The sequence below is a fragment of the Streptomyces sp. WAC05374 genome, assembly GCF_004353505.1.
In the GTDB taxonomy this organism is placed as follows: Bacteria; Actinomycetota; Actinomycetes; order Streptomycetales; family Streptomycetaceae; genus Streptomyces.
Window position 1 is genome coordinate 56,631 of sequence record NZ_SMNQ01000020.1, and the last position, 55,052, is coordinate 111,682.

Consider the following 55,052-nt stretch of genomic DNA (forward strand, 5'->3'; position numbering starts at 1 on the left):
CGTCCTTCACCAGGCGCGCCTCCGAGAGGTACACCCGCAGTTCCTCGTCCCGCTCGGCGGTGACCTTGTCGGTCAGGGCCGCCTCGATGCCCGCGTCGTGCCCGCGCACGGTGCGCACCGGGCCGGTGGCCTCGCTCAGGTGCTTCGCCAGCTCCCGCACGTCCTTGGCCGGGATGCCGAGGAGCCGCTCGGCCTCGGTGAGGGAGTGCCGGCGGCCCACCCACAGCTCGCCCTGGCCGTCCAGCCAGAACTCGCCGTTCTCCCGGTCGGAGCGGGGCAGCAGGTAGATCGTCGCGTCGTGGCCGCCGGCCTTCCGCGGCTCCAGCACCAGCACGCTGTCGTGGGTGTGGTCGCCGGTGAGGTACGCGTACTCGGTCGACGGCCGGAAGGCGTACTCCGTGTCGTTGGCGCGGACCTTCAGGTTGCCCGAGGGGATGACGAGCCGGTCGCCGGGGAAGCGCGCGGAGAGCGCGGCGCGCCGGGCGGCGGTGTGGGCGGCCTGGGCGATGGGCTCCAGGCCGTGCAGCTCGGTGTCGGCCCAGCCGGACCTCATGTTCTGCGCGAGCTCGTCGGACACGCCCGGGTACAGGCCGTTCTTCCGCTGCTTGATCGGCTCTTCCGACTCTTCCGGGGTCGCCGGCGTGAGCTCTTCGGCCACGGGTCCGCCTCCTGTTAGTACGACACTCGATCGGCCCCGGGCCCGGCGGTGGCCGAGCCGGGGGCGCCCTCCATCGTACGGTCGTGCGGACGGCCGACCCAGGGTCTTACGTCACTCGAAGCGCGCGGCCAGCACCACCACGTCCTCGTCCCCCGAGCCGCCCTCGGGCAGCACCGTCCGCAGGACGTGGTCGGCGATCGCGCCCGGATCGGCCCGGTCCGCCGCGGGCACGGTCGCCGCGGCCGCGTGCAGCTTGGCGAACGCCCGGTCCGTGGACTCCCCGGTGCGCCGCAGCAGCCCGTCCGTGTAGAGGAGCACCGTCTCGCCCGGCTCGGGGGCGATCTCCACGCTGGGCGCCTCCCAGCAGGCGAGCATCCCCAGGGGTGCCGACAGCGACGTCTCGACGTACTCGGTGCGCCGCTCGCCGACGATCAGCGGCGGGGTGTGCCCGGCCCCGGCGAGCACCACCTTGCGGCGCGCCGGTTCGGCGTACGCGAAGAGCGCGGTGGCCGACCGCGCCGGTTCGGTCAGCCGCAGCAGCAGCTCCAGGTCGGACAGGACGGCGACGGGGTCCTCGCCCTCCATCACGGCGTACGCCCGCAGGGAGGCCCGCAGCCGCCCCATCGCGGCGAGCGCGCTCGGCCCCGACCCGGAGACCGAACCGACCGCCAGGCCGAGCGCGCCCTCCGGCAGCGGCAGCGCGTCGTACCAGTCGCCGCCGCCCCGCGGCCCGGCGCGGTGCCGGGCGGCGAGCTGGACGCCCGCGACGCGCGGCAGCCGGCTCGGCAGCAGCTCCTCGGCGATGGTCGCCATCCTGGCGCGGCCCCGCTCCAGCTCCAGCAGCCGGGCCAGGTGCTCGGAGGCGTACCGCCCGTAGAGGCCCACGAGGTGGCGCCGCCCCTCGGCGGGTTCGGCGGGCTCGTCGTACAGCCAGACGGCGGCACCCAGCCGGCCGGCCGCCTCGGTGGCGAGCGGCACGGCGTAGCTGGCGGCGTAGCCGAGCCGGGCGGCGACCTCCCGGTGGCGGGGGTCGAGGCCCTCGTCGGCGAACAGGTCGGGTACGGCGACGGGGCCGGACGTCCGGCCGGCCGGCGGGCCGTCCGGGACGTCGTCCAGGATGCGGCCGTAGGACGTGGCGCTGCGCGGCACCGTCTCGATGGTGCCGAGGTCGGCGTGGGCGAGTCCCAGACCGATGGTGGTGGCGGGGCCGAGGCCGTCGGCGGGCTCGAGGACGACCATGCCGCGGCGGGCGCCGACGAGCGCGGCGCCGGCGCGCAGCAGCTCGTGGAGGGCGTCGTCGAGGGTGCCCGTACGGGTGAGGCGTTCGGTGAGTTCGTGCAGCGTGGTCAGGTCGGAGACCCAGCCCGCCAGCTTGTCCTGGATCATCGCCCCGGGGCCGGCGGGAGGGGCCGGGAGGTCCGGAAGGGGCGCCGCAGTGTGCGTCGGCGCCGGAACAGTTGGATCGAATCCGGCCACTTTCGGCACGTGAGGGGCGGTCATGGCAGCCGGCTCTTCGACGGGTGCGTTTCGCTGGATAGCATCGCAAACCCCCATGTCAATCTGCGCCGCTGTCACTGCACCCACATGTACACGCAGAAGTGAGGGGATGTCCAGCATTGTCACGGGAGGGCGCGCGGTATTTACCGCAGCCGTAACTTGGCTCAAAAATGGCCCCCATGGGCAGGATTTGCGGTCGACTGAGCCCCGTTCGACAAGCGGCACCTCCCGGAGACGGCGTCGGCCGACGCGGCCCTCGGGGGCGTCGTTCCGAGCGGGCTGGGTACGTAAAAGGTGTAGGCCAGGGGCAGTTGGGACGGGCCCGGAACCCCACGGGAAGCAGTGGCGTCCTCAACCACGGAAGGCCGCGCCCCATCCCCGAGTGGCGGGGAAAGAGCACAGCGGGACCAGCGGGACAGCCAGTGCGCGCCAGGGGCGCGCCACCCCTCGCCACGCGTTTAATGGACGGACAGCCGGCCCGGGCCGCGGCCCGGCGCACGCTCGGCGGTGCCGGGCGGTGCCGCCCGCCGCGGGCGGCCAAGGGGCCGGTCACCACGCCGGCACCGTACGGGGCGGTGACGCGCCGGCCCGGACGCACAGTGAAGTGACGCACACCTGTTGTGATGTGGATGACCTCGGCGTTCAACGGAAAGGAACGAGCGCTCATGCGCGAGATCCTCGGAAGGCGACGCAGGCTCCGGTTCCGGCGCAAGAGGAGGCCTGCCCACCTGGATGCGGCGCTCCTGTGCGCCACCGAGTGGCACTGGCCCGTCCTCCCGGGCGTGGGCCTCGGGCCCGCCGGGGGCCGTGGCGACCGGGAGCGCGGCTGTGCCTGTCCCGACCCCGACTGCGTCGTTCCCGGCGCACACCCCTTCGACCCCGGCCTGCTCGCGGCCACCACCGACGCGCGCATGGTCCGCTGGTGGTGGACCAACCGCCCCGACGCCCCGGTCCTGCTCGCCACCGGGGGCCGCGCGCCGTGCGCGGTGAGCCTGCCCGCGGTCGCCGGGGCCCGGGCGATGGCCGTCCTGGACCGACTGGAGACACGGCTCGGCCCGGTCGTCGCGACACCCACCCGGTGGTCGCTGCTGGTCGCCCCGTACACCCTCGAACAACTCGGCGAGCTGCTGTACGTCAAGGACCGCGTGCCCAGCTCCCTGCGCTTCCACGGGCAGGGCGGCTACCTGGTGCTGCCTCCGTCCGACACCGGGACCGGTCAGGTCCGCTGGGAGCGCGAGCCCCTCGCCGGGTCGGCGTCGCCGTGGCTGCCGGACGTGGAGGCGGTCGTGGACGCGCTGGTGGAGGCGAGCACGAGTGCGCCGGACGGCGGCAGCCGCCTGCGCTACTGACCGCCCCCTCCGCCGGCTCCGGGCCCCGCTGCCACCCGTATGTCACTCGTACGGGTGTGAGCGGGGCCGAGTTGTACGGGAATTGGGCGCGGGCCTCACGGGAGGCCCGCCCCGCGCCGATATCGTCGGCCCACCGTCGCGACGTCCCGGAGCTGGCAGGTGGGTCCCATGAATCTCCGTGTGATCGGGCTCGGGGCCGCCGTGGTGGCCGCCGCGCTGGTGCCGCTCGCCGCCTCCGCCGGACCGGCGGGGAGCCCCGCCGCGCCGGCCGCGGACGGGAAGCCGGTGGCGGCCTCCGCACTTCTGGCCGGAATCGATGCCCCGGCGGCTGCGCCGGCCCGCTCCCACGGGGCGAGCCGGGCCGCTTGCGGACCGGAGGTGGTGTCGCCGGACGGGGTGGAGGCGCAGACCTGCGTCCTGAGTGAGGGGCATTCCGGGGAGCGCGACACCTGGGCGCGTACCTACTACCGCAATGCGACGGGCAAAGGGCTGGGCGCCGTACTCACTTTGATGGGCCCCGGCGGGCGGACCGTACAAGCGCATTGCGAGGTGCGGCCGGACGACGAGCCGGGGGTGTGCGAGACGCCCCGGGAGCCGTCACGGGGGACGTTCGCGGAATACATGGCGGTGGCGGAGTTCGCCGAGAGCGGGGAAAGCGCGCTGATGCTGCGATCGGGGAGCAACTCGCCCGATCCGGCGGCCAGTTGAGGGCCGGAGCCGGAAGATCCTCTTCCGCGGAAAATGAAGGGCCCGGTCGCTGGCGACGGGGGATGCACCAGCGACCGGGCTTCAAGCACCGTAACAAGAGATCGGCTGTACGCAAATTCGATCTCAGTTATTCGGACAGCGATTTACCGTCGGGTACCTGTTGTTGTGGCAGAAGTCACCGACCGGTCGGGATGTGGAACACGGGCCCTTCCTGATAACGGGCCCGGCCCTCATCAGCTCAGGGTCACCTGGCGGTTGGTGAGCCCGCCGCGGGCCCGGCGCTCCTCCGCCGTCAGCGGCGCGTCGGCGGCGAGCGCGCCCGCCAGCCGCTCGGCGAACTCGGCCGCCGGCTGCTCGCACTCCTTGGCGCCCATCCCGGTCGGCAGGTCCCACACCGGCACCATCAGGCCGTGCGCCCGGAACGAGCCGACCAGCCGGGTCCCCTCGCCCAGCGACGACGCCCCGGCGGCGTGCAGCCGCGCCAGCGCGTCGAGCAGCTCCTCCTCCGGGTGCGGCATGACCCAGCGCAGGTGGTTCTTCTCGGGCGTCTCGCACCAGTACGCGGCGTCCACGCCGGACAGCTTGACGGTCGGGATCGCGGCGGCGTTGGCCCGCTCCAGGGAGGCGGCCACCTCGGGCGACGCGCTCTGCTCCGCGTCCGGCACCCAGAACTCGAAGCCCGAGTGGACGACCGGCTCGAAACCGGCGTCCGCGTCCAGCAGGTCCTGGAGGCGCGGCCCGTCCGCCGGCACCCGGTGGGCGGCGACCGGCGTGCCCGGCTGGGCGGCCAGTGCGCGCTGGAGGGTGTCCGCGAGGTCCCGGCTGAGGTCGCCGGAGGAGGTGTCGTTCTGGAGGGCGAGCAGGACGGAGCCGTCGTCGCGGCGCAGCGCGGGCCACGCCATGGGCAGGACGGTCGCGAGCGTCACCGAGGGCACGCCCTCGGGCAGTCCGCCCTTGAGGTGCAGCGGCGCCGTCGCGGCGGGCACCAGCTCGCGCAGCGCGACCCAGTCGCACTCGCCGGGCAGCCCCTCGAAGGGCCGCTGGACCAGCTCGGTCACCGCGTGCGCGGCGGCCCGGCCGTGGCACGCCTTGTAGCGGCGGCCCGAACCGCAGGGGCAGGGCTCGCGGGCCCCGACGACCGGAACGGCCTCTCCGGTTGCCTGCGGCTTGCCGGCCTTGGTCTGGGGACGCTTCTTGCCCATGGTCTGACTTCTCCCGTAACGGCGGTGCGGCACTGCTGTGTCGGCCGCGAGCCTAGCCGCCTCGAGGCGCCGGACGGGCCACGTGCGCGGGTACCGCCCGGCCCGGGACCTCGTCCGGCGGGGTCAGTCGACGTCCTCGTACGCGTCGTACGTCCCGTACACGTCCAGGAAGTCGAAGCCGGGAGCCGTGACGCGCGTAGCGAAGTCGTCGCGCCGGTGGCCTCCCGTGAGGACCACCCAGACCGTCACCTCGCCGGACGCGCCGTCCCGCACGCCCCAGTCCTGGGCGAGCGCGCTGATGATGTTCAGCCCCCGGCCGCCGCGTGCGGTGACCGAAGGCGTCGAGGGAACCGGTCGGGTCGGACCACCGCCGTCCGTCACCTCGACGGTCAGGGCGCCGTGCCGGTCGACGCGCCAGGCGGCGCGGACGTCGCCGTCGCCGACCTCCACGCCCCGGCCCAGCGGCCTGCCGTGCCGGCAGGAATTGCTGAGCAGTTCGGAAAGGACCAGTACGGCATCGTCGACGACCGATTCGGCCATACCGCTGCGGCTGAGCTGCTCCCGCATGCGGTGCCTCGCCCGACCCACGCCCGCAGGGCCATGGGGTACGGCCATGCTCGACGACGTCGGCACCTCCTGTGCCATTACGAACGCCACCCCCGAGACCTCCTTTGCCCCACGCCACGGTGTGAATGCCCCAATGGCCTGGACCGGAAACCGGCCAATCCATGTGTGATGACGCACGCGACACGGTCGAACACGGACCGAACGCGCCGGAGCACTCGGTGTAACGGGTGTTAAAGGCGGCCCAGTTGGGACAGGACCTGTTTGGGGCGGTTGGTGATGATCGCCTCCACTCCGAGGCGGGCGCACAGCTCGACGTCCGCCGGTTCGTCGACCGTCCAGACATGGACACGGTGACCGGCCCGGTGGAGGCGGGCGACGTAGCCGGGGTTGTTGCGGACGATCCGGATGGACGGCCCGGCGATCCCGGACCCGGCGGGCAGCCGGCCGTCGCGCACGCGCGGGGTGACGAACTGCATCAGGTACACGGTCGGCACGGCGGGCGCCGCGGCGGTGACCCGGTGCAGGGAGCGGGCGGAGAAGCTCATGACCCGTACGGGGGTGGTGGTGCCGGTACGCGGCCGGGTCAGCCCGAACCGGTCCAGCAGCTCCACCAGCCGCGCCTCGACCTGGCCGGCCCACCGGGTGGGGTGCTTGGTCTCGACGGCCAGCTCGATGCGGCGTCCGGCGTCCGCCACGAGCGCCAGCAGCCGTTCCAGGGTCAGCACGGAGGTGTACTCGGGGTCGCCCCAGTCCGGGCTCTCCACCGGGTCCTTCCAGGCGCCGAAGTCGAGCTGGGCGAGGTCGGCGAGCTCCAGGGTGGACACCGCGCCGCGCCCGTTGGAGGTGCGGTTGACGCGGCGGTCGTGGACGCAGACGAGGTGGCCGTCGGCGGTGAGCCGTACATCGCATTCGAGGGCGTCGGCGCCGTCCTCGATCGCCTTCATGTACGCGGCCAGGGTGTGCTCGGGCGCGTCCTCGGAGGCGCCTCGGTGGGCGACGACCTGGATCGTGTGCTGCCGTGCGTGGGTCACCGCGACATGGTGCCACCGCTGTTCGGCCCTCATCGACGGGCATCCGATTTGCCGGAAATAAAGGATGGCCCGAAGACGCACAGGTCCGGCTTACAGTGGCCTGACGGCCTGTGGGAAAAGCTGACTGCCAGGACCCTGACCACCCCGACGACCATGACGACGCGGATGCCCCGAAGACCCGGACGACCGGATGACCGTGAAGACCCGGACGACCGGATGACACCGACGACCCGGACGACCCCGATGACGTGCAACGACGTGGAACCCGAGGAGAACGAGCCGTGAGCACTGAGAACGAGGGCAACGCGGTCCCGTCCGCCCCCTCCGCCCCGCCCCGACGGGGCGGCGCACCACGACCCGGCGGCGCACCACGACCCGGCGGCGGGGCACTCCGGCGGGGCGGCGCACCACGACCCGGCGGCGGGGCACTCCGGCGGGGCGGCGCACCACGACCCGGCGGCGGGGCACTCCGGCGGGGCGGCGCACCACGCCCCGGCGGCGGGGCACGCGGCACCCGAGCCGCCCCGGGCGACGCCCCCGGCGCCCGCCGGACCGCCCACGGCGCCCCTTCCCACGGCTCCCCCTGCCGCGCCTCCCGCCGCGCCGCCCGCCGCCGGGTGGCCGCCCCCGCCGGGCGGGCCCGCCTGGGGCGCGCCGCTGCCGGCGGCGGGCGGGCCGCCGCACAAACGTTCCGGCGGGGGCCTGGTCGCCGCCGTCCTGGCCGCCGCGCTGATCGCGGGCGGTGTCGGCGGCGGCATCGGCTACTGGGCGGCCGAGCGCAACGACGGCTCGACCAGCTCGACCACCGTCGCGGCGGGCGAGGCACCGGCCGGCTTCAAGCGGGAGCCGGGCACCATCGCCGCCGTGGCGAACAAGGCGCTGCCGAGCGTCGTCACCATCGAGGCCAAGGCGGGCGGCTCGGCAGCCGAGGGCGGCACGGGCACCGGCTTCGTGTACGACAAGGAGGGCCACATCCTCACCAACAACCACGTGGTCGCCTCCGCGGCGGAGGGCGGCACCCTCTCCGCGACCTTCTCCAACGGCAAGAAGTACGACGCCGAGGTCATCGGCCGCGCCCAGGGCTACGACGTCGCCGTGCTCAAGCTCAAGAACGCCCCGTCCGGTCTCGCCCCGCTCCCGCTGGGGGACTCCGACAGGGTGGCGGTCGGCGACTCCACGATCGCGATCGGCGCGCCGTTCGGCCTGTCCAACACCGTCACCACCGGCATCATCAGCGCCAAGAACCGCCCGGTCGCCTCCGGCGACGGCAGCGGCGCCGGGCGGAACTCGTACATGAGTGCCCTCCAGACCGACGCCTCGATCAACCCCGGCAACTCCGGTGGTCCGCTCCTGGACGCGCGCGGCGCGGTGATCGGCATCAACTCGGCCATCCAGTCGGCCGGCAGCGGCGGCCTCGGCCAGTCCCAGGCGGGCTCCATCGGCCTCGGCTTCGCCATCCCGGTCAACCAGGCCAGGAGCGTCGCCGACCAGCTCATCAAGACGGGCCGGCCGGTCTACGCGGTGATCGGTGCCACGGTGAACATGACCGAGGAGGGCGAGGGCGCCCGTATCGCCGAGGAGGGCGAGAACGGCACCCCCGCGGTCGTCCCCAACGGCCCCGCGGCCAAGGCGGGCCTGAAGCCGGGTGACGTGATCACCAAGTTCGGCGACCGGGCGATCGACAGCGGTCCGACCCTGATCAGCCAGATCTGGACGCACAAGCCCGGCGACAAGGTGACGCTCACCTATGAGCGGGGCGGGAAGTCCACGACGGTCGAGGTGGTCCTGGGCGAGCGCACGGGCGACAGCGACTGACGCGTACGGCGTCACCCGTACCCGGCTCCCGGCGTGCCCGGAGCCGGGTACGGGCCCACAGTGGGTCCATGACCGCCAACCCGCCGCCGGTGACCGTCTCCCCGCCCAGCCCGTCGGGCGGCCGCACCGTGCACGCCGCCGGCCGGCCCCTCGGCCTCGCCCACAGCGTCGCCGACCTGGTCGACCTCCTCAGCGGCACCGGCCTGGAACTGGGCCCGGACGACGTGGCCACCACCCACCTCATCCACTGGCAGGGCGGCGGCCCCGCGGTCTGGGCCGAGTCACCCCCCTGATCCGCCCCGGCCACACCCACCGCCACCCTCCCCCAGCCGGTAGGCTGTAGCCGCCCCGCTCCAAGCGACGCGGGGCGAGGGTGGGTTGCCCGAGCGGCCTAAGGGAACGGTCTTGAAAACCGTCGTGGCGCGAGTCACCGTGGGTTCAAATCCCACACCCACCGCCAGGTCACAGCACGTGCTGTTCAGAAGGGGTGTCCCCGCTTGAGGGGCACCCCTTCGGCATGGGTCCTGGCTCAACCTGGATCGCCTGTGCCGCTGTAGATCATCGTGTGTGGACCAGGCGTGGACCACGACCAGCCCCCTGTTGCCCCCGCTGGGCCAATGATGACGCCCTGTCCGACTCGCGGCTGCTGTCAGTCGCCGTCCCTACGATGAATGGCGCTACGTCGACAGCGGAGGGGGATGGCGATGGCCAGGGTGCTGCCCACGAAGAAGATTGAGCGTGCGGGAGTGAATGAATTTCGCGCGCTTATGGAATCTGCTGGCCATATCGTCCAAGAGATTGATGGGGGAAACGACTACGGGGAGGACTGTTATCTGAGCTTTACGCAGAAGGGGGAGAGGACCGGCGACATCGTTGCGGTTCAGGTGAAGAGCGGCACGGCGTACCGCAGGTCTGTCGGCTACGGAATTTCATGTCGAGGGCATGTACAGGACTGGACGCGGAGCAGGATTCCGGTGATTGGCGTTGTGTACGACCCGGATCTTCGGAAACTCTTCTGGGTCAACCTTACTGAATTTCTGCTCCAGGAGGTGGAGCAGGGGAGGAGCCCGAAAAGCGTTCCGGTTGCCGAGACGGCAATGCTGGATATCGACACGGTGGAAGCCGTGGTGCTGCGTATCCGTAGTTTTATTTCTAAGAATGATCGGGTGAGGCCGATCGAGCTCGGAATTCTGCAAAGTGTCACTCGCAAAATGAGTCGGCTGAGGAATCGCCAATTCAATGATATGGATCGAACGCCTGTCGGTGGCGTTCCATACGAGATGGCCAGTGACTCGGTCGACTTTCGTGAGCGGCATCCCGGGTTCCACCCTGCCCTGGTGAAGTGGCTGTCTGTAGGTGTGATCGTGGGTCTCTTGGCCATGATGGCGCCCGGTCTGTTCAAGGCTGTCGAACGTGATGGTCACGCCTCATGGTTGTGGAGCGGGTGGGCGTGGCTAGTTTGCTACTACGGAACTCTGGCATATCTCCTGATGGTGAGTGGGAAAGATCCGCAGAAGAGGCGGGCGAGATTTCTGCGGTGGGGGGCGTTTTCTCTGATCTGGTCCGGCTGGTACGTGGGCCTTGCCCATCAGACTTCCGCATGGTCGGTGAATCCGATATTTGAGTGGATCTTCGTGCATCAGATGCCCGTGGTTGCAAAATTCTTGCTTCTGTATCTGACCGGCTTCTATTTGAGGCAGGAGATTGATAGAAGGCGGAGGCTTAGGCTGGCCTATCCTGAAGGTGTTCCTGAGGGAGGATGACGTGTTGCTGCTGAGTATGAAATCAGCCGCTGTCCATGGGTAGCCCACGGCGCATTGTTGAGAGCGCTGCACTTGACCGGAAAAGTCCACGTAGGCACGAGAACAGGTGCCGTTGGTGCGGTGCTGGCGGTCAGGAGACGTCCGTGGCCGGCACCTCGATGAATCCCATTGAGCCCTGCATAGTTACGCTGGAGCTGTATGGGTGAAGCCGAGGGACGTGAGTCCTTCGGCCTGGCACAGCCGGTCGGAGGGGCCGTCGACCTCGGTCTGGAGGAGTTGGTAGGCGGCGCCTTGGGATTGCCCCCAGTGCATTGCGGCCCGCCAAAGGACGCGCCCGAGGCCCTGGCCCCGAGTCTTGGGCAGGACGGCGAAGTACTGGGGCATGAGCTGGGGGCGGCCGATCGCGTCGGGGCGTACTTCCATGGGGCCGATCGCGCCCACGATGCGGTCTTCGATGGCGGCGGCGAGGACCGGGCCGCACCGGCCGGCCTGTATCTGCGTGTGGAGAAAGGCCAGGCCATCGCCCGCCATGGCCTCGGCGAACGGGGCGAAGGTGTCCTGCACAGCGGTCGGCCAGGCAGCGACGGGCCGGACCGGACCATCAGGGGCAGGGCAGGGGGCGGTGGTGAAGTCCTTCATCTGGATGCGGGTGCCGCGCGGGCGCGCGGTCGCGGGGCCGAGGGGGCGTACGACCCGGGCGTTGACCACGTCGTGCGCGGCGGCGAGCTTCGCGGCCAGCGCGGCGGCCTCAGCCACGACGCCGTCGTCGGGGAACCCGTAGGCGAAGACCTTCACAGTGCCGCGTCCGTGCCGGTTCAGGGTGGGGATGAGGGTGCGCTCAGGCTGATGCACCACGTCCTCGCGAAGGACTTTCTCGTTCTTCTCGCCGCCCCAGCGCCGGTCCTTGTCGTAGGGCAGGAAGCCACCGGTGTCGGCCGCTCGCAGGACGTCCTCAAAGATCCCGACGGTCAGGGCGTCGGGGTGGACAGGGCCGAGAGTCGGCACGATCGGCGCGGTCAGTTGGGGCCGGAGCCAGTCCCAGCGGAAGAACATGGGCGGCACCCTAATGGTGAGCCAACCAGGGCTCAGGCCCCGACGCGAGTACGCCGGGGCCTGAACGGAGCTGACCGGTCCGTCTCGGTCAGTGGGGGTTGTCGTCCCCGGCGTCGCAGGAGCACTCCGCGCTCTCCACGATCACGTCGAGGTCCTGGACGGCGGTGATCGACGCGGTCGCGACGGGCGGGGCGGCACGGCGGGCCGAGGCCGGCGGGCCGGGGAGGATGCTCACCGGTACGGGCGGGGTCATGAGGCGTTCTCCGAACTGCGACCCATCATGGACCCAGGCTCGGCGTCCCGCATGGGTGACGCGAAGTATCTGAAGGCGTGGGTCATCCCATGGCTGCCATCAGCTTCGCGTCGGGCCATCGTCAGACGGACTCGCGCGTGCTGGCCCCTGTCGGTGCATACGATCCCGACTCGGTACTCCTTGGCCATACCGACAGTCTCCTGCAACTCTCAAACCGTATGCGCACGTAACCTTCGGCAGCGATGATCGAGAGTTCCATCGCTGCAGTCGGAGTGTTGATATGCCCAATCAGGAGCAGGTCCTCTCGTACGCTCGCTCACTGGCCCAGACGTTGCAAGAAGGTCTGGTGTGGAAGCCCGGTCGGAACGGGGATGGTCGGGGCTGGTGGCAGATATCGGACCATCAGGAGCTTCCTGCCCTGATGGCGAACGCCTTCGCGGGCATGGAGTTTCTGCGCCAGTACGCCGGTGAGGACAGCTTCTGGACCTCCCGTGCTGCTGAGGTGTACCAAAGCAAGGGAGATAACCAGTCCACTGAGTCGGGAGCTCGCGCCGTTGGTGATGTCCTGCTCACCTGGGTTCGCCAGGTGGAAGCGGGCGTCAGCGAAATCGTGGGTGCTCGCGCTTGGTCGGAGGTCGGCCTGATCAGCACGGACATGATGGGTCAGGTACGGCGGCTACTGAGTGACAAGCAGACCCATCCTGTTGCGGCCATCGTGCTGTGCGGTGCAGCCTTGGAGAGCGCACTGCGGGCGCTGATTGAGGCCCGCGGGCTGGAACTGCCCGAGCGCCCCTCGCTCAGCACGTACTCGCAGCTTCTCCGTCGGGAGGAGCTGATCACCAAGCAGGAAGCGAAGGATCTTGAGCAAGTTGGGGGACTCCGGAATGCGGCGGCTCATGGTCAGTTTGAGGAGCTGAGTCGAGAACGCGCCGGCCTCATGGAGCAGCAGACCAACCTCTTGCTCAGCAGGATCTCGGAGCTTCACCTGTAGGACTGCTGGGGGGCGGTGCGATCGCGCCCGCGCCGGTCGCAGTGGACCCGCCGTGGACCGCGTGGCTCCACGGCGGCTGGTGGTGGGGTCGAGTATGCAAGTCAGGCGCGTGCGAGAGGCTTCCCGCAGCACTCTCTTGAAAACCGTCGTGGCGCGAGTCACCGTGGGTTCAAATCCCACACCCACCGCACGAGGTCAGCGCCTGCGCCGACCACAAGGGGCGTCCCATGGGGCGCCCCTTTCGCGTGCCCCTGACCAGTGAGGGGCGTCGGCCTCCACGGTGTGGACCGTCCGCCGCGCGTGCGGGCCACGGGATCGTGTCAGGACGCGACCGGTTGGCGCATCCGGGCGGTCCGGGCGGTGGACAGGTCCGTGGCGCGCCGGACCGCTTCGGCGGAGGCGGCCAGCAGCGGCAGGCGGACGGCCGGGCTGGGGATGCGGCCCTGGGCGTGCAGCACTCCCTTGATCACGGTCGGGTTCGGCTCGGCGAAGAGCGCGGCCGACAGTTGGGCCAGTTCGGCTCCCAGCTCGCGGGCCGGTCCGGCGGCGTCACGGTGCCACAGGGAGATCAGCTCCCCGAAGTCGGCGGTGCGGACGTTGGCCGATGCCAGGATGCCGCCGCGGGCGCCCGCCGCGAGCAGCGGCGAGATGACGGCGTCGTCGCCGCCGAGCACCGCGAACCCCGGTGCCGGCCGGCCGAGCAGTTCCATGGTGGCCGCGTCGATCGCGCCCGTCGCGTACTTGACCCCGATCACCTCCGGCAGGTGCCCGAGCGCGTGCAGCGTGCCGGGGCTGAGCGGCTGGGCGGTGCGGTACGGGATGTCGTAGACGACCAGCGGCAGGCCCCCGTGCTCGGCGAGCGCCGTGAAGTGCGCCAGCGTCCCCGCCTCGCCGGGCCGGGTGTAGGGCGGCGCGGGAACCAGTGCCGCGGTGACGTCACCCCTCGCGGCGAGCTCCCGCAGTGTCGCGACGGCGGCGGCGGTGTCGTTGGTGCCCACGCCGACGATCAGTGGAGCCCCGTGCGCCCGGCAGGCCGCCGCGCAGACGCGGACCACGGCCCGCTTCTCCTCGGCGGTCAGCGTGGCCGCCTCCGCGGTGGTGCCCAGGGCGACGAGCCCACGAGCACCGGCCGACAGTGCCTCGTCGGCGAGGCGGGCGAGCGCGTCCGGGGCGAGGCGCAGGTCGTCGGTGAAGGGGGTCACCAAGGGGACGAACAGGCCGGTGAGGTTCGTTTCGGTCTCCATGCGCCCAGCCTGGCCGAGCCGTCCCGGTAGATCCAGTTCACGTTTCTTCGCTGATGCGTAAGCTCTTCTTATGCTCGATGTCCGACGCCTCCACCTGCTGCGCGAGCTCGACCGGCGCGGCACCATCGCGGCCGTCGCCGAGGCGCTGAGCTTCACCGCCTCGGCCGTCTCCCAGCAGTTGAGCGTGCTCGAGCGCGAGGCGGGCGTGCCCCTGCTCGAACGCAGTGGCCGGCGGGTGGTGCTCACCCCCGCGGGCCGCACCCTCGTCACCCACGCCGACGCCGTGCTCGAACGCCTCGAACGGGCGGTCTCCGAGCTGGCCGGGGCGCGCGAGGGCCTCGGTGGGCCGCTGCGGATCGGGACGTTCCCCTCCGGCGGCCCGGCGATCGTGCCCGCCGCGCTGGCCGAACTCGCCCTGCGCCACCCCGCGCTGGAGCCGATGGTGCGGGAGATCGACTCGGCGCGGGTCTCCGACGGCCTGCGCGCCGGCGAACTCGACGTGGCCCTCGTGCACGACTACGACTTCGTCCCCGCGTCACCGGACACCACGGTCGACCAGGTGCCGCTGCTGGAGGAGCCGGTGTACCTGGCCACGGGCGCCGCCGCCGGTCCTGCCGCCCCGGGCGGCACGCTCGCGGACCTGCTCGGGCCGTGGGCCACGTCCCCGTGGATCACGGCCCGGGAGGGCACGACCGGGCACGCGATGGCCGTACGCGCCTGTCAGGCGGCCGGCTTCCAGCCGCGCATCCGCCACCAGGTCAACGACTTCCGTACGGTCCTGGCGCTGGCCGCCATCGGGCAGGGCGCCGGGTTCGTACCGGAGATGGCCACCGCCCACGCCCCCGACGGCGTGGTCCTGACCCGGCTGCCGCTCTTCCGCCGCTCGAAGGTCGCCTTCCGCGCGGGCGGCGGCACGCATCCGGCCATCGCGGCCTTCGTGGCGGCCGCGCGAACCGCGGTGGGTGCGAGGAGTGGTGACGTGTTGTCAGGGGCGTGAGGCGTGGCGGTGGCGGGCGGGCCGGTGGTGGCGACCTCCGTGGACGCCGGTGGCGGCTGCCGGCGTCCGGCGCTCCGGCGGACGGGGCGCGTCCGCCGCCTGGGCCCGGCGGTCAGTCGCCGACGATGGCGCGGAGCGCCGCGATGTGGGCGTGGTAGGCCTCGCGGCCGTCCCGGGTGAGGCGGAGCCAGACGCGCCGGCGGGTGTCGCGTACCGCCTTGCGCTGCTCCACGTGGCCCGCCTCCACCAGCACGGTGACGTGCTTGCTCAGGACGGAGGCGGAGACCCCGAGCTGTTCCTGGACCGTGGCGAACTCGGCCTCCCCCGCGGTGTCGAGGAGGGCGCAGATCCGCAGGCGGTTGGGGGCGTGGATGGTGGCGTCGAAGCCCGCCATCGGGTCGCCGGCCGAGTCGCTCATGCGGTCGCCTTCCGGTGGAGGCGGACGAAGACGAGGTGGAAGGCGACCGACACCGCCGCGCCGACGACGGAGGCGGCGCACAGCCACAGAGGCTCCCCGGTGGCGCGGAAGACGAAGGCCGAGCCCAGCAGCACGGCGGGCAGGCCGATCGCGAGGGGGATGGTGACCCGCTTGGGCAGGACGTCCAGACGGAGGGCCACGCCCGTCTTCCTGCGCCACTGGGAGGCCGCGGCCGCGAAGAGCGCCGCGTGCGCCGCCGTCATCACGATCAGGACGACGCTCCAGGTCGAGCGGGGCAGCAGCCAGTCGGGCTCGGCCAGGGTGCCGCCGTACACCGGCGGTATGGCGGCCGTGTAGAGGGTGAGCGCCACGGTGAACCACAGGGGCCACGGGGTGGCGGACAGGGCGGTGGTGGAGGCCCGGACCTGCTCGGTCTCGGCGAGGGCGGCAAGGGCCTGCTGGGCGGTCGGGCGGATGGTTTCCCCGTTTGTTTCCATGACGGAAACAGTAGGGCTGAGTTTCCGACTTGGCAAGTGGACATTTTCCGAGGCGGCAAGTGTCGGTGCCGCCCGCTACAGTCGCCGCATGGGGGATTTCGCCAGTCAGGGCCGGACCGTGCTCTGCAAGTCGTGTCACAAGCCGCTCGTCCAGAACCGCCGCTGGTTCCCGCGGGAGTACTGCAGCCGCTGGCACAAGGTGCGGCACCGGGTGGCCAACTTCGTCGGCAGCGTGCTGGACAGCGCCTAGGAGCGCCGGCCGTGGCGTAGGGCGGCGTAAATGCGTTGCCGGGGCGCGCCGGGCGGCGGGAGCATCGGGCCATGACCTCTCCGACCCGTTTCCCGTCGCCGTCCGCCGCCGCACGAGCGGTGCACGGGCGACAGCGGTACGGGTCCTGGCGGGAGCCGGCCTTCGCGCGCTCGTGATCACCGCGCTCGTCGCGGGGACGCTCGCCGGGTACGGGATCGCCGTGCCGGTCGGGGCCGTCGGGGCGTACCTGGTGGCGCTCACCGCGCGGACCTCCCTGCGGGTGGGTGCGTGCGCCGCGCTGGGGGTCGCGACGGCCGACGGGCTGTACGCCCTGGTCGCCGCCGTCGGCGGGTCCGCCCTCGGGCCGCTCGTCGCACCGGTCGTGGTGCCGCTGCGGTGGGCCTCGGCCGTGGTGCTGGTGGCGCTGGCGGTGCGCAGTGGTGCGGTGGCGGTCCAGCGGTACCGGCGGCGGAGCACGGCCACCCGCGAGGACGAGGCACCGGTCGGTCCCCTGCGGGCGTACGTTGCGCTCCTGGGCATCACGGTGCTGAACCCCATGACCGTGATCTACTTCGCGGCCCTGGTGATCGCCGGACAGGGCGCCCGGGACCCGGGCGCGCTGGAGCAGGGCGTGTTCGTCCTGGCCGCCTTCCTGGCGTCCGCGAGCTGGCAGTTGCTGCTGGCCTGCGGCGGCGCGCTGCTCGGCCGGGTGCTCACGGGCGGCCGTGGCCGGCTGGTCACCGCGCTGGCCTCCAGCGCCCTGATCACCGCGCTCGCCGGCCACCTGCTCCTCGCGGCGCCGTGAGGCGGGCGGCCGACGCGATGGTGGCGCGCGCCTCCTGGGGGGTGAGGCCGGTGTGCACGGCGGCGTCGGTGAGGGCGTCCGCGAGGTCGTCGCCGATGCCGTTCTCGTACGCCCGGCACGCCGCCCAGAACAGCCGGGTGTTGCGCCGGCCCTCGTGGGCGGCGAGGACGAAGCGGACCAGGCCCTCCCCGCGCGGCGTCCCGGCGGGCGCGGCGCGCCTCGGGGCGGGCGGCGGGGGCGCCAGGAGGCGGAGGAGGGCGGGCGGACACGGGGCCGGCGCCAGGGTGGCCGTGCCGGGGACCAGGCGGTAGGCGCCACGGGCGGTCACCGAGCCGGGTCCCACCAGGTAGCCGCCGGCGCCCCGGATGTCGATGCCCGGTGCGAGCCGCCCGGCGGAGTTCGGGACCACGACGCCGGGCGGGCCGGTCAGCCAGAGGTGGCGCCCGCCGCTCGGCGTGAGCACGGTGACCGTGGCCGGGACGGTGAACCCCCGCTCCAGGGCGAGGCGCCGCAGCACGGCGGGCTCGGTGTCGAGGTCGACGCCGATCAGATGGTGCGGTGGGCGCCCGCAGGCGATGCCGTAGCCGGTCGCCCAGGGCGCGAGGGCGAACAGCGCGCGTACGGCGGCGGGGTCGGTGGTCGCGTCGTGCACGCCGTGCCCGGGCAGGCCGCACTCGCCGCGGCAGTGGACCGGTGCGGGGGCGCCGCGGTGCGGCGACGGCAGGGCGGGGAGTTTGGTCGGCGACAGGGGGATGACGGCCAGCCCGCGCTCGGCGGCGGAGAGGGCGTGGGCCAGGGCCAGGGTGGCGGTGCGCCGGTCTGAAGCGGCCATACCTCCATGTTCGTACGTACGTTCGATTCTGGGAAGGGGGTGAGGTTGGCCGAAAAGGTGCCGGAACGGTTCTTCTCTTGAGTGGGGCGCACGCGCGCCCCGCCGAGGTGGGTGCTCGGGCGCTGAGCTGCGGTTTCGGGGCTGTGGGACAGGTTTATCGACATGTCCTCACGCTTGCGGGGGAAATGGGCGCTCCAGCCTGGTTCGCCGGGGAATCGGTGGGCAACTCTTGAACCGCGACGTCGAGAACTCGCCCGGGGCGGCCGGCCAACTGCCCGGGTTCAAGCCGCAGTTCCACACGGGGTTCCTGGAGGATTTACATGGCAAGCATCCGTACCGCTCGCGTCATCGCCGCCGCTGCCGCGCTGCCCCTCGCCCTCGGGCTCTTCGCGGGGGTGGCCCAGGCCGACACCGGTGGCCTCGCGAGCGACGGATCGAACGCGTCCGCCGCCTCGATCAGCGGCAGCGGGGTCGGGGGTCAGAACGCGGGCAATTCCACGACCGGACAACAGGTCGCCAACGGCGGCGGCTCCAACCAGAGCAACACCACGAGCGTGAACGGCCCCGGCTTCACGGCCGTCGGCCAGAGCACCCCCACGGTGAACTTCACCAACCTCTGGTAGGACCGGCCCGCGGGGGGTTGGGGACGAGGTGAACGGCGGCCCGTGCGGCGGTACTCCGGTACCGGCGTACGGGCCGCCGTGCCGTTCCCGGCCTTGACACCCGCCCTCGATCTGACGGACAGTCAGAAACCGTGACGGACAAGCGCGACGACCCGAGCGAGCGGCACGAGGCGGGGCACGGGGCGGGGCACGGGGCGGGCCGCGACGCCCGGAGGGACGCCCGCCACGACGCGGCGCACGATCCGGTGCACGGCCCGCGCCACGACGCGGCGCACGGCCCGCGCCCCGACGCGGCGCACGATCCGGCGCACGCCCCGCGCCACGACCCGCTGTACCAGCGGCTGAAGCCGTACGAGGGCCGGCCCGCCGCCACCGCCGGCGCCGGCAAGGACCCCGTCAACGCGCCCATGATCCGGCACTGGTGCGAGGCCATGGGCGACACCCACCCCGCGTACACCGGGGCCGACGCCGTCGCCCCGCCCACCATGCTCCAGGTGTGGACCATGGGCGGTCTGTCCGGGCACACCGGGCCCACCGGCCGCTCCGGCGCGTACGACGAACTGCTCGCCCTCCTCGACGGTGCCGGCTGCACCTCGGTGGTCGCGACCGACTGCGAGCAGGAGTACGTCCGTGACCTGCGCCCCGGGGACACCGTCACCTTCGACGCGGTGATCGAGTCCGTGTCCGCGCGCAAGACCACCCGGCTGGGCACCGGCTACTTCGTCACCACGCGGACGGACGTCCGGGCCGGCGGACACCTCGTGGGCACCCACCGCTTCCGCATCCTCAAGTACGCGCCCGCGAGACCCCGCGCCGCCCACAAGCGCCCCCGGCCCGTGATCAACCGCGACAACGCCGGATTCTGGGACGGCGTCGCCGCCCACCACCTGCTGATCCAGCGGTGCACCTGCTGTGGGACGCTCCGCTTCCCCTGGCTGCCGGGGTGCAACACCTGCGGGTCCGGGGCGTGGGACACCGTCGAGGCGAGCGGCGAGGGGACCGTCTACTCGTACGTCGTCATGCACCACCCGCCGTTCCCCGCCTTCGACCCGCCCTACGCCGTCGCGCTCGTCGAACTGGCCGAGGGCGTCCGCATGATCAGCAACATCACCGGTGTGCCGTACGACCAGGTGCGCATCGGCATGCCCGTACGACTGGAGTTCCTGCGGGTCGACGAGGAACTGGAGCTGCCGGTCTTCCGAGGGGGAGGGGTCCGATGAAACCCGGGGACGAACTGCCGCCGCTGATTGTCCCGGTCACCCGGACGCTCATCGTCGCGGGCGCCATCGCCTCCCGCGACTACCAGGACGTCCACCACGACGCGGAACTCGCCCGGCAGAAGGGCTCCCCCGACATCTTCATGAACATCCTGACGACGAACGGGCTCGTCGGCCGGTACGTCACCGACCACTTCGGCCCCCGCGCCCGCCTGCGGAAGGTCGCCATCCGGCTGGGCGCGCCCAACCACCCGGGCGACACGATGACGCTCACCGGCACGGTCACCGCCGTCGACGGCGACACGGCCACCGTCCGGATCACCGGCGCCAACCGGCTCGGCGACCACGTCACCGGCACGGTGACGGTGACCGTCACGGGGGCCGGTACGGGAGCCGACACCGTGACCGGCACAGGAGCCGACACGGTGAACGACACCGGAGTCGCCCCGGGGGCCGGGTCGTGAGCGGGCGCTGGGCCGACACGCTCGGCGGCCGGGCGGCCGTCGTCGGCATCGGCGCGACCGCGTTCTCCAAGGACTCCGGCCGCAGCGAACTGGCGCTCGCCGTCGAAGCCGTACGGGCCGCCCTCGACGACGCCGGGCTCACCCCCGCCGACGTCGACGGCCTGGTCACCTTCACGATGGACACCAGCCCCGAGATCACCGTCGCCCAGGCCGCGGGCATCGGCGAGCTGTCGTTCTTCTCCCGCGTCCACTACGGCGGCGGCGCCGCCTGCGCCACCGTCCAGCAGGCCGCCCTCGCCGTCGCCGCGGGCGTCGCGGAGGTCGTCGTCTGCTACCGGGCCTTCAACGAGCGCTCCGGGCGCCGCTTCGGCGCCGGCGTCCAGCACCGCGAGCCGTCCGCCGAAGGCGCCGCGCTCGGCTGGCCGCTGCCGTTCGGGCTGCTCACCCCGGCGTCCTGGGTCGCCATGGCCGCCCAGCGGTACCTGCACACGTACGGCCTCACCCCCGTCGCCTTCGGGCACGTCGCCGTCACCGGCCGGCGCCACGCGGCCACCAACCCGGCCGCCTACTTCCACGGCCGGCCCATCACCCTCGCCGACCACGCCGCGTCCCGCTGGATCGCCGAGCCCCTGCGGCTCCTGGACTGCTGCCAGGAGACCGACGGCGGCCAGGCACTCGTCGTCACCACCGCCGAACGCGCCCGCGACCTGCCCCACCCGCCGGCCGTGATCGTCGCCGCCGCGCAGGGGGCCGGGCGGGCGCAGGAGGCGATGACCGGCTTCTACCGCCACGACCTGACCGGGCTGCCCGAGACGGGCGTCGTCGCCCGCCAGTTGTGGCGGACCTCCGGACTGGGCCCGGACGGCATCGACGTCGGCATCCTCTACGACCACTTCACGCCGTTCGTGCTGATGCAGCTCGAGGAGTTCGGGTTCTGCGCCCCGGGGGAGGCCGCCGACTTCGTGGCCGCCGATGCCCTGCCGCTCAATACCCATGGCGGGCAGCTCGGCGAGGCGTACCTGCACGGCATGAACGGCATCGCCGAGGCGGTCCGCCAGGTGCGCGGCACCTCGGTGAACCAGGTGCCCGGCGCGGCGACCGTCCTGGTCACCGCCGGAACCGGCGTACCCACCTCGGGCCTCGTCCTGGGCGCCGAGGGCACCGGCCCCTGACCCACCCGCCGACCGCCCGTACCCCTGCCCCCGATCCACCCGCCGCCCGCACCGCTCCCGACGCCCGCGGGCCACCGGCCGTGGCACGGGCGGGCCCCGGGAAGCGGACCCTGAGGCGGGCGTGCGGCGCCTCCACCTCTGGGAGGTGCGGCGGGGCGCGGCCCTACAACCTGAGGCGGACCCGGGTTCGGCACCTGTGGGCGATCCCCGGCGGCGGCCCCGCTCATAGCGTGGAGCCATGACCGCGACCGCCGGCCCCGTCTGCACCGGGGCGTCCACCGCCGCCACCGGATACCCGTCGTTCTCGTCGTACGTACGGGCGCGGGGACCCGTGCTGTTGCGCACCGCGCGGTCGCTGACCGCCAACCCGTGTGACGCGGAGGACCTGCTCCAGACGGCCCTCGCCAAGACGTACGTCGCCTGGGGGCGCATCGAGGACCACCGCGCCCTCGACGGCTACGTCCGCCGCGCCCTGCTGAACACCCGCACCTCGCAGTGGCGCAAGCGCAGGGTCGACGAGTTCGCGTGCGACGAGCTGCCCGAGCCCGCCGGCCTGCCCGAGCCCGACCCGGCGGAGCAGCAGGTGCTGCGCGACGCGATGTGGCGCGCGGTGATGAGACTCCCCGACCGCCAGCGGGCCATGGTGGTGCTCCGGTACTACGAGGACCTCAGCGAGGCGCAGACGGCGGAGGTCCTCGGGGTCTCCGTCGGCACGGTCAAGAGCGCCGTCTCCCGGGCGCTGGGCAAGCTCCGCGAGGACCCGGAGCTGTCCCCCGTACGCTGATCGGCCCCGGCTCGACTCAGCCCGTCTACTCCTGGGTAGTGACATACCGCGTGGTATGTGCGCAGAATCTGCACACCTCTATGCCCGGGGGTCCGGTCCGGAAGCTCCCCGGGTACACCCGCGCGCCCACGGGAGGACGCCGTGCTGAGCACCATGCAGGACGTACCACTGACTGTGACCCGCATCCTCCGCCACGGGATGACGATCCACGGGACCTCACGGATCACCACCTGGACCGGCGACGCCGACGCCCCGCACCGCCGGAGCTTCGCCGAGGCCGGCGCACGCGCGACCCAACTGGCGAACGCCCTGCGCGACGAGCTCGGGGTCACCGGCGACGAGCGCGTCGCCACGCTGATGTGGAACAACGCCGAGCACGTCGAGGCGTACCTGGCGATCCCCTCCATGGGCGCCGTGCTCCACACCCTCAACCTCCGCCTGCCGCCCGAGCAGCTCGTCTGGATCGTCAACCACGCCGCCGACCGGGTCGTCCTGGTCAACGGCAGCCTGCTCCCGCTGCTCGCCCCGCTCCTGCCGCACCTGCCGACCATCGAGCACGTCGTGGTCTCCGGGCCCGGCGACCGCGCGCTCCTCGACGGCGCCGCGCCCGCCGTCCACGAGTACGAGGAGCTCATCGCCGGCCGGCCGACCAGCTACGACTGGCCCGAGCTGGACGAACGCTCCGCCGCCGCCATGTGCTACACCTCCGGCACCACCGGCGACCCCAAGGGCGTCGTCTACTCCCACCGGTCCATCTACCTGCACTCCATGCAGGTCAACATGGCCCAGTCGATGGGCCTGACGGACAAGGACACCACCCTGGTGGTCGTCCCCCAGTTCCACGTGAACGCCTGGGGCCTGCCCCACGCCACCTTCATGACCGGCGTCAACATGCTGATGCCGGACCGCTTCCTCCAGCCCGCCCCGCTCGCCGACATGATCGAGCGTGAGAAGCCGACGCACGCGGCGGCCGTCCCCACCATCTGGCAGGGCCTCCTCGCGGAGGTCACCGCCAACCCCCGGGACCTCTCCTCCATGGCCAGCGTCACCATCGGCGGCGCCGCCTGCCCGCCGGCCCTCATGGAGGCGTACGACAAGCTCGGCGTCCGCCTCTGCCACGCCTGGGGCATGACCGAGACGTCCCCGCTCGGCACCATGTCCAACCCGCCCGCCGGGCTCACGGCGGAGGAGGAGTGGCCCTACCGCGTCACCCAGGGCCGCTTCCCCGCCGGCGTCGAGGCCCGGCTCGCCGGACCCGGCGGCGACATCCTGCCCTGGGACGGCGAGTCGGCGGGCGAACTGGAGGTCCGCGGCCCCTGGATCGCCGGCGCCTACTACGGCGGCGCGGCCGGTGAACCGCTGCGCCCGGAGGACAAGTTCACGCCGGACGGGTGGCTGAAGACCGGTGACGTCGGAGTGATCAGCCCGGACGGGTACCTCACCCTCACCGACCGGGCGAAGGACGTCATCAAGTCGGGCGGCGAGTGGATCTCCTCGGTCGAGCTCGAGAACGCCCTGATGGCCCACCCGGAGGTGGCGGAGGCGGCGGTCGTCGCCGTCCCGGACGACAAGTGGGGCGAACGGCCGCTGGCCACGGTGGTCCTCAAGGAGGGCGCCACGGCGGACTACGAGACGCTGCGCGCCTTCCTCGGCGAGTCCATCGCCAAGTGGCAGCTCCCCGAGCGCTGGGCGATCGTCCCGGCGGTCCCGAAGACCAGCGTGGGCAAGTTCGACAAGAAGGTGATCCGCAAGCAGTACGCGAACGGAGAGCTGGACGTCACGCGGCTCTGACGGCCGCGAAAAGGGGCGCCCCCGCGCGGGGGCGCCCCTCCGTCAGTTCGTGCCGATCTTCGCCAGCAGGTCCACGATCCGCGACTGCACCTCGGCGCTCGTCGACCGCTCGGCCAGGAACAGCACCGTCTCGCCCGACGACAGCTTCGGCAGCTCCGCCTCCTGGAGGCTCGCCGAGGTGTAGACGACGAGCGGCGTACGGTTGAGCTGCCCGTTCGCCCGCAGCCAGTCGATGATCCCGGCCCGGCGGCGGCGCACCTGCATCAGGTCCATCACCACCAGGTTCGGCCGCGTCTGCGCGGCCAGCGTGACCGCCTCGCTGTCCGTGGCCGCCCGCGCCACCTGCATCCCGCGCCGCTCCAGCGTCGCGGTCAGCGCCAGCGCGATCTCCTCCTGCTCCTCGATCAGCAGGACCCGCGACGGGTGCTGCTCGCTGTCCCGGGGCGCCAGGGCCTTGAGCAGGACGGCGGGATCGGCGCCGTACGCCGCCTCCCGCGTCGCCTGCCCCAGGCCCGCCGCCAGCAGCACAGGCACCTCCGCCGCCACCGCCGCCTGACGCAGCGACTGGAGCGCGGTGCGGGTGATCGGCCCGGTCAGCGGGTCGACGAACAGCGCCGCCGGGAAGGCGGCGATCTGGGCGTCCACCTCCTCGCGGGAGTGCACGATCACGGGCCGGTAGCCGCGCTCGCTCAGCGCCGCCTGCGTGGACACGTCCGGCGCGGGCCACACCAGCAGCCGGCGCGGGTTGTCCAGCGGCTCCGGGGGCAGTTCGTCGTCGACGGGCAGCGGCGGCGGCTCGTTCGCCACCTCCACGGCACCGCCGGGACCGTCCAGCGGCTCGGGGCCCTCGGCCGCGTCCTCGTCCGGTGCCCCTATCTCGTACGCCCGCCCCTCGGCGGGAGCGGACAGCCGGTGCGGCGCCGGCGGCGGCGTGGGGGCCGCCGGAGCGGGGGCCGCGGGCTGGGGCTGGGGCCGCGGGTGGGGCCGGGCGGTCTGCTCGGGTACGGAGGGCCGCTCGCCCTCCGCCGGGGGCGTGGCCAGCTTGCGGCGCCGCCCGGAGCCCGAGGGCTGCTGGGCGAGCTGCTGCGCGAACGGCACGCCCTGGCCGAGGGTGCGCACGCTGAACGAGCGCCCCTGGCCGTTGGAGGCCCCGGGGTCGGCCGGCACCTCGGGCGGCAACGGTACGGAGCCGGTGCCGGTGGTCGTCTCCTGGACGGCCCGCCGGCGCCCCGTGGGCGCGGGCACCGGGGCGGGACCCTGCGCGGGAGCCGGTGCCGGCGGGACCGGGTGCGGCTGCGGCGGCGTGTGGTCGGCGCCCGGTTCGGTGGGCACCGCGTCGTGGCGGCCCTCGTCGGGGCGCTCGTCGGGGCGCCGGTCCGCCTCCGCGGGCGGGAGCGCGAACGCGGTACGCGCACCGCTCTCGGGCGCGGGTGCCGGTGCCGTGCGGTCCTGCGCCGCGCCCAGCGCCCGGCGCGCCCGCCGCCCACCCGGCTCACCCGCCGGCGCCTGAACGCCCCCGGCAGCCGGCACGGACGCCGCACCAGTGGCCGGCCCCTGCGCCGGAACCGCCACCGAACCGGTGGCCGGCCCAGAATCCGCCGCCGGAGCCGCGAGGGGAGCCTGTGCGGGAACGGGCGCGGGAACAGGCGCCGCAGCGGGCGCCGCGGCGGCTTCCGGGGGCACCGGGACCGAGGCGGCCGGGAGCGCCGGCATGGCGCCCTCACCGTTCCGCCGCGCCCGCCGCCCGGCGGCCGGAACCGGCACCGCGTCCGCGGGCACGCCCTGCGGCGGCACCGTCTCCCCGAGTGCGGCCCGCCCCTGCGCGCTCTCGGCGGCCGTCACGACCGCCCCTTCGGCAGGCACTCCGGCGGGCGCGACGGCAGGCACCCCGGCGGGCGCCACGACAGCACCCGCCTCCGCCGGACTCGGCCGCCCGCGCCGCCGCCCGGTCGGCTTGGCGGCCACCGGGTCCTCGGCCCGCACGGGGCTCTCCAGGAAGGCGTCCGTCGACGCGCGCCGCGCCCGCCGCCGTCCGCCGCCGGACGTCCCGCCACCGGAGGTGTCACCCGACGCCTGCGCGGGAACGACCGCGACGGCAGCCGCACCGTCCACCGCCCCGGCGTCCGGCTTCACGGTCCCGGCGCCCTCGCCCAGCGGCACCTCCAGCACGTACGCGCTGCCCGGCATCCCCGGCACCTCGTGCGTCTGGAGCACACCGGCGTGCGCCCGGACGATCCCGCGCACGATCGGCTCGTGCACCGGGTCGCCGCCGGCGTACGGCCCGCGCACCTCGATCCGCACGACATCACCGCGCTGCGCGGCCGCGACGACGATCGTCGAGTCCACGTACCCGCCGCCCGGCACCGGCCGGGTCTTGCCGGTGGAGTCCACCCCGGCGACGTCCGCGATCAGGTGGGCGAGCGCCGTCGAGATCCGTACGCCGTCGACCTCGGCCTCTATCGGCGGGGCGTGCACCGCGAACTGCACCCGCCCCGGGCCGATGAGCTCCACCGCGCCCTCGACACCGGCCGCGACGACCGCGTCGAGCAGCACCTTCGTCTTGTGCAGCGACTCCTCGCCGACGTCCAGCCGCTGGTAGCCCAGCACGTTGTCGACGAGCGTCGTCATCCGGGCGTACCCGGCGGCCAGGTGGTGGAGCACCTGGTTGGCCTCGGGCCAGAGCTGACCGGCCGGGTCGGCGGCCAGCGTGCCCAGCTCGCGGCGGAGTTCCTCCAGCGGGCCGCGCAGCGAGTCGCCCAGCACGGCGGTGAGCTGGGCGTGGCGGGCCGCCAGCGCCGCGTACCGCTCCTCGCGCTGCTCGATCTCCACCGAGAGCCGCTCGCTGAGGTCGGCCATCTCGGTGGCGTGCCGTTCGGTGAGCTCCGCGACCTCGGCCGTGTGCCGCTCGGTCAGCCCGGTCACCTCGGCGGTGTGCCGGGTCTCCTGCTCCTCGTAGGGGCGCCGGTCGGTGAACGTCATCACCGCGCCGACGAGCTGGTCGCCGTCGCGCACCGGCGCGGTCGTCAGGTCGACCGGCACGGCGGAGCCGTCCTTGGCCCACACCACCTGTCCGCGCACCCGGTGCTTGCGCCCCGACCGCAGCGTGTCGGCCAGCGGCGACTCCTCGAACGGGAACGGCTCGCCGTCCGCCCGGGAGTGCAGCATCAGCCCGTGCAGCTCCTTGCCGCCCAGGTCGCTCGCCCGCCAGCCCAGTATCTGCGCGGCGGCCGGGTTGACGAGCACGATCCGCCCGTCGGTGTCGGTGCCCACGACGCCCTCGGAGGCGGCGCGCAGGATCATCTCGGTCTGCCGCTGGGAACGGGCCAGCTCGGCCTCGGTGTCGATCGTCCCGGACAGGTCGCGCACCACGAGCATCAGCAGCTCGTCACCCGTATAGGCGCTGCCGTACGAGTCGTACGCCTCGCGTCCGTCCTCCAGGCTCGCGCTGGTGACCTCGACCGGGAACTCGCTGCCGTCCGTGCGCCGGGCGATCATCCGGGCCGGCTTGGTCCGGCCGCGCTCGTCGGCCGCCTCGGGCCGGCGCATGGAGCCGGGGATCAGCCGGGAGTCGAAGGCGGGCAGCAGATCGAGCAGCCCGCGCCCGACCAGCGCCGTACCGGGCGCCTCGAACATCTCGAGGGCGATGGTGTTGGCGTTGACGACCGTGCCGTTGCAGTTGACGAGTACGAGCCCGTCCGGCAGCGCGTCGAGTATGGCTGCGAGGCGAGCAGCGCCTCGGGATGGCCTGCTGCTCACGACGACGCTTCCTCCCACTCGGCCTGTCACTGGAGGGAGTCTAAAGGCAGGTGATGTGGGCCCGACGGCGGTTGTGTGCGGGTTCCTCTACGACCTGGCCATCGGCAGCACCGGCTTCAGGGTGTCCCACCTGGCGATCTCGCAGCCGTCGGTCCGCTTGAAGTGGGCGTCGACGTCCTGGCCCCGCCAGGTCCCCGTGATGTGCGCGGTGGCGGCCCCGCCGTGCTGCTGGGTGCACATCTGGCCACGGGCGACGGGTGCGAAGGGGTCCCTGCCCTCGCCCGCCAGCTCCTCGAGCCGGTCGCACGCTCCCTGCACCTTGGGGTGGTTGCCCTCGGCGGTCCGCAGACCGCACTTCAGCTCGAACGTGCCGTCCGCCATCGGGTTGCCCGAGTTCTTCACCGTGACGGTCAGCGAGTCGGTCCCGGCCAGCAGGGGGATCGGCAGGGGCCCGCCGGCGACGGCGGCGGGCGCGGCGGCGCCCAGGGCGGCGAGGGACGCGGCGGAGGTGAGGACGAGACGGCGCAGCATACGAACTCCAGGGGGTACGGATCGGACCGTCGGGATGCCCGGCATCCCTCACCCCACTAACGCTCCAGCCCCCCGCGCGTTGCGCAAGCGGGCCGCGCGGCCCGCACGGGAAACGCTTTGCCCTCGGCCCCGCCCGCCTAGTACCGTGGGGATCGATTGGTGACACCCCCTTGGACTGTGTCATCATCTGCACGCACCACTCGCGCCCGCGCGAGTGCGCGCACTGGAGGCGTCGCCTAGTCCGGTCTATGGCGCCGCACTGCTAATGCGGTTTGGGTCTTAAAGCCCATCGAGGGTTCAAATCCCTCCGCCTCCGCCGCACCACCCGAAGCCCCGGCCCCACGGCCGGGGCTTCGGTCGTTCTCGGGGGTCTCTGATCATGGCGACGGGCATTTGCCCAGGTCAGAGGGGGTTCGGCTAATGGATTTCGCGTCACGGCGCAGGTCATGTAATGTTGTTCCCGCAACGCCGACCGGGCAGAAAAGCCCGGGAAGCACAAGCACTCGTAGCTTAACGGATAGAGCATCTGACTACGGATCAGAAGGTTGCAGGTTCGAATCCTGCCGAGTGCACAGCAGCGAAAGGCCCCGGAGAGATCCGGGGCCTTTCGCGTATGTCCGCTCCCGGATGTCCGCGTCCCGTGGGCGTTGGGCCGTTCGCCGTACCGTGGGCGGCATGGTGTGGCGGTGCAGGGGGCTGCGGTGGCCGGCGGGCGGGGACGGGCCCGTGCTGGTGTGGGAGGGCGGGCGGAGCGGCGCCGTGGCGTACGGGCGCGAGATCGGTTTCCGCGTGGTGGGGGAGCGGCGGTGCACCGGGGCGCGGGGCAATCCGTGTCCGGTGGGCGCGGTCGTGGGCGGGCGCGGGACCGGGGGGCGGTGCGCGGAGTGCGCCCAACTGGACCGGCTCCACTCGGTGGCGGCGGACGGGGTCCCGGACGACGCGCGGGTCTTCCGGGTGTACCTGGCCTGGTTCGGCGCCGGGATGGTGAAGGTCGGCATCACGGCGGAGGAGCGCGGCGACGCGCGGCTGCGGGAGCAGGGGGCCGTGGCGTACACCTGGCTGGGGCGCGGGCCGTTGATGGCGGCGCGGCGGACCGAGGAGGTGCTCGGCGGGGCGCTGGGGGTGCCCGACCGGATTCCGTACGCGGCCAAGCGCGTCGCCCGGGTGGGCCTCCCGGGTGAACAGGAGCGGGCGGCGGAGGTGATGGCGCTGTACCGGCGGGCCGCCGGGGTGCCGGTCTGGGCGGAGACGCTGGAGCGGGTGCCGCCGCGGGTCGTCGACCATGCCGGGCTCTTCGGGCTGGGCGGGGTCGACGGGCTGGACGGGGTGGTGCGGGAACTGGTGGACGGCGGGGCCCTGGTGGGTACGGTCGCCGCCGCGGCCGGGCCGGATCTCCACCTGGTCGTACCGGACGGGCGCCGGATCGTGCTGGACACGCGGCTGATCACCGGATGGGGCCTGGTCCGCCACGAGGGCGAGCCGCTGACCGTTCCCGTCGCCCCCGTGCCCCGGGGCGTGCAGGGCGGGCTGTTCTAGGAGGCCGCGCGGGGAGGTGCCGCCGGAGGACGCGCCGCTGGTGGTGCCGCCGGAGGTGCCGCGTACCCGGGGCCGTTTCTCAGGGAATTCACAGGAAGCGGCAAGGGGCCTCTCAGGCGGGTGCGGGAGCGTCGGGACATGACCGTCACCTCGCCCCAGGGGCGTACCGGAATGCTCAGGCCCGACGGCAGTGCCGTCCGGGTGCTCGTCGTGGACGACGAGGACGCCCTCGCCGAGCTGTTGTGCACGGCCCTGCGGTACGACGGGTGCGAGGTGCGCAGTTGTGGGGACGGTGCCGGGGCGGTGCGGCTGGCGCGGGAGTTCCGGCCGGACGCCGTCGTGCTGGACGTGGCGCTGCCGGACATGGACGGGCCGGCGGTGCTGGGCGGGCTGCGGCGGGAGCTGCCCGGTGTGCCGGCGCTGTTCCTGACGGCGAAGGACCCGGTGGAGGACCGGATCGCGGGGCTGACGGCGGGCGGGGACGAATACGTCACCAAGCCGTTCGGGCTGGAGGACGTGGTGGCGCGGCTGCGGGGGCTGGTCCGGCGGTCCGGCGCCGCGTCCGGGCGGGCCGAGTCGGTGCTGGTCGTGGGGGACCTGGTGCTGGACGAGGACAGCCACGAGGTGTGGCGGGGCGGGCGGGGGATTCATCTGACCGCCACCGAGTTCGAGCTGCTGCGGTTCCTGATGCGCAATCCGCGGCGGGTGCTCAGCAAGGCGCAGATCCTGGACCGGGTGTGGTCGTACGACTTCGGGGGCCGGGCGAACGTGGTCGAGCTCTACATCTCGTACCTGCGCAAGAAGATCGACGCGGGGCGTCCGCCGATGATCCACACCCGGAGGGGCGCGGGGTACCTGATCAAGCCGGTGGGGTGAGAGGACGGCCGGAAAAGCGTTATACAGCGTATGGCTCGCCTTGTACGGTGTACGGGACAGCTTCCCTTACACCGTACAAGGAGCCCTCCCCCATGACGGCGACCACCGCCGGGACCCCCACGCCTCCCGCCGTGACCGGCGGAGGCCACCCGCAGCGCTGGCTGATCCTCGGCGTGATCTGCCTCGCCCAGCTCACCGTGCTGCTCGACAACACCGTCCTCAGCGTCGCGATCCCCTCGCTCACCAAGGAACTCGACGCCTCCACCGCCGACATCCAGTGGATGATCAACGCGTACTCGCTGGTCCAGTCGGGCCTGCTCCTCACCGCCGGCAACGCCGCCGACCGCTACGGCCGCCGGAAGATGCTGCTCACCGGCCTCGCGCTGTTCGGCATCGGGTCGCTGGCCGCCGGACTCGCCCAGTCCTCCGCCCAATTGATCGCCGCCCGCGCCGGCATGGGCGTCGGCGGCGCGCTGCTGATGACCACGACCCTCGCGGTGGTCGTCCAGGTCTTCGACGACACCGAGCGGGTCAAGGCCATCGCCCTGTGGTCCACGGTGAGTTCGCTCGGCTTCGCGGCCGGGCCGCTGCTCGGCGGGTTCGTGCTCGACCACTTCTGGTGGGGCGCGATCTTCCTGATCAACATCCCCGTCGCGGTCATCGGTCTCGTCGCCGTCGCCGCCCTCGTACCGGAGTCCAAGCACAAGCAGGGTGACCGGCCCGACCTCGTCGGCGCCGTGCTGTCGACCATCGGCATGACGGCGGTCGTGTACGCGATCATCTCCGGCCCCGACCACGGCTGGACCTCCGGCCAGGTGCTCGTCCCGGCCGCCCTGGGCGCGGTCGTGCTGGCCGCCTTCGCGCTGTGGGAGCTGCGCACCCCGTACCCCATGCTGGACATGCACTTCTTCCGCGACCAGCGGTTCGTCGGCGCCGTCGCGGGCACCATCCTCGTCGCCTTCGGCATGACCGGATCGCTGTTCCTGCTCACCCAGCACCTCCAGTTCGTGCTCGGGTACGGGCCGCTCGACGCCGGTCTGCGGACGGCGCCCCTCGCCCTCACCGTCGTCGTGCTCAACCTCGCGGGCGTCGGCGCGCGGCTGCTGCCCAGGCTCGGTACGCCGTGGACGATCGCCATCGGCATGGCCCTGGTCGCCGCCGGTCTCGCCGCGATCGCCGTCCTCGGCGGGGCGCACGGCTACGGCGGCATGCTCCTCGGGCTCGTCGTCATGGGCGCGGGTGTGGCCCTGTCCATGCCCGCCATGGCCAACGCCATCATGAGCGCGATCCCGCCGGAGAAGGCGGGCGTGGGCGCCGGCATCAACGGCACCCTCGCCGAGTTCGGCAACGGGCTGGGCGTCGCCGTCCTCGGTGCCGTGCTCAACTCCCGGTTCGCCGCGCTCGTCTCCGTGTCGGCCGCGTCCCTGCCCGCCGCGCTGGCGGCGGCCGACGGGCCGGCGGAGAAGGCCCGGATCGCGGACGCGTTCGCGACCGGCCTGGAGACCAGCCAGCTCGTCGGCGCGGCGGCGGTCCTGGCGGGCGGCCTGCTGGCCGCACTGCTCCTGCGGCGCGCGGAACGGCGGCAGGCATAGCATCGGGCCGGCAGCGAGGAGGAAGTCCCATGGAGTCGGCGCGACGGACGAGCGTGTGGCTGGAGGGCAAGTCGCCCCGAGCCCGGAAGGCCGACCAGCCGTCCGGGCTCGACCGCGAGAGGATCACCGAGGCGGCGGTGCGGCTGCTCGACGCCGAGGGCCTCGCCAAGTTCTCGATGCGCAAGCTCGCGGCGGAGCTGGACGTGACCGCGATGTCGGTCTACTGGTACGTCGACACCAAGGACGACCTCCTGGAGCTGGCGCTCGACCGGGTGGTGGGCGAACTGGCCCCCGATCCCGGGCCGGGGACGGACTGGCGCGAGCGGCTGCGGGCGCTGGCCACCTCGTACCGGGGGCTCTTCGTCGCCCACCCCTGGATGTCCAGCCTGCTCGGCCACTTCCTCAACATCGGCCCCCACTCCCTGGACTTCGCGCGCAGGGCCCAGCAGGTGGTGGCCGACACCGGGCTGCCCCTGCACCTCCAGACCGGGGCCATGGCCTCCGTCTTCCAGTTCGTCTACGGCTTCGGCACCATCGAGGGCCACTTCCGGCAGCGGTGCGCGGAGGCCGGGATGTCCCAGGACGAGTACTTCGCGCACGCCATGGGGTCGATCCGCGAGCAGCCCGGGTACGCCCGGACGTTCGAGCACGCCGAGCGGATGATGGAGGCGCGCGGCGGGGACACCGTCGCCGAGATGCGCGACCGGGACTTCCGGTTCGCACTGGAGATCCAGATCGCGGGCATCGAGGCGATGGTGGACCGCGCCGCGGAGTCCCGGCCCGACGGGAGCGACTGAGGGGCGGGGTCGGCCCGGAGGACCGGGGCGGGCCGCGCCGGGACGACTGAGTCCCGGGCCGGCCGGGGGCGGTCGAGGGTCAGGGCGGCGCCGGGACGGCCGAGGGGGGCGAGCCGGCCCGAGCGCCGCGAGCGGGGTCAACGGCCGGGACCGGTCCTGTGCGCCACGGCGGCGCGCATCGCCTCCATCAGCTCCTGACGGGACGAGCGGAACGCGCGCCGCGCCTTGGTGCACGCGGGATCGTCCCGCCTGCCGCCCTCCGCCACCACGTCCCGGTACGCGGCCAGCTTGTCGGCCGCGTCCCTGGCCTTCGCCACGACCTGCGGCGGCGCCAGGAGTTCGAGCTGGTACTGCTTGACGTGAACTCCGTGGTCGAGCAGTGCCGTCGTCACGGACCGCCGGTTCTCCTCCGCGGCGGTGAGGTCCCGGCTCGCATGGCTTATCAGGTCCCGGGCCAGTGTCAGCGCCTCCAGGAACTGCGCGTACGTGGCGTGGAGCGTCTCCCTCTCCCGCTCGCCGGTGTCGCGTTTCCACCGTAAGCGGTCCGCGAGCAGGGTGCTCCCCACACCGATCACCGCCCCCAACGCCGTGCTGATCAGCGCAGTCCATTCCATGGCCGCAGCGTACGGAGCCCCTCCTGTGCCGGGCCAGACCCGCGGGGCGCTCTAGGGCAGGGCTTCGCCCTGGACCGCCTGGATGTCGAGCTCGACCCGGAGCGTCGTGCCGATCGCCGAGACGCCGGCCTGGAGCACCTGGTTGTAGTTCATGGCGAAGTCCTCCCGGCGAAGCTGCGCCGTCGCCCGGAAGGCCGCGCGCACCCCGCCCCAGGGGTCCGGGCCGGTGCCCAGGTACGTGAGGTCGAGGTCGACGTCACGGACGACGCCGTGGAGCGACAGGGAGCCGTGCACGGTCCACCGGTCGGGGCCCGCCGGGGTGAGACCGTGGCCGCGGTAGGTGATCTCCGGGTACGCCTCGGCGTCCAGGAAGTCGGGTGAGACCAGGTGCTTGTCGCGCAGCCCGTTGCCGGTGTCGATGGACGCGGCCGAGATCACCGCGTCCACACGGGAGGCGGCGAGGTCGGGGGCGATCTCGATCCGGCCACCGAAGTCGGTGAACCGCCCGTGCACGCTGGAGATGCCCAGGTGCTGCGCGACCGCGCCCACCGACGAGTGCGCCGGGTCCAGCGTCCACGTGCCCGGCGGCGGCAGCTCGACGCCGCCCGCCCGGGCCAGGACGACCGTGCCCGCCTCGGCCCGGCCGCTCGCCGTCACCAGCGCGGTGGACGCCGCCGGGGCGTACCCCACGGCCGTGACGATCACCGTGTACGGACCGGGCGCGAGCGGGGCGTCCGACACGACCGCCCCCTCGGCGTCGGCCTCCACCCGCAGCACCTGCGCGCCGGTCATGTCGGTCACCGTCACCACCGCGTGCTGGACGGCCCAGCCGTCGCGGGTGCGTACCTGTGCGCGAAGTCCCATGTCCCGTGTGTCTCCTCGTCCTGGAAGAAGAAGGCGGGGCGGCAGGCCGTCCCCTGCCTGCCGCCCCGCTGCCCGGCCGCGCCTCCGCTCGACGTGCGGCCGGGGGTTCCTGATCCCGCCTACGCGCCCGGGTGGGCGAGCTCGATGTCGTGGCCGTCGACCCCGCGTCCGGCCACGGTCAGGGCACCGGCCACCGGCGGGTAACCGGTCGCGATGACGGTGTAGTCGCCCGCGTCGAGGTCGGCGAACGCGTACGCGCCGTCCTCGCCGGTGGTCGCCGTGCCGACGACGTTCCCGGCCGCGTCGACGAGCGTGACGCGCGCGTCCACCAGCGGACGGCCGTCCGCCCCGGCGCGTACCGTGCCCCGGAGGCGCGCCCCGGCGTGGAGCAGCGCCTCCACCCGGGTCACGCCCTGGCCGCCGATCTCGACCGGCAGGGCGAGCGGCCGGTGGCCGTCGGCGTTGACCGCGACGGTCACGGGGCCCGGCACCAGCTCGGCGAAGGCGAAGGTGCCGTCCTGGGTGGACGTGCCGGTGGCGAGCACATCGCCGCGCACATCCGTGACGATCACCATCGCGCCCTCGACGGGCTCGCCGCCCTCGGCCGCCCGGACGGAGCCGACCAGTCCGCTCGTACCGGACAGGAGGATGTCGTACGCCAGCGGTTCCGCACCGGCCACCACGGTGGACGCCTGCGGCTGGAAGCCGTCGGCCGAGGCGATCAGGACGTACGAGCCCGGGCCCGGCGCGTCCAGCGCGTAGCCGCCGTCGGCCTGGGCGACCGCACGCCCGAGCTGCCGCCCGGTGAGGGAGATCAGCGTGACGGCCGCGCGGGCCACCGGGGTGCCCTCGGCGGTCCGGACCGTGCCGCGCACGGGAGTGCCGTGCCCGGGTGCGCCCCGCACGGGCGTGCCGTCCGCCGCCGCGGGTGCCGCCGTGGCGGGGGCTTCCGGGGCGGGGGCCTCGTGGGCGGGGGCCGGCTCCGGCGCCGCCTCGGACGCGGGCTCCGGCTTCGCGTTGCTCTTCAACGCGACCTCCTTGATGAACAGCGTCACGAGGAAGGCGATCAGCGCGAAGGGGGCGGAGTAGAGGAAGACGTCCGCCACTCCGTGCCCGTACGCCGTCTCCATGACCGTACGGATCGGGGCCGGCAGCGCGTCCAGGTCGGGGATGCCCCCGCCGGCCGTACCGCCGTGGCCCATCGCCGCGCCCCGCGGACCGAGGTCGGCGAGGCCGTCCTGGACGTAGTGCGTGACCCGGTTGGCCATGACCGCGCCCAGTGCCGAGACGCCGATGGCACCGCCCAGGGACCGGAAGAAGGTGACGACCGACGACGCGGCACCGAGGTCCGAGGGGGCGACCTGGTTCTGGGTGCACAGCACCAGGTTCTGCATCATCATGCCGAGGCCCAGACCCAGGACGGCCATGAAGACGGCGATGTGCCAGTACTCCGTGTCGTACCGCATCGTGCCCAGCAGGCCGAGACCCGCCGTCACCAGCACACCCCCGCTGACCAGCCACGCCTTCCAGCGGCCCGTCTTGGTGATCACCTGGCCGCTGACCGTGGAGGACAGGAACAGGCCACCGATCATCGGGATGGTCATGACGCCGGACATCGTCGGCGACTTGTCGCGCGCCAACTGGAAGTACTGGCTGAAGAAGACCGTGCCCGCGAACATCGCGACGCCGACGAAGAGCGAGGCGACCGAAGCGAGGGTGATGGTGCGGTTGCGGAACAGCCGCAGCGGGATGATCGGGTCGCTCGCCCTGGACTCCACGAGCAGAAACAGCGCGCCGAGCACCACCGATCCGCCGACCATGGCGTACGTCTGCCACGACAGCCAGTCGTACTTGTCACCGGCGAAGGTGACCCACACCAGCAGCAGCGAGACCGCGGCGCTGATGAGGAACGCGCCCGACCAGTCGACCTTCACCCGGCGCTTGACCACCGGCAGCTTCAGGGTCTTCTGGAGCACGATCAGCGCGATGACCGCGAAGGGCACGCCGACGTAGAAGCACCAGCGCCAGCCCAGCCAGTCGGTGTCGGTGATCACGCCGCCGAGCAGCGGGCCGCCGACGGTGGCGACGGCGAAGGTGGCGCCGAGGTAGCCGCTGTAGCGGCCGCGCTCGCGCGGGGAGATCATCGCGGCCATCACGATCTGCGCGAGGGCGGACAGGCCGCCGACGCCGATGCCCTGGACGACACGGCAGGCGATGAGCATGCCGGCGTTCTGGGAGAGGCCGGCGACGACCGAGCCCAGGACGTAGATGACCAGGGATATCTGGACCAGCAGCTTCTTGGAGAAGAGGTCCGCGAGTTTGCCCCACAGCGGGGTGGTCGCCGTCATCGCGAGGAGCGAGGCGGTCACGACCCAGGTGTAGGCGCTCTGGCCGCCGCCGAGGTCGGAAATGATCTCGGGCAGGGCGTTGGAGACGATCGTCGAGGACAGGATGGCGACGAACATTCCGAGCAGGAGCCCGGAGAGCGCCTCCATGATCTGCCGGTGCGTCATCGGCGCGCCATCGTCATGGGTCCTGGCGTGGCCGCCCCGCACACCGGCCGGTGTGGTCGTAGCCATGAACTTCCTTTGCGTCGTTACGTCGTTGATGCGGGTGTACGGGTGGGGTGGGCCCGGCAGTCCCCGAAGGAGTCCCGGAGCCGGGCGAGCAGCACGGTCAGCCGGCCGACGTCGTCGTCGGACCAGTCGTGGAGGGTGCGGGCGAACATGTCCGTGGTCCGACGGCCGAGGTCGTCGAGCATGTCCTGACCCTCCGGGGTCAGCCGCAGGATGCGGGAGCGCCGGTCGTCGGGGTCGGGCAGCCGCTCGATCCAGCCCCGCTCCACCACGTGCGCGACATGGCGGCTGGTGACCGACATGTCGACGGCGAGCAGCTCGGCGAGCCGGCTCATCCGCATGTCGCCGTGGTGGGCGAGGAGGGACAGCACGGCCGCCGATCCGCCCGGGCACTCGGCGGGCAGGGCCCTGGTGAGTCCGCGCTTGACGGCGCCGATGGCGCTCAGTTGCCGGGCCAGTTCCTCGTACTGACTCCGCTCGGCCATGGGCACCCCCGCATCTTGTTGCTTAGGGCAACCATAGAAGCCGTTGGTTGCTACAGGCAAACTAAAAAGGGGCGAAGGCGCCTAAAGTCCTGGCAAAGGACGGCGAGGGTTGGGCGGCCGGACCAGGTTCGCTAGGGTCCTGCCCCATGGCACACAACCCCCAGGGCCCGGACGGCAACTACGACCCGGCGGGCAGCACCCAGATGTTCCGCGCCTTCGTCGACGAGGGCACGCCGGCGCGGCAGCAGCAGGTCGCGGCCCAGTCGGGGCCGCGGGTCGGCCTGATCGTGGGCGTGATCGCGGTCGTCGCGATCGTCGCCGCGGTCGCCTGGCTGGCGCTCGGCTGATCCCCGCGGTGGGGCGGCTCGCGCCCGGGTGACCTCTGTGGTGGCCAGGCGCGGTCCCGGCCGGCCCACACCCTCACGTCCAGGACGCGGTGACGTCCTGGGTCTCGATGCGCATGCCCAGCGGCACCCGCCAGGCGTCCACGCACACCGTGTACGTCCCGGTCCGCGCCGCGCCCGCCGGGATCGGCGCGGGCAGGGGCTGGGCCGACTCGATGGTCGCCCAGTCGACGCCGAGCGCCCCGATGACGTGCGTCGCGAAGGTCACCGTGCCCGAACGCGCCGGTGAGCCCCCGGTGTTGTGGAACCGCACGGTCACCGTCTCGCACCAGCGCCGGTCCGTGGGCGCGCGCCGCGGTTCGCCGACCGTGAGCGCGGCCGGGCGGGGTGGCGCGGTGGTGCCGGGGGCCGGTTGAGGCGGCGGCTGAGACCCGGGCGGCCGCGGTGACTGGGACGGCGGCTGCGGCCGTGGGGCGGAGGGCGGTCCCGGAGGCGGCGCCTGACCTCCGGCCGGTGCGCCGGCCACGGGCGGGGCGGACCGGCCGGGTGCCGGAGCCGTCGGCGGTGACCCCGCCGGTGCCCGGCGCGGGGGTGGGGGCGACAGGGAGGGCGCCGAGGGGCCCGTACCGATTCCCGTACCAGTGCCCGTACCGCTTCCCGTACCGGACGACGGTCCACGGCCGTCCAGCGGTACGAGCACGACCTCGCCCGACGGCGGAACCGGTCCCGGGCCACCGGGGCGGCCGACCGCCCCGGTCGCCGCGCGGCCTTCCCCGGCGCCGTTCCCGCACGCGGTCAGCGCCCCGCCCAGGCAGAGCGCCACCGCCACCAGTCCGAGTCGACGGTCCATCGCGCCAGTGTGACTGACGGACCGTCAGGTCGGAAGCCTCAGTCGGAGATGAGCCCCTCGCGCAGTTGCGCGAGCGTCCGGGTCAGCAGCCGTGAGACGTGCATCTGGGAGATGCCGACCTCCTCGCCGATCTGGGACTGCGTCATGTTGGCGAAGAAGCGGAGCATGATGATCTGCCGCTCGCGGGGCGGGAGTTTGGCCAGGAGCGGCTTGAGCGACTCCCGGTACTCCACACCCTCCAGGGCGCTGTCCTCGTACCCGAGGCGGTCCGCCAGCGAGCCCTCGCCGCCGTCGTCCTCGGGGGAGGGCGAGTCCAGCGACGACGCCGTGTACGCGTTGCCGACCGCGAGGCCGTCGACCACGTCGTCCTCCGACACGCCCAGCACGGCCGCCAGTTCGGGGACGGTCGGTGAGCGGTCGAGCTTCTGCGCCAGCTCGTCGCTCGCCTTGGTCAGGGCCAGCCGCAGCTCCTGGAGCCGGCGCGGCACACGCACCGACCACGAGGTGTCCCGGAAGAACCGCTTGATCTCGCCGACGACGGTCGGCATCGCGAACGTCGGGAACTCCACGCCCCGTTCGCAGTCGAACCGGTCGATCGCCTTGATCAGGCCGATGGTGCCGACCTGGACGATGTCCTCCATCGGCTCGTTGCGGGAGCGGAAGCGGGCGGCCGCGTACCGGACCAGGGGCAGGTTCAGCTCGATGAGCGTGTCACGGACGTACGTGCGCTCGGGGCCGTCCGCGCCCTCGGCGTCCAGGGCGGCGAGCCGCAGGAACAGGGAACGGGACAGAGTGCGGGTGTCGATGACTTCCGGCGCCGTGTCGGGAAGTGCCGACCCGCTCTGCACGGGCACGGGAACCGGTGCGGGCACGGACGCCGGCACGGGCGTGAGCGTGAGCACCTTCGAGCTGCCCTGTTCTGCGGACATGCCACCCCCTTGAGGTCGCGGACGGTCGCGTGGGCCGCGACCATCGGAGGAACGCAGCCTCCACCTGAATACCGGCGCCGAGACTGCGGCAAACGCGGTTCCAGCAGAATGTCACATGTCGGCAACACGCTGTAGTGACTTGTCGACAAGAAAGCGGCAAGTATGCGCAGGAAACTGGGGGTGTGGGGCCTTTTGGCAGGTGGATGCGGGGCTGAACGGGTCTACCCGATCAGGTTACGCATCGATTCGATTTGCGGACCTGAGACGGGCGAAGCTGCGCGCCAGGAGTCTCGACACATGCATCTGCGAGACCCCGAGTTCCTGGCTGATCTGCGACTGCGTCAGGTTGCTGTAATAGCGGAGCATCAGGATCCGCTGCTCCCGCTCCGGGAGCTGCACCAGCAGGTGCCGTACGAGGTCCCGGTGTTCGACCCCGGCCAGCGCCGGGTCCTCGTAGCCGAGCCGGTCCAGCAGCCCGGGCATCCCGTCGCCCTCCTGGGCGGCCTCCAGGGACGTCGCGTGGTACGAGCGGCCCGCCTCGATGCAGGACAGCACCTCGTCCTCGGAGATCTTCAGCCGCTCGGCGATCTCGGCGGTCGTCGGCGACCTGCCGTGAGCCGTCGTCAGGTCCTCGGTGGCGCCGTTGACCTGCACCCACAGCTCGTGCAGCCGGCGCGGCACGTGGACGGTGCGGACGTTGTCGCGGAAGTACCGCTTGATCTCCCCGACCACGGTCGGCATGGCGAACGTCGGGAACTGCACCCCCCGGTCCGGGTCGAACCGGTCGATCGCGTTGATCAGCCCGATCGTGCCGACCTGGACGACGTCCTCCATGGGCTCGTTGCGGGAGCGGAAGCGGGCGGCGGCGTACCGCACCAGCGGCAGGTTCGCCTCGATCAGCGCCCCCCGCACCCGGTTGTGCTCCGCGGTGCCCGGCTCCAGGGTCTTGAGCTGGCCGAACAGCACCTGGGTGAGCGCTCGGGTGTCCGCGGCCCGCCCCTGTGCCTTGGTGCGGGCCTCCGACTCGTTCTGGGGCGGCACCTGTTGAGGCGTCGTACTGGCCGGCACGTTCACGCCACCCCTTCGCGGTCGGTCTCGCGGTCAATTACGGTCAACTCATCCGTCAAAAGCGGTCATAGCATCACAAGACATGTCCACTGTGTGCAAGCACCTGATAACGTCGTGTTGTCGGCGCGCGCATACGAAAAGCCCCGCACCACAGGGGTGCGGGGCTCGCGTCACGGAACCGCCGGAGGCGGCGTACGGGCTCAGAACTCGTAGTCGGCGATCACCCATGTGGCGAACTCCCGCCACTGGCCGGCGGCGGCCTGGTGGGCCGGGTGCTCGATGTAGCGCTTCAGCGCGTCCTTGTCCGCGACCGCCGAGTTGATGGCGTAGTCGTACGCGATGTCCCGGTCGGTGATGTTCCAGGCGCACTCCCAGAACTCCAGCTCCGGAACGAGCCCGCCGAGCTCCTCGAACGCCTTCACGGCCTCGGCGACGCGCTGCTCGTCGCGGCTCACGCCGTCGTTGAGCTTGAACAGGACCAGGTGGCGGATCACAGGGGCTCCTAGTTGACGAGCTCGGTCATGAAGTCGCCGACGCCCTGCGCGGCGCTCGAAATGCCCTCGAACCCTACCTGGACGAGGTCGGCGGCACGTGCGGGGGAGTTGATGATCGTGTAGAGCACGAAGACGACGACCACGTACAGCGTGATCTTCTTGGCCTGCACCATCGACCCTGTCTCCCCGTCTCTCCCCTGCGATCCCCTGGGCGGTCGGGTGAGTCTAACCGAGCCTCCAAGGGCCAAGGCCCTCCCCGTCGGGGCCCTTTGCCGGTCCCGCCCGGCCGGTCCGGGCGGCAGCCTGGACAACGCAACCGGCGGGCCCCGGCAGGAACCCGGCGGGTGCGTGCCGTTCCTCCCGCACGTACGCGAAGGGCCCCGACGCCGATGCGCCGGGGCCCTTCACACAAGAGCGGTAGCGGAGGGATTTGAACCCTCGGTGACTTGCGCCACACTCGCTTTCGAGGCGAGCTCCTTCGGCCGCTCGGACACGCTACCGAGAGAGAGCTTAGCCCAAAGGTGCCGCTACGAAGAAATCCGTTGTCAGCGGTCGCGGAAGAAGCGGGTGAGGAGCGCCGCGCACTCCTCCGCCAGCACTCCGTGGATCACCTCGGGCCGGTGGTTGAGCCGTCTGTCCCGGACGAGGTCCCACAGCGAGCCCACCGCGCCCGCCTTCTCGTCGAGCGCCCCGAACACCAGCCGGTCCACCCGGGACTGCACCAGCGCGCCCGCGCACATCACGCACGGCTCCAGGGTGACGACCAGCGTGCACCCCGTCAGCCGCCACTCCCCGTGCGCCTCGGCCGCCCGGCGCAGCGCCAGGACCTCGGCGTGCGCGGTCGGATCACCGGTCGCCTCGCGTTCGTTGTGACCGGTGGCGAGCACGGTGCCGTCCGGGGACAGGACGACCGCGCCGACCGGCACGTCGCCGGCCCGCGCGGCCCGCGCGGCCTCCTCCAGCGCATGGCGCATGGGCGCCCGCCACGGCTCCCGGACGGGGTCCGCGGTGGCGGGCGTGGGTGCTGATGGTGCGGGACGCACTAGCGGACGGCCTCCAGCACCTCCGCGGCGCCGAGCGCGTCCGCGATCTCGGCCAGCGCGTCGGTGTCGAGCGCCAGCAGCTCCTTCTCGGACATGCCCAGGTCGGCCAGGATCAGCCGGTCGCCGACCGGCTCCTCGGGCACGGCCTCGGCCGTCACCGCCGATTCCTCCTCGTCGTCGTCTTCCTCGACCGGCTCCCCGTCCTCGGTGCCGTCGAGGTCCAGCGCGTCCAGGTCGGGGCCGTCGTCGTCCTGGTCGTCGCCCAGCAGTTCCTTGGTGAGGATCTCCCCGTACGAGGAGCGGGCGGCGGCCGCTCCGTCGGAGACGAAGATCCGAGGGTCGTCCTCACCCTCCACGCGGACGATGCCGAACCATGCGTCCTCCTGCTCGATGAAGACGATCACTGTGTCGTCGTCCACCGAGGCCTCGCGGGCAAGCTCGGTCAGATCCGACAAGGTCTCCACATCGTCGAGCTCTGTGTCGCTCGCTTCCCACCCGTCTTCGGTGCGCGCGAGCAGTGCGGCGAAGTACACCGTGACTCTCCCACTGATCAGAGGTGTGACGATCGGGCGGCACGCTCCTGAATGCCCCGCCCACTCGGCATCGTGGCAGATGCGAGGCCCTCAGGAGAGGTGTTCCGCTCTTGCGTCGTGCACCAGTCTGAGTCCGATGCCGGTCCGTGTCACCAGCGGAACGTACGCATCCGCATCTGCTGGCGCATCCTGGCGGCCCTCGCGCGGCGCGGCTGGACACGGTCCCGCAGCGCCTTGGCCTCGTTCAGCTCGCGGAGGAACTGGGCGCGCCGCCGCCGGCGCTCGGCGTCGTTCTCCGTGCGGTCCGGCGGCCGGCCGTCCCGCTCCCGCTCCGGCTCTTCCGGCTCCGGCATCGCGACCACCCCCAGGCTGGGTCCGTCCACCCCACCTTCCCTCCGCGGCGGGGGTTGATGCCAGTGCGGGCTACTGTTGAGGGCATGCGGATCCACGTCGTCGACCACCCGCTGGTGGCGCACAAACTCACCACGCTGCGCGACAGGCGCACCGACTCCCCCACCTTCCGGCGGCTCGCCGACGAGCTGGTCACCCTGCTCGCGTACGAGGCCACCCGGGACGTGCGCACCGAGCAGGTCGACATCGAGACCCCGGTGACCCCGACCACCGGCGTGAAGCTGTCGAGCCCGAAGCCGCTGGTGGTGCCGATCCTGCGGGCCGGCCTGGGCATGCTCGACGGCATGGTGCGGCTGCTGCCGACGGCCGAGGTGGGGTTCCTCGGCATGATCCGCAACGAGGAGACGCTGGAGGCGTCCACGTACGCCACCCGGATGCCGGAGGACCTCTCCGGGCGCCAGGTGTACGTGCTGGACCCGATGCTGGCCACGGGCGGCACGCTGGTCGCCGCGATCCAGGAGCTGATCAAGCGCGGTGCGGACGACGTGACGGCGGTCGTGCTGCTCGCGGCGCCCGAGGGCGTCGAGGTCATGGAGCGGGAGCTGGCGGGCACGCCGGTCACGGTCGTCACGGCCTCGGTCGACGAGCGCCTCAACGAGCACGGCTACATCGTTCCGGGCCTGGGCGACGCGGGCGACCGGATGTACGGGACGGCCGACTAGTTCGTACGGCGGTACCGGCGTACGGCTCGGCAGGGAGCGGTACGGCTCAGCACTTCGCGGAGGGCGCGGGCGCGGGCTTGGCCAGGGCGGTCAGGGCCGCGGTCGCGTCCTTCGGCGGTGTGAGGGTCTTGAAGGCCGTACCGATGATCAGGTCCACGTCCGCCGTCGCGCGGGTGTCCGTCTTCAGCGCGGCGCCCTTGAGCTGTGTGCGCAGGACGGGGAAGGCGCTGTCGCGGGCACCGGTGGCGCCGAGCAGCATCCCGGTGCCGGGGACCTTCTTGTCGTACGCGGCGGGGGCGTTGCCCACCTTGCCGATGGCGAAGCCGCGCTTCTTCAGCTCGTCGGCGGTCGACTTGGCGAGGCCCGCGCGCGGGGTCGCGTTGTAGACGTTCACCGTGATCTGGGCGGGCTTGAGCGGTACGTGGACCGGTGTCACCACGTTCTTTCGGGGCTTGCACCCGGGTCCCGCGGCGGTCCGGGCGCGGCTGTCGGCCCCGCCCCCGCCGAAGACGTCGATGAGCTGAAGCGTTCCCCAGCCGGCCAGGCCGAGGGCGACCACTGCGGCCAGGGCCGCGACCACGATCCGGCGACGGCGTCGGGGGCGGCGCATGCGGGGGTAGGCATCACCCGTGATGCGGTACTTTCCGCCCATACCGGGGGGAGTGAGCATGCTCATGGGCGCAGCGTAATGCCGCCCGGTGACTATGCCTACTAAACGATCAGCTCATGGGGGCCGGACGGGTGGGAAAAGGCCCGAAAGGCTGACGCGGCGCCGGGTGGGGTGGCGAGGCGGCCCCGTGGCGCGGCGCGCCGCGCGGGGGCGGGCTCAGTCCAGTTCGAGCACGCGGGCGTGCAGCACCTGGCGCTGTTGCAGGGCCGCGCGCACGGCGCGGTGCAGTCCGTCCTCGAGGTAGAGATCGCCCTGCCACTTCACGACGTGCGCGAAGAGATCGCCGTAGAAGGTCGAGTCCTCGGCGAGGAGCGTCTCCAGGTCCAGCTGGCCCTTGGTGGTCACGAGCTGATCGAGGCGGACCGGGCGCGGCGCGACATCCGCCCACTGCCGGGTGCTTTCCCGGCCGTGGTCGGGATACGGCCGCCCGTTACCGATGCGCTTGAAGATCACACGGAAAGCCTACCGGGCGAGCGGCTCCCGGCGCAGCCACGCGGGGCCGGTCCGGTGTCGCGGGATCGCGGGGGAATCGTGCAAAACGGGACAGGCGCGCCGCGGGGACGATCCCGCGGCGCGCCTGCCGGGCGCTGTCGGCCGGTGAGGCCTACTCGGTCACCTCGTGGTCGTGACCGTCGTGCAGGCCGCCGCCGCTGCCCGCGTCGCCGTCCGTGGGGACGGTGACGACCGGCTTGCGCAGCGAGCTGAGGTCGTGGGCGTAGACGCCCACGGCGTTGGCGATGACGTCGATGTTGGCGTCGAACGCCGTCATGTTGACGTTCTTGATGTCGTCGCACTTGGCGTGGTAGCACGCGTCGTACGGGGCACCCGCCGTGCCGCCGAACTTCTCCGCCTGCTTGGCGGTCTTCAGGCCCTCCGCGCCGGTGAACGTGCCACCGGAGGGGATGCCGACCGCGATGAACGGGCCGTAGTCGGAACGGCCGGTGAAGTCGGTGCCCTCGTGCGGGCGGCCCTGCTTGTCCATGAACTCGTTGATGTCGCGCTCGAGCTGGGCGGACCCTGCCGGGCCGGCGGGCGCGCCGACGCCGTCGGAGTTGTCGCCGTCGTACACGAACAGGCCGTAGTTCGGCGAGGCGATCATGTCGAAGTTCAGGTAGAGCTTGATCTCCTTGCGATCGAGCTCGCTGAGGTTGTCGACGTAGTGCTCGGAGCCGAGCAGGCCGTTCTCCTCGGCCGACCACCAGGCGAAGCGCACCTTGTTGGTGGGCTTGACCTTGGACTTGGCGAGGTCCAGGGCGACTTCCAGCAGGCCGGCCGAGCCGGAGCCGTTGTCGTTGATGCCGGGGCCGGCGGTCACCGAGTCGAGGTGCGAGCCGAGCATCACGGTGTTGGCGGCGTTGCCGCGGGCGGTCTCCGCGATGACGTTGTTGGTGGTCCGCTTCTCCTGGAGCTGGCGGATCTCGAAGTTCACCTCGACCGGGCCCTTGGCCAGGTCGGCGGCGAGCGCCTCACCGTCCGCCTGGGATATGCCACCGGTCGGGATCTTGCCGGCCTCGGGGGCGCCGAGGGTGCCGGAGAGCGCGCCGGGGACGTTGTTGTAGATGATCGCGCCGGTCGCGCCCGCCGCGGCGGCCTGGGCCTGCTTGTCGGCGAAGGTGCAGCCGCCGCGCTTGATCAGGGCGACCTTGCCGGTGAAGGTGCCGGACGCGTAGTCGGCGGCCTCGCAGCCGGGCGTCGTGTCGTCGGCGGGGGCCGGGACTGCCGCGAGGCCCGCCTTGACCCCGCCCACGGGCGTCGACTTGGTGTACGTCATCGCCGCGACGGTGATGTCGCGCGGCGCCGGGGAGACGACCGCGAGCTTCTCCGCCTGCGTCTGCGTGTAGATGAACTCGAACTTCTGGTACGAGACCTGGTAACCGGCCTTCTTGAGCTGCTGGTACACGTACGCGGCGGAGGCGTCGTGTCCGAGCGAGCCGGCCGCCCGGTGGCCGCCGGCCGAGTCGGCTATCTGCTGGAACTTCTCCAGGTGCCGGTACGCGTCCTTGGCGGACGCCTCCCGGACCAGCTTCTTCGAGAGGTGCGCGGCGTCCTTGGCCGCCTCCTTGCCGGGGTCGTGCCGGCCGGCGGAAGCGGGGGACGCGGAAGCCAGCAGGAGCGGGGTCGCGAGTGCGGCTGCGGCCAGGGTGGCCACGGCTCTGCGATGGGATGCGTTCACAGAGGTCCTTCCCGGTGCGAACGAGGTTGAAGGGAAGCTAGCGATCTCCCACGCTCCTGTGAACAGATGTGCCACAACTCACGGCGTATTCCGTACGTTTGGCAAGGGAACATGTCGGTCCGCTGCCGAAAGTCCCGCCGATCCGGCCTATTTGGCAGGCTTCGTGGCCTTGGCGCTCTTGGTGGCCTTCGCGGGCTTCGTGGTCTGTGCGGGCTTCGCGGCCTTGGCGGCCCGCTTCGCCTCCTGCTTGTAGGCGCGAACCTTGGCGAGCGACTCCGGCCCGGTGATGTCGGCGGCCGAACGGTACGCGCCCTCCTCGCCGTACGCGCCCGCCGCCTCCCGCCAGCCCCCGGGCCGTACGCCGTACTGCTTGCCCAGCAGCGCCAGGAAGATCTGCGCCTTCTGCCTGCCGAACCCCGGCAGGGCGAGCAGCCGGTCGAGCAACTCCCCGCCGGTGGCGGCGTCCGACCACACCGCGCCCGCGTCACCGCCGTACTCGTCCACCAGGTACTGGCAGAGCTGCTGCACCCGCTTGGCCATCGCTCCGGGGTAGCGGTGCACGGCCGGCTTGGCGGACAGCAGGGCGACGAAGGCCTCGGGGTCGTACGCCGCGATCGCGTGCGCGTCCAGGTCGTCGGCGTCCATCCGCCGGGCGATCGTGTACGGACCGGAGAACGCCCACTCCATGGGCACCTGCTGGTCCAGCAGCATGCCGACGAGCGCGGCCAGCGGACTGCGGCCCAGCAACTCGTCGGCCTCGGGCTGCTGGGCGAGGTGGATCGAGGTCGTCATGGTTCGATGATCGCGCCGGTGGCCCCCGCCCGCACGGCGGGGCTCCGCCGCTTCGAGGACGCCCGGCCGCGTGCCCGCCGGGTGCCCTCAGGGCCACGCCCTAGTCCGGGCCGCGCAGCCGGGCGGCCCGCATCCGCAGGTAGCGGGCCTCCGGGACGCTGAGCGTGCGGGCGGCGGCGGCCCGGTAGGCGGCCAGGGCGCCCTCGGTGTCGCCCGCCCGCTCCAGCAGGTGCGCGCGGACGGCGTCCAGCCGGTGGTGGCCCGCGAGCCGGCCGGCCACCGAGGGCAGTTCGGCGAGCCCGGCCTCGGGCCCGTGCACCATGGCCAGGGCCACCACCCGGCTCAGCTCGGCCATCGGGTCGGGGGCCGGGCCCAGGCGCAGCAGCACTTCGTACAGCGCCAGGATCTGGGGCCAGTCGGTGTCCTCCGGCCGCGCCGCCTCGTCGTGCAGGGCCGCGACGGCCGCCTGGAGCTGGTACGCCCCGGCCGGCCCCTCCGCGAGGGCCTCCTCCACCAGGGCGGTGCCCTCCCGGATGGCTTCCCGGTCCCAGCGGGTGCGGTCCTGCTCGTCCAGGGGGATCAGCTCGCCGTGCGGCCCGGTGCGCGCCGCGCTGCGGGCCTCGGTGAGCAGCATGAGCGCCAGCAGCCCCGTCACGGCGCCCTCGCGGGGCAGCAGGCGGCGCACCGCGCGGGTCAGGCGGATGGCCTCCCGGGCGAGGTCGGCGCGGCGCAGCCGGCGGCCGGAAGTGGCCGTGTAGCCCTCGTTGAAGATCAGGTACAGCACGTGGAGGACGGCCGCGAGCCGCTGGTCCCGGTCCTCGGGGCCGGGCGGCCGGAAGGGCACGCCCTTGAGCCGTTGCTTGGCCCGGCTGATCCGCTGCGCCATCGTCGCCTCGGGGACCAGGTGGGCGCGGGCGATCTCGGCGGTCGTGAGGCCGCCCACCGCACGGAGCGTCAGCGCGACCTGGGCGGCGGCCGGCAGATCCGGGTGGCAGCACAGGAACAGGAGCGTGAGGGTGTCGTCCTCGGAGGGTGCCCGGCCCTCCCCGGGCGGTGGCGCGGTGAACGCGTCACGGGGCGCGAGCGCGGCGTCCGCCTCCTCGCGCCGGCGCCGCGCCTCGTCGGCCCGGAGCTGGTCCGTGAGGCGGCGCGACGCCACCCGGATGAGCCACCCGCGCGGGTTGTCCGGCACCCCGTCGCCGGGCCACTGCCGGGCGGCGGCGAGCAGGGCCTCCTGTACGGCGTCCTCGGCGGCGTCGAAGTGCCCGTACCGGCGCACGAGCGCGGCGAGGACCTGCGGGGCGTGGTGCCGCAGCAGGTCCTCGACGTCACGGTTCACGGTGCCTCAGCAGATGTCGGTGCCGCTGTCCATGATGGGACGGATGACGACCGGGTACTCGGGCGCGCCCTCGGGCTGCGGGCACCGGGCGACGCGTGCCGCGATCTCGGTGACCCTCTCCAGGCTCGCGCAGTCGAGGACCCAGTAACCGGCGAGGAGCTCCTTCGTCTCCCCGTACGGCCCGTCCGTGATCACCGGACGGCCGTCCTCGCCCAGGCTCACCAGGCGCGTGCGGCGCGGCTCGGCGAGGCCCTGGCCGTCGACGAGCTCACCGGACTCGGCGAGGTCGTCGTTGATCTCCTGCATGAAGGCGAACATCGCCTGCAGGTCCTTCTCGCTCCAGGCGGGGCTGTGGGCGGAGGGCTTGCCGCCCATCGCGTCGTAGTCGGCCTGTGAGCCCTGCACCATCACCAGGTACTTCATGACGACGGTCCTTTCATGGGTGCCTCTCGGATGACGTTCACATGGGACGTCGGACCCGGCGACCCGTTCTCGACATCCGGCGGGCACTTTTTTCCGGCGCCCGGATCCGGCGCCCGGATCCGGCGCCCGGATCCGGCGCCCGGATCCGGCGCCTGGGTACGGTGCCTGGACCCGGCGCCCGGACCCGGCGCCCGGACTCGCCCTGCGGAAACCGCCTGCCGGGTGGGCGCCCGCCCCTCTTGGCCACGTTTGTCGCTCGCCCGGCGTGCGGAGGCGCGCCCTGGGGGCTCCACGCCCCCGGGCCGGTCATACGATCATGCTGGTCGTGGTGTGTGCGAGGTTGTCGTCCGCAGCGGCCGCTCGTGCTTTCCAGACCTTTCCGACCAAAAGGGTTCCTGTGAAGATCCGCCGCATGCTCGCCACGGCCGTCGTGGCCGCCGTGACCACGCCCGCCGCCCTGCTCGCCGCCCCGCCCGCGTACGCCGAGGTGCCTGTGCCCCCCGGCCGCGCACTGGCGGGCGACACGGCCAAGCCCTCCCTCAAGGAGCTGGAGAAGGCGGCCGCCGAGGCGCGGAAGGCGTACGACGCCGCCGTCGCCGAGGAGGCCGCCGCCCTCCAGGCGCTCATCGACGAACAGTCCCCCAAGGCGCCCCTCGCCGTCGCGGCCACGGCGGCGGCCAAGGAGGCCGGGGCCGCCACCACGGCCAAGACGGACGCCGACAAGAAGCTCGCCGACGCCGAGACCGCCCTGGAGGAACTGCCCGAGACCGCCACGGAGGAGGAGCGGAAGCGGGCGGAACAGGACGTCGCCGACGCGCAGGCCGCCGCCGAGTCGGCCGCCCTGGCCAAGGACGCCGCCGACACCAGGGCGGAGGCCGCCCTCACGGCACGGGACGACGCCCTGGTGGCCGCCGCCAGGCGCCTGCACCTGGCACGGCAGGCGAAGGCGAAGGCCCTGGCCGCCAAGGAGGTCGCCGACAAGGCGCTGGCCGACGCGCGCGAGGAGGCCGAGGAGGGCGCCTGCGTCGCCGAGGACCGGCTCACCGTCACGGCCACCGGCCTGCCGGCGAAGATCACCGCCGGCACCACGGTGGACTTCACGGTCCGCGTCACCAACGGCACCGACCGGACGCTCGACGAGGTCTGGCCGTACGTGAAGGCCGAGGCCGCCGACGACCTCCTGGACGTCCAGTGGTCCACGTCCGCCTCACCGGCCTGGCAGGACGTGGACGCCGACCACTACGCGGGCGGCGTCGACGCTCTCGCGGCCGGTGCCCACGCCGACGTCAAACTGCGCCTGAAGGCCCCCGCCACGGCGCCGGCCGGCGCGGGGACCGTCTCCCTCGCCGCCGACTACGCCAACGACGACCGGTCGTGCGGCGGGACGCCCGAGTTCTACGAGTACGCCTTCGACGTCGTCGCCGCGTCGGCCGCGCCGGGCCCCACCACGAGCCCCACGGCCACACCCGGCCCGCAGGCCCAGGGCGCGACGTCGACCCGGCCGGTCACCACGACCGCCTCCACCGGCGCCCTCGCCGACACCGGCTCGGCCTCCACCACCCCCCTCGCCCTCGCGGCGGGCGCCGCCGTGGCGCTGGGCGCGGGCACGCTGCTCGCCACCCGCCGCCGCCGGACCGGCGCGGAGGGCTGACCCACGCCCAGGGGCCGGACCGCCAACCGGTCCGGCCCCTCGGCATTTCGCGCCCTCGCTTCGGCACGACCGGCCTGCTGGTGTGCGCCCACCCCGACGAGGTGACCGAAGCCCACGACCGCGTCCTGTTCACCGTGGCGGCGCCGCCGGCTCCGCCACCGCGACCAGCGCAAGCTCCAGGGCCTCTGGCCGGCCGACGACGACTCCGCCGTCGGCCGGCTCCTCGACCGCCAGGGCCCCGACGCACCGGCGGCGGACCGCGCGGGGTCCTAGGCCGTGCTCCGCGCCCGTCGCGGCCGCGTCAGGACCGTGCTCACCGACCAGTCCGCCGGGCCAGTGCGGGAGGGGCCGCCCGAGCCTCTACCCGTCGATCAGGCCGGGCTCGGTGCCGGATCGGAACACCACGCAGGCTTCGACGCCCTTCCACCGGGGCGCGCCGCGCGGTGAGGTCGTCCACGCCGGGCCCCTTCTTCGCCAGGGCACAGTCGCCCAGGTGCACACGCGGCTGCGCCGCGTCGTACGGGCGTCGGGCGGACAGCCGTCGCCGACGGAAAAACGTATCCCGCGAAGGTAGATTTTCATTTGCGCCGAGCGTAGGGTTGCTGCCGTACACGTCGGCGACGGGCCTTCGGGGATCAGCCGGGCCCGCCCTGGACAGAGAAGGAGACGACACCGTCCAGAATCGCCCGGGCACGCATGCCGCCCGGGTACCGCAGACCCCGAACGGCAGGTGGTCCACGGTCACGCATTCAGGAACCCGCATCCCCGCCCGTCCGGGCGCTGTTGCGGAATACGGAGAGCCGGTCCCCCGACTGGACCGGTAGATGGTGTTGGAACCCCTCAGGGCCCGGGTGTGGAGCACACCCGGGCCCCTTGACGCGTCCCCGAAGCGAAGGTGCTATGCCCCCTGAGAAGCCCTCCGTCGTCGACAGCCTCGACGACGACGACTACCCCGCCTACACCATGGGGCGAGCCGCGGCCATGCTGGGCACCACCCCCGCGTTCCTCCGCGCCATCGGCGAGGCCCGGCTCATCACCCCGCTGCGCTCCGAGGGCGGCCACCGCCGCTACTCCCGGTACCAGCTCCGGCTCGCCGCCCGGGCCCGTGAGCTCGTCGACCAGGGCACCCCGGTGGAGGCCGCCTGCCGCATCATCGTCCTGGAGGACCAGCTCGAAGAGGCCCTGCGCCTCAACGAGGAGATGCGCGCCCGCGCCCAGGCCCCGTCCGCGGACGAGAGCTCCTGACCGGCGCGGGCCGGAACGCATATCTGTCGCGGCCACTGAAGAAATGCAGAAATTCCGTGGCCAGTTTTTCCGGCCCGCCGCCCCGAAAAAAACCGGCCCGCCGAGCCGGGCGAAAAACATGTCGCCCTCGCCCGCTGATCCCGTGCTACGGTGATGTCAGTTGCAATGTGGTTCCCAGAGACTTTCACAGTTCATTTCCGGTGTTTTCCGGAGGGGAAATCATCCCAGCGACTCCGGGTTCGCAAGGTGCGGACTCCGGGCACTGCCCCAAAGGGAGACTCAAATATGGCATCTGGCACCGTGAAGTGGTTCAACGCGGAAAAGGGCTTCGGCTTCATCGAGCAGGACGGCGGCGGCGCTGACGTGTTCGCCCACTACTCGAACATCGCCTCCTCCGGCTTCCGCGAGCTTCAGGAAGGCCAGAAGGTGAACTTCGACGTCACGCAGGGCCAGAAGGGCCCGCAGGCCGAGAACATCGTTCCCGCCTGACGCTGGCGCGCAACGACGCAGCCGGGGCCCGCACCATGGGGTGCGGGTCCCGGCTCGTCGCTTTTCATCCCGTCGTACGCGACGGATTCCCGACCCGTCGGACGCCGACGGGTTTCCCACCCGTCGACGAACGACGGGCCAGGACGAACCGGCCGCCCTTGCCGGCGCGCCCCCTTTCGTCCTTTTCCCGGACCGTTCTTGCGAATCCTCATGCGGCCGACAGCCGCCGGGAGGAATTCCTCGATACGTTCCGCATCGAGGAAGGTTCCGCATGAACCGCACCGCACGCGCCACCGACAGCTCCCACCGCTCCCGCCGGGGCTCCGCGGTCAGGGCGCCCGGCAACCGCCGCTCCGGTGGCGGCCCCGCACGCCGCCCCGCCCCGCTCCGGGGAGAGTTCGCCCTCCCGGTCGGCGGCACCGCGGCGCTGCCCCCCGTCGAGACGTTCGACGACCTCGGCCTGCCCCACCGCCTGCTGGCCGCGCTCCGCTCCGAGGGCGTGACCGTGCCGTTCCCGATCCAGGGCGCCACCCTGCCCAACTCGCTGGCCGGCCGGGACGTCCTGGGCCGCGGGCGCACGGGCTCCGGCAAGACGCTCGCCTTCGGTCTGGCCCTGCTGGCCCGCACCGCGGGCAAGCGGGCCGAGCCGCGCGCGCCGCTCGCCCTGGTGCTCGTACCCACCCGGGAGCTGGCCCAGCAGGTCACCGACGCGCTCACCCCCTACGCCCGGTCGCTGCACCTGAGGCTGGCCACGGTGGTCGGCGGCATGTCCATCGGCCGCCAGGCCGGTGCCCTGCGCGGCGGGAGCGAGGTCGTCGTCGCGACGCCCGGGCGGCTCAAGGACCTCGTCGACCGGCGTGACTGCCGGCTGGACCACGTCGCCATCACGGTCCTGGACGAAGCGGACCAGATGACCGACATGGGCTTCATGCCGCAGGTGACCCACCTGCTCGACCAGGTGCGGCCCGACGGACAGCGGATGCTCTTCTCGGCCACCCTCGACCGGAACGTGGACGCCCTGGTCCGCCGGTACCTGACCGATCCGGTGGTCCACTCCGTCGACCCCTCCGCCGGGGCGGTCAGCACCATGGAGCACCACGTGCTGCACGTGCACGGCGCCGACAAGCACGCCACCACCACGGAGATCGCCGCCCGCGACGGCCGGGTGATCATGTTCCTGGACACCAAGCACGCGGTGGACCGGCTCGCCAAGGACCTCCTGGCCGTGGGCGTACGCGCAGCCGCCCTGCACGGCGGCAAGTCGCAGCCGCAGCGCACCCGCACACTTGACCGGTTCAAGAGCGGGCACGTCACGGTCCTGGTCGCCACCAACGTCGCCGCCCGCGGCATCCACGTCGACGACCTCGACCTCGTCGTCAACGTCGACCCGCCCACCGACCACAAGGACTACCTGCACCGCGGCGGCCGCACGGCCCGCGCCGGCGAGTCCGGCACCGTCGTGACCCTGGTGCTGCCCGGCCAGCGCCGTGGCATGGAGCGCCTGATGGCCGACGCCAACATCACCGCCCGGGTCACCCGGGTCCGCTCCGGCGAGGCCGAACTGCACCGCATCACCGGCGCCCAGGCACCCTCGGGCGTACCCGTCGTCATCACCGCCCCGGCCGCCGAGCGCCCCAAGGGCTCCGGCTCCTCCACCCGTGGACGGCGTCGCCGCCCGTCCCGGTACGGCCGCAGCGCCCCCTCCGGCACCGCCGCGTAGGTCGGCCGTGCCGCCCGGGCGGGCGGCGGACGGGACGACCACCGGAAGCCGACCGCCGACGCGCGACGGACGACGCCCGGACGTCGAATGCCCACGACCCACGACCCACGACCGGTGGCCGACCGGCTCACGGCCGGGAACGGCCGACGACGAAGCGGCCGAGACGGCCGGACAACCGAACAGGAGCAGCATGTGACGCCGATTCAGACACGGCTCCGAGAAGCACACGGCACGGGCCTGACCGCCCGTGACGCCATGGGCGCGCCCGGCCCGGAGGCCGAGGACCACATGATGGTCGAGGACCACATGATGGTCGACGTGGCCCTGTCCGTCCTCATCAGCGCCCGCGTCGACCACCTGCTCCTCCAGGACGAGGCGGGCCGCTGTTCCGGCCTGGTGACCCGGGCCCAGCTCGTCGCGCACCGGGGCGGTTCCTGGTACAGCGACCGCACCCGGCTGCGTGACATCCCGCTCGACCGGGGCCGCGCGCGGTGAGCCCACGCGCGGTGCCTGTGCCTGGACGTCGGCAGTCGTGATGTCGGGCAGCGGGGTGAGGCGCAGCAGCCGCTTCGGTTCGGCGATCTCCACCGTCTTCCGCCACCGCGTGA

General features: G+C 72.8%; 57 protein-coding genes and 4 tRNA genes (1 of these 61 only partly in view). 29 read left to right on the plus strand and 32 right to left on the minus strand.

Going from position 1 to position 55,052, the window contains the following annotated elements; genetic code table 11:
- Both E2B92_RS27665 and E2B92_RS27670 read right to left on the minus strand, forming a co-directional pair.
- A protein-coding gene (locus E2B92_RS27665) for an aminopeptidase P family protein (RefSeq protein WP_126884240.1) crosses the window boundary here: on the minus strand, positions 1–658 show its beginning. 806 nt of this gene lie to the left of the window's left edge; only the first 658 of its 1,464 coding nucleotides appear in the window; the start codon lies at positions 656–658; its stop codon lies beyond the left edge, outside the window.
- Positions 659–769: 111 nt separating this feature from the next.
- Positions 770–2,275 (minus strand): PP2C family protein-serine/threonine phosphatase, encoded by a 1,506-nt coding sequence (locus E2B92_RS27670; RefSeq protein WP_126884265.1) that lies wholly within the window; start codon positions 2,273–2,275, stop codon positions 770–772.
- A gap of 545 nt (positions 2,276–2,820) precedes the next feature.
- Between E2B92_RS27670 and E2B92_RS27675 the strand changes: the two genes are divergently transcribed.
- Together E2B92_RS27675 and E2B92_RS27680 are read left to right on the plus strand one after the other, a co-directional pair.
- On the plus strand, positions 2,821–3,504 hold the full coding sequence (locus tag E2B92_RS27675; RefSeq protein WP_126884239.1) for a bifunctional DNA primase/polymerase: 684 nt from the start codon (positions 2,821–2,823) through the stop codon (positions 3,502–3,504).
- A 168-nt stretch (positions 3,505–3,672) separates the two neighbouring features.
- Positions 3,673–4,212 (plus strand): hypothetical protein, encoded by a 540-nt coding sequence (locus E2B92_RS27680; protein ID WP_126884238.1) that lies wholly within the window; start codon positions 3,673–3,675, stop codon positions 4,210–4,212.
- Between the two features lie 233 nt (positions 4,213–4,445).
- On the opposite strand, the gene E2B92_RS27685 is transcribed toward E2B92_RS27680, so the two are convergent.
- The 3 genes from E2B92_RS27685 to E2B92_RS27695 form a co-directional block, all read right to left on the minus strand.
- On the minus strand, positions 4,446–5,414 hold the full coding sequence (locus E2B92_RS27685; protein WP_126884237.1) for a DUF5926 family protein: 969 nt from the start codon (positions 5,412–5,414) through the stop codon (positions 4,446–4,448).
- A gap of 123 nt (positions 5,415–5,537) precedes the next feature.
- On the minus strand, positions 5,538–6,158 hold the full coding sequence (locus E2B92_RS27690; RefSeq protein WP_126884236.1) for an ATP-binding protein: 621 nt from the start codon (positions 6,156–6,158) through the stop codon (positions 5,538–5,540).
- Between the two features lie 53 nt (positions 6,159–6,211).
- Entirely contained in the window at positions 6,212–7,012 is an 801-nt protein-coding gene (locus E2B92_RS27695; protein ID WP_126884235.1) for a glycerophosphodiester phosphodiesterase, read from the minus strand.
- An 864-nt stretch (positions 7,013–7,876) separates the two neighbouring features.
- Here E2B92_RS27695 and E2B92_RS34185 point away from each other — a divergent pair.
- The 4 genes from E2B92_RS34185 to E2B92_RS27715 all read left to right on the plus strand — a co-directional run bounded on the left by E2B92_RS34185 (position 7,877) and on the right by E2B92_RS27715 (position 10,590).
- Entirely contained in the window at positions 7,877–8,827 is a 951-nt protein-coding gene (locus E2B92_RS34185; protein WP_399431141.1) for a S1C family serine protease, read from the plus strand.
- Positions 8,828–8,895: 68 nt separating this feature from the next.
- A complete protein-coding gene (locus E2B92_RS27705) occupies positions 8,896–9,120 on the plus strand; it encodes a hypothetical protein (RefSeq protein ID WP_126884234.1) in 225 nt (74 codons plus the stop codon).
- A 79-nt stretch (positions 9,121–9,199) separates the two neighbouring features.
- A tRNA-Ser gene (locus E2B92_RS27710) sits at positions 9,200–9,287 on the plus strand.
- A 244-nt stretch (positions 9,288–9,531) separates the two neighbouring features.
- Positions 9,532–10,590 carry a DUF4365 domain-containing protein gene (locus E2B92_RS27715; RefSeq protein WP_160159794.1) on the plus strand — a complete coding sequence of 353 codons (1,059 nt, stop codon included), beginning with the start codon at positions 9,532–9,534 and terminating at the stop codon, positions 10,588–10,590.
- 183 nt (positions 10,591–10,773) lie between these two features.
- On the opposite strand, the gene E2B92_RS27720 is transcribed toward E2B92_RS27715, so the two are convergent.
- The gene (locus E2B92_RS27720; RefSeq protein ID WP_126884232.1) at positions 10,774–11,643 is read right to left on the minus strand and encodes a GNAT family N-acetyltransferase; all 870 of its coding nucleotides are present in this window, start codon (positions 11,641–11,643) and stop codon (positions 10,774–10,776) included.
- An 88-nt stretch (positions 11,644–11,731) separates the two neighbouring features.
- On the minus strand, positions 11,732–11,896 hold the full coding sequence (locus E2B92_RS33085; RefSeq protein ID WP_185923535.1) for a hypothetical protein: 165 nt from the start codon (positions 11,894–11,896) through the stop codon (positions 11,732–11,734).
- Between the two features lie 421 nt (positions 11,897–12,317).
- Between E2B92_RS33085 and E2B92_RS27725 the strand changes: the two genes are divergently transcribed.
- Positions 12,318–12,887, plus strand: coding sequence for a DUF4145 domain-containing protein (locus E2B92_RS27725; protein WP_126884231.1), 570 nt, complete (start codon positions 12,318–12,320; stop codon positions 12,885–12,887).
- A 320-nt stretch (positions 12,888–13,207) separates the two neighbouring features.
- Here E2B92_RS27725 and E2B92_RS27730 read toward each other — a convergent pair whose 3' ends face one another.
- On the minus strand, positions 13,208–14,131 hold the full coding sequence (locus E2B92_RS27730) for a dihydrodipicolinate synthase family protein (RefSeq protein ID WP_126884230.1): 924 nt from the start codon (positions 14,129–14,131) through the stop codon (positions 13,208–13,210).
- Between the two features lie 70 nt (positions 14,132–14,201).
- Between E2B92_RS27730 and E2B92_RS27735 the strand changes: the two genes are divergently transcribed.
- Positions 14,202–15,128, plus strand: coding sequence for a LysR family transcriptional regulator (locus tag E2B92_RS27735; RefSeq protein ID WP_126884229.1), 927 nt, complete (start codon positions 14,202–14,204; stop codon positions 15,126–15,128).
- A 112-nt stretch (positions 15,129–15,240) separates the two neighbouring features.
- On the opposite strand, the gene E2B92_RS27740 is transcribed toward E2B92_RS27735, so the two are convergent.
- Positions 15,241–15,546, minus strand: coding sequence for a transcriptional regulator (locus E2B92_RS27740; protein ID WP_126884228.1), 306 nt, complete (start codon positions 15,544–15,546; stop codon positions 15,241–15,243).
- Positions 15,543–16,043, minus strand: a complete 501-nt coding sequence (locus tag E2B92_RS27745) for a hypothetical protein (RefSeq protein WP_126884227.1) — start codon at positions 16,041–16,043, stop codon at positions 15,543–15,545. The genes E2B92_RS27740 and E2B92_RS27745 overlap by 4 nt, the downstream gene beginning before the upstream one ends.
- 88 nt (positions 16,044–16,131) lie before the next feature.
- On the opposite strand from E2B92_RS27745, the gene E2B92_RS33090 reads away from it, so the two are divergent.
- Positions 16,132–16,293: a hypothetical protein gene (locus E2B92_RS33090; RefSeq protein ID WP_185923534.1), complete on the plus strand. Its 162-nt coding sequence runs from the start codon at positions 16,132–16,134 to the stop codon at positions 16,291–16,293.
- A gap of 172 nt (positions 16,294–16,465) precedes the next feature.
- Positions 16,466–17,098 (plus strand): LysE family transporter, encoded by a 633-nt coding sequence (locus E2B92_RS27750; RefSeq protein WP_126884226.1) that lies wholly within the window; start codon positions 16,466–16,468, stop codon positions 17,096–17,098.
- On the opposite strand, the gene E2B92_RS27755 is transcribed toward E2B92_RS27750, so the two are convergent.
- The gene (locus E2B92_RS27755; RefSeq protein ID WP_133087734.1) at positions 17,058–17,930 is read right to left on the minus strand and encodes a bifunctional DNA primase/polymerase; all 873 of its coding nucleotides are present in this window, start codon (positions 17,928–17,930) and stop codon (positions 17,058–17,060) included. The two genes, E2B92_RS27750 and E2B92_RS27755, sit on opposite strands and share 41 nt — an antisense overlap.
- A 320-nt stretch (positions 17,931–18,250) precedes the next feature.
- On the opposite strand from E2B92_RS27755, the gene E2B92_RS27760 reads away from it, so the two are divergent.
- The 6 genes from E2B92_RS27760 to E2B92_RS27785 all read left to right on the plus strand — a co-directional run bounded on the left by E2B92_RS27760 (position 18,251) and on the right by E2B92_RS27785 (position 23,981).
- Positions 18,251–18,553 (plus strand): hypothetical protein, encoded by a 303-nt coding sequence (locus E2B92_RS27760; RefSeq protein ID WP_126889042.1) that lies wholly within the window; start codon positions 18,251–18,253, stop codon positions 18,551–18,553.
- 329 nt (positions 18,554–18,882) lie between these two features.
- Entirely contained in the window at positions 18,883–19,773 is an 891-nt protein-coding gene (locus E2B92_RS27765) for a bifunctional MaoC family dehydratase N-terminal/OB-fold nucleic acid binding domain-containing protein (protein ID WP_235024019.1), read from the plus strand.
- The gene (locus E2B92_RS27770; protein ID WP_126889041.1) at positions 19,770–20,234 is read left to right on the plus strand and encodes a MaoC family dehydratase; all 465 of its coding nucleotides are present in this window, start codon (positions 19,770–19,772) and stop codon (positions 20,232–20,234) included. Before E2B92_RS27765 ends, E2B92_RS27770 begins: the two co-directional genes overlap by 4 nt.
- Positions 20,231–21,406 carry a lipid-transfer protein gene (locus tag E2B92_RS27775; protein WP_126889040.1) on the plus strand — a complete coding sequence of 392 codons (1,176 nt, stop codon included), beginning with the start codon at positions 20,231–20,233 and terminating at the stop codon, positions 21,404–21,406. Before E2B92_RS27770 ends, E2B92_RS27775 begins: the two co-directional genes overlap by 4 nt.
- Positions 21,407–21,644: 238 nt before the next feature.
- Positions 21,645–22,190, plus strand: a complete 546-nt coding sequence (locus tag E2B92_RS27780) for a SigE family RNA polymerase sigma factor (protein ID WP_126889039.1) — start codon at positions 21,645–21,647, stop codon at positions 22,188–22,190.
- A gap of 141 nt (positions 22,191–22,331) precedes the next feature.
- On the plus strand, positions 22,332–23,981 hold the full coding sequence (locus E2B92_RS27785) for a long-chain fatty acid--CoA ligase (protein WP_126889038.1): 1,650 nt from the start codon (positions 22,332–22,334) through the stop codon (positions 23,979–23,981).
- 42 nt (positions 23,982–24,023) lie between these two features.
- On the opposite strand, the gene E2B92_RS27790 is transcribed toward E2B92_RS27785, so the two are convergent.
- Together E2B92_RS27790 and E2B92_RS27795 are read right to left on the minus strand one after the other, a co-directional pair.
- Positions 24,024–27,737: a PAS domain-containing protein gene (locus E2B92_RS27790; RefSeq protein ID WP_133087735.1), complete on the minus strand. Its 3,714-nt coding sequence runs from the start codon at positions 27,735–27,737 to the stop codon at positions 24,024–24,026.
- A gap of 87 nt (positions 27,738–27,824) precedes the next feature.
- The gene (locus E2B92_RS27795; protein WP_126889451.1) at positions 27,825–28,268 is read right to left on the minus strand and encodes an SSI family serine proteinase inhibitor; all 444 of its coding nucleotides are present in this window, start codon (positions 28,266–28,268) and stop codon (positions 27,825–27,827) included.
- Between the two features lie 225 nt (positions 28,269–28,493).
- Between E2B92_RS27795 and E2B92_RS27800 the strand changes: the two genes are divergently transcribed.
- The 6 genes from E2B92_RS27800 to E2B92_RS27825 all read left to right on the plus strand — a co-directional run bounded on the left by E2B92_RS27800 (position 28,494) and on the right by E2B92_RS27825 (position 33,069).
- Positions 28,494–28,584 (plus strand) — tRNA-Ser (locus tag E2B92_RS27800).
- A gap of 183 nt (positions 28,585–28,767) precedes the next feature.
- Positions 28,768–28,840, plus strand: a tRNA-Arg gene (locus E2B92_RS27805).
- Positions 28,841–28,943: 103 nt separating this feature from the next.
- A complete protein-coding gene (locus E2B92_RS27810) occupies positions 28,944–29,804 on the plus strand; it encodes a DUF2797 domain-containing protein (RefSeq protein WP_160159795.1) in 861 nt (286 codons plus the stop codon).
- Between the two features lie 138 nt (positions 29,805–29,942).
- Complete coding sequence (locus tag E2B92_RS27815) at positions 29,943–30,680, plus strand: response regulator transcription factor (RefSeq protein WP_126885146.1); 738 nt, start codon at positions 29,943–29,945, stop codon at positions 30,678–30,680.
- A 92-nt stretch (positions 30,681–30,772) separates the two neighbouring features.
- Complete coding sequence (locus tag E2B92_RS27820) at positions 30,773–32,272, plus strand: MFS transporter (protein ID WP_126885145.1); 1,500 nt, start codon at positions 30,773–30,775, stop codon at positions 32,270–32,272.
- A gap of 29 nt (positions 32,273–32,301) precedes the next feature.
- Complete coding sequence (locus E2B92_RS27825; protein WP_126885144.1) at positions 32,302–33,069, plus strand: TetR/AcrR family transcriptional regulator; 768 nt, start codon at positions 32,302–32,304, stop codon at positions 33,067–33,069.
- Between the two features lie 137 nt (positions 33,070–33,206).
- On the opposite strand, the gene E2B92_RS27830 is transcribed toward E2B92_RS27825, so the two are convergent.
- The 4 genes from E2B92_RS27830 to E2B92_RS27845 form a co-directional block, all read right to left on the minus strand.
- A complete protein-coding gene (locus E2B92_RS27830; RefSeq protein ID WP_126885143.1) occupies positions 33,207–33,683 on the minus strand; it encodes a hypothetical protein in 477 nt (158 codons plus the stop codon).
- Between the two features lie 51 nt (positions 33,684–33,734).
- Positions 33,735–34,547, minus strand: coding sequence for a YceI family protein (locus E2B92_RS27835; RefSeq protein ID WP_126885142.1), 813 nt, complete (start codon positions 34,545–34,547; stop codon positions 33,735–33,737).
- Positions 34,548–34,666: 119 nt separating this feature from the next.
- Positions 34,667–37,126: an MFS transporter gene (locus E2B92_RS27840; RefSeq protein ID WP_126885141.1), complete on the minus strand. Its 2,460-nt coding sequence runs from the start codon at positions 37,124–37,126 to the stop codon at positions 34,667–34,669.
- A gap of 17 nt (positions 37,127–37,143) precedes the next feature.
- Entirely contained in the window at positions 37,144–37,608 is a 465-nt protein-coding gene (locus tag E2B92_RS27845) for a MarR family winged helix-turn-helix transcriptional regulator (RefSeq protein WP_126885140.1), read from the minus strand.
- A gap of 146 nt (positions 37,609–37,754) precedes the next feature.
- Between E2B92_RS27845 and E2B92_RS27850 the strand changes: the two genes are divergently transcribed.
- Positions 37,755–37,955: a hypothetical protein gene (locus E2B92_RS27850; RefSeq protein ID WP_126885139.1), complete on the plus strand. Its 201-nt coding sequence runs from the start codon at positions 37,755–37,757 to the stop codon at positions 37,953–37,955.
- A 73-nt stretch (positions 37,956–38,028) separates the two neighbouring features.
- On the opposite strand, the gene E2B92_RS33610 is transcribed toward E2B92_RS27850, so the two are convergent.
- The 9 genes from E2B92_RS33610 to E2B92_RS27890 all read right to left on the minus strand — a co-directional run bounded on the left by E2B92_RS33610 (position 38,029) and on the right by E2B92_RS27890 (position 43,222).
- Positions 38,029–38,271 carry a hypothetical protein gene (locus E2B92_RS33610; protein WP_235024013.1) on the minus strand — a complete coding sequence of 81 codons (243 nt, stop codon included), beginning with the start codon at positions 38,269–38,271 and terminating at the stop codon, positions 38,029–38,031.
- A 569-nt stretch (positions 38,272–38,840) separates the two neighbouring features.
- The gene (locus E2B92_RS27860; protein ID WP_126885138.1) at positions 38,841–39,731 is read right to left on the minus strand and encodes an RNA polymerase sigma factor SigF; all 891 of its coding nucleotides are present in this window, start codon (positions 39,729–39,731) and stop codon (positions 38,841–38,843) included.
- Between the two features lie 234 nt (positions 39,732–39,965).
- A complete protein-coding gene (locus E2B92_RS27865; protein ID WP_185923580.1) occupies positions 39,966–40,805 on the minus strand; it encodes an RNA polymerase sigma factor SigF in 840 nt (279 codons plus the stop codon).
- Between the two features lie 194 nt (positions 40,806–40,999).
- Positions 41,000–41,293, minus strand: coding sequence for a Dabb family protein (locus tag E2B92_RS27870; protein WP_126885137.1), 294 nt, complete (start codon positions 41,291–41,293; stop codon positions 41,000–41,002).
- An 8-nt stretch (positions 41,294–41,301) separates the two neighbouring features.
- A complete protein-coding gene (locus E2B92_RS33095; RefSeq protein ID WP_167536386.1) occupies positions 41,302–41,466 on the minus strand; it encodes a hypothetical protein in 165 nt (54 codons plus the stop codon).
- Positions 41,467–41,708: 242 nt separating this feature from the next.
- Positions 41,709–41,793 (minus strand) — tRNA-Ser (locus E2B92_RS27875).
- Between the two features lie 45 nt (positions 41,794–41,838).
- A complete protein-coding gene (gene tadA / locus E2B92_RS27880; protein WP_235024014.1) occupies positions 41,839–42,267 on the minus strand; it encodes a tRNA adenosine(34) deaminase TadA in 429 nt (142 codons plus the stop codon).
- Between the two features lie 68 nt (positions 42,268–42,335).
- Positions 42,336–42,869, minus strand: coding sequence for a tRNA adenosine deaminase-associated protein (locus E2B92_RS27885; protein WP_126885135.1), 534 nt, complete (start codon positions 42,867–42,869; stop codon positions 42,336–42,338).
- A 149-nt stretch (positions 42,870–43,018) separates the two neighbouring features.
- Positions 43,019–43,222: a hypothetical protein gene (locus E2B92_RS27890; RefSeq protein WP_126885149.1), complete on the minus strand. Its 204-nt coding sequence runs from the start codon at positions 43,220–43,222 to the stop codon at positions 43,019–43,021.
- A gap of 84 nt (positions 43,223–43,306) precedes the next feature.
- On the opposite strand from E2B92_RS27890, the gene upp reads away from it, so the two are divergent.
- Positions 43,307–43,942: a uracil phosphoribosyltransferase gene (gene upp / locus E2B92_RS27895; RefSeq protein ID WP_126885134.1), complete on the plus strand. Its 636-nt coding sequence runs from the start codon at positions 43,307–43,309 to the stop codon at positions 43,940–43,942.
- 46 nt (positions 43,943–43,988) lie between these two features.
- On the opposite strand, the gene E2B92_RS27900 is transcribed toward upp, so the two are convergent.
- From E2B92_RS27900 to E2B92_RS27925, 6 genes are all read right to left on the minus strand, one after another.
- Positions 43,989–44,618 (minus strand): LytR C-terminal domain-containing protein, encoded by a 630-nt coding sequence (locus E2B92_RS27900; RefSeq protein WP_126885133.1) that lies wholly within the window; start codon positions 44,616–44,618, stop codon positions 43,989–43,991.
- A 150-nt stretch (positions 44,619–44,768) separates the two neighbouring features.
- Complete coding sequence (locus E2B92_RS27905) at positions 44,769–45,065, minus strand: type II toxin-antitoxin system VapB family antitoxin (protein ID WP_003999914.1); 297 nt, start codon at positions 45,063–45,065, stop codon at positions 44,769–44,771.
- A 151-nt stretch (positions 45,066–45,216) separates the two neighbouring features.
- The gene (locus E2B92_RS27910) at positions 45,217–46,761 is read right to left on the minus strand and encodes a M28 family metallopeptidase (protein WP_126885148.1); all 1,545 of its coding nucleotides are present in this window, start codon (positions 46,759–46,761) and stop codon (positions 45,217–45,219) included.
- Between the two features lie 171 nt (positions 46,762–46,932).
- Positions 46,933–47,577: an HhH-GPD-type base excision DNA repair protein gene (locus tag E2B92_RS27915; RefSeq protein WP_126885132.1), complete on the minus strand. Its 645-nt coding sequence runs from the start codon at positions 47,575–47,577 to the stop codon at positions 46,933–46,935.
- Positions 47,578–47,677: 100 nt separating this feature from the next.
- A complete protein-coding gene (locus tag E2B92_RS27920; protein ID WP_126885131.1) occupies positions 47,678–48,916 on the minus strand; it encodes an RNA polymerase sigma factor in 1,239 nt (412 codons plus the stop codon).
- A gap of 6 nt (positions 48,917–48,922) precedes the next feature.
- A complete protein-coding gene (locus E2B92_RS27925) occupies positions 48,923–49,339 on the minus strand; it encodes a YciI family protein (RefSeq protein WP_126885130.1) in 417 nt (138 codons plus the stop codon).
- Positions 49,340–49,751: 412 nt separating this feature from the next.
- Here E2B92_RS27925 and E2B92_RS27930 point away from each other — a divergent pair, with 412 nt between their 5' ends.
- From E2B92_RS27930 to E2B92_RS27950, 5 genes are all read left to right on the plus strand, one after another.
- Positions 49,752–50,990 (plus strand): LPXTG cell wall anchor domain-containing protein, encoded by a 1,239-nt coding sequence (locus tag E2B92_RS27930; RefSeq protein WP_235024015.1) that lies wholly within the window; start codon positions 49,752–49,754, stop codon positions 50,988–50,990.
- A gap of 900 nt (positions 50,991–51,890) precedes the next feature.
- Complete coding sequence (locus tag E2B92_RS27935; protein WP_126885128.1) at positions 51,891–52,235, plus strand: MerR family transcriptional regulator; 345 nt, start codon at positions 51,891–51,893, stop codon at positions 52,233–52,235.
- A 285-nt stretch (positions 52,236–52,520) separates the two neighbouring features.
- The gene (locus E2B92_RS27940; RefSeq protein WP_064071132.1) at positions 52,521–52,724 is read left to right on the plus strand and encodes a cold-shock protein; all 204 of its coding nucleotides are present in this window, start codon (positions 52,521–52,523) and stop codon (positions 52,722–52,724) included.
- 271 nt (positions 52,725–52,995) lie between these two features.
- Positions 52,996–54,444: a DEAD/DEAH box helicase gene (locus E2B92_RS27945; RefSeq protein ID WP_126885127.1), complete on the plus strand. Its 1,449-nt coding sequence runs from the start codon at positions 52,996–52,998 to the stop codon at positions 54,442–54,444.
- Between the two features lie 192 nt (positions 54,445–54,636).
- Entirely contained in the window at positions 54,637–54,939 is a 303-nt protein-coding gene (locus E2B92_RS27950; RefSeq protein ID WP_126885126.1) for a CBS domain-containing protein, read from the plus strand.
- The last annotated feature ends 113 nt before the right edge of the window (positions 54,940–55,052 follow it).

Coding starts and splice junctions, on each gene's coding strand:
- E2B92_RS27670 (WP_126884265.1), bottom strand. CDS start 2,275: ATGCTGGACATCCCCTCACTTCTGCGTGTACATGTGGGTGCAGTGACA.
- E2B92_RS27675 (WP_126884239.1), top strand. CDS start 2,821: ATGCGCGAGATCCTCGGAAGGCGACGCAGGCTCCGGTTCCGGCGCAAG.
- E2B92_RS27680 (WP_126884238.1), top strand. CDS start 3,673: ATGAATCTCCGTGTGATCGGGCTCGGGGCCGCCGTGGTGGCCGCCGCG.
- E2B92_RS27685 (WP_126884237.1), bottom strand. CDS start 5,414: ATGGGCAAGAAGCGTCCCCAGACCAAGGCCGGCAAGCCGCAGGCAACC.
- E2B92_RS27705 (WP_126884234.1), top strand. CDS start 8,896: ATGACCGCCAACCCGCCGCCGGTGACCGTCTCCCCGCCCAGCCCGTCG.
- E2B92_RS27715 (WP_160159794.1), top strand. CDS start 9,532: ATGGCCAGGGTGCTGCCCACGAAGAAGATTGAGCGTGCGGGAGTGAAT.
- E2B92_RS27720 (WP_126884232.1), bottom strand. CDS start 11,643: ATGTTCTTCCGCTGGGACTGGCTCCGGCCCCAACTGACCGCGCCGATC.
- E2B92_RS33085 (WP_185923535.1), bottom strand. CDS start 11,896: ATGACCCCGCCCGTACCGGTGAGCATCCTCCCCGGCCCGCCGGCCTCG.
- E2B92_RS27725 (WP_126884231.1), top strand. CDS start 12,318: ATGGCGAACGCCTTCGCGGGCATGGAGTTTCTGCGCCAGTACGCCGGT.
- E2B92_RS27730 (WP_126884230.1), bottom strand. CDS start 14,131: ATGGAGACCGAAACGAACCTCACCGGCCTGTTCGTCCCCTTGGTGACC.
- E2B92_RS27735 (WP_126884229.1), top strand. CDS start 14,202: ATGCTCGATGTCCGACGCCTCCACCTGCTGCGCGAGCTCGACCGGCGC.
- E2B92_RS27740 (WP_126884228.1), bottom strand. CDS start 15,546: ATGAGCGACTCGGCCGGCGACCCGATGGCGGGCTTCGACGCCACCATC.
- E2B92_RS27745 (WP_126884227.1), bottom strand. CDS start 16,043: ATGGAAACAAACGGGGAAACCATCCGCCCGACCGCCCAGCAGGCCCTT.
- E2B92_RS33090 (WP_185923534.1), top strand. CDS start 16,132: ATGGGGGATTTCGCCAGTCAGGGCCGGACCGTGCTCTGCAAGTCGTGT.
- E2B92_RS27755 (WP_133087734.1), bottom strand. CDS start 17,930: ATGGCCGCTTCAGACCGGCGCACCGCCACCCTGGCCCTGGCCCACGCC.
- E2B92_RS27760 (WP_126889042.1), top strand. CDS start 18,251: ATGGCAAGCATCCGTACCGCTCGCGTCATCGCCGCCGCTGCCGCGCTG.
- E2B92_RS27770 (WP_126889041.1), top strand. CDS start 19,770: ATGAAACCCGGGGACGAACTGCCGCCGCTGATTGTCCCGGTCACCCGG.
- E2B92_RS27780 (WP_126889039.1), top strand. CDS start 21,645: ATGACCGCGACCGCCGGCCCCGTCTGCACCGGGGCGTCCACCGCCGCC.
- E2B92_RS27795 (WP_126889451.1), bottom strand. CDS start 28,268: ATGCTGCGCCGTCTCGTCCTCACCTCCGCCGCGTCCCTCGCCGCCCTG.
- E2B92_RS27810 (WP_160159795.1), top strand. CDS start 28,944: ATGGTGTGGCGGTGCAGGGGGCTGCGGTGGCCGGCGGGCGGGGACGGG.
- E2B92_RS27815 (WP_126885146.1), top strand. CDS start 29,943: ATGACCGTCACCTCGCCCCAGGGGCGTACCGGAATGCTCAGGCCCGAC.
- E2B92_RS27820 (WP_126885145.1), top strand. CDS start 30,773: ATGACGGCGACCACCGCCGGGACCCCCACGCCTCCCGCCGTGACCGGC.
- E2B92_RS27825 (WP_126885144.1), top strand. CDS start 32,302: ATGGAGTCGGCGCGACGGACGAGCGTGTGGCTGGAGGGCAAGTCGCCC.
- E2B92_RS27830 (WP_126885143.1), bottom strand. CDS start 33,683: ATGGAATGGACTGCGCTGATCAGCACGGCGTTGGGGGCGGTGATCGGT.
- E2B92_RS27835 (WP_126885142.1), bottom strand. CDS start 34,547: ATGGGACTTCGCGCACAGGTACGCACCCGCGACGGCTGGGCCGTCCAG.
- E2B92_RS27840 (WP_126885141.1), bottom strand. CDS start 37,126: ATGGCTACGACCACACCGGCCGGTGTGCGGGGCGGCCACGCCAGGACC.
- E2B92_RS27845 (WP_126885140.1), bottom strand. CDS start 37,608: ATGGCCGAGCGGAGTCAGTACGAGGAACTGGCCCGGCAACTGAGCGCC.
- E2B92_RS27850 (WP_126885139.1), top strand. CDS start 37,755: ATGGCACACAACCCCCAGGGCCCGGACGGCAACTACGACCCGGCGGGC.
- E2B92_RS27860 (WP_126885138.1), bottom strand. CDS start 39,731: ATGTCCGCAGAACAGGGCAGCTCGAAGGTGCTCACGCTCACGCCCGTG.
- E2B92_RS33095 (WP_167536386.1), bottom strand. CDS start 41,466: ATGGTGCAGGCCAAGAAGATCACGCTGTACGTGGTCGTCGTCTTCGTG.
- tadA (WP_235024014.1), bottom strand. CDS start 42,267: ATGCGCCATGCGCTGGAGGAGGCCGCGCGGGCCGCGCGGGCCGGCGAC.
- E2B92_RS27890 (WP_126885149.1), bottom strand. CDS start 43,222: ATGCCGGAGCCGGAAGAGCCGGAGCGGGAGCGGGACGGCCGGCCGCCG.
- upp (WP_126885134.1), top strand. CDS start 43,307: ATGCGGATCCACGTCGTCGACCACCCGCTGGTGGCGCACAAACTCACC.
- E2B92_RS27900 (WP_126885133.1), bottom strand. CDS start 44,618: ATGAGCATGCTCACTCCCCCCGGTATGGGCGGAAAGTACCGCATCACG.
- E2B92_RS27915 (WP_126885132.1), bottom strand. CDS start 47,577: ATGACGACCTCGATCCACCTCGCCCAGCAGCCCGAGGCCGACGAGTTG.
- E2B92_RS27925 (WP_126885130.1), bottom strand. CDS start 49,339: ATGAAGTACCTGGTGATGGTGCAGGGCTCACAGGCCGACTACGACGCG.
- E2B92_RS27930 (WP_235024015.1), top strand. CDS start 49,752: ATGCTCGCCACGGCCGTCGTGGCCGCCGTGACCACGCCCGCCGCCCTG.
- E2B92_RS27935 (WP_126885128.1), top strand. CDS start 51,891: ATGCCCCCTGAGAAGCCCTCCGTCGTCGACAGCCTCGACGACGACGAC.
- E2B92_RS27940 (WP_064071132.1), top strand. CDS start 52,521: ATGGCATCTGGCACCGTGAAGTGGTTCAACGCGGAAAAGGGCTTCGGC.
- E2B92_RS27945 (WP_126885127.1), top strand. CDS start 52,996: ATGAACCGCACCGCACGCGCCACCGACAGCTCCCACCGCTCCCGCCGG.